Annotated in this window: 59 protein-coding genes (1 of these 59 cut by a window edge); 11 read left to right on the top strand and 48 right to left on the bottom strand. The window is 64.3% G+C overall.

The annotated features are described in order from the left end of the window. The 13 genes from der to ACN0X9_RS07290 form a co-directional block, all read right to left on the bottom strand. Positions 1-1,442 (bottom strand): ribosome biogenesis GTPase Der (gene der / locus ACN0X9_RS07230; protein ID WP_417486942.1); only part of this gene is annotated, 1,442 nt, incomplete at its 3' end. A gap of 10 nt (positions 1,443-1,452) precedes the next feature. Next, a complete protein-coding gene (locus tag ACN0X9_RS07235) occupies positions 1,453-2,829 on the bottom strand; it encodes a PQQ-binding-like beta-propeller repeat protein (RefSeq protein ID WP_417486943.1) in 1,377 nt (458 codons plus the stop codon). Then, positions 2,822-3,607, bottom strand: a complete 786-nt coding sequence (locus tag ACN0X9_RS07240; protein WP_417486944.1) for a tetratricopeptide repeat protein — start codon at positions 3,605-3,607, stop codon at positions 2,822-2,824. Before ACN0X9_RS07240 ends, ACN0X9_RS07235 begins: the two co-directional genes overlap by 8 nt. Before the next feature lie 73 nt (positions 3,608-3,680). After that, positions 3,681-4,520 carry a 3-methyl-2-oxobutanoate hydroxymethyltransferase gene (gene panB, locus ACN0X9_RS07245; protein WP_417486945.1) on the bottom strand — a complete coding sequence of 280 codons (840 nt, stop codon included), beginning with the start codon at positions 4,518-4,520 and terminating at the stop codon, positions 3,681-3,683. Between the two features lie 64 nt (positions 4,521-4,584). After that, positions 4,585-4,926 (bottom strand): hypothetical protein, encoded by a 342-nt coding sequence (locus ACN0X9_RS07250; protein ID WP_417486946.1) that lies wholly within the window; start codon positions 4,924-4,926, stop codon positions 4,585-4,587. Continuing rightward, positions 4,923-5,465: an RNA polymerase sigma factor gene (locus ACN0X9_RS07255; protein ID WP_417486947.1), complete on the bottom strand. Its 543-nt coding sequence runs from the start codon at positions 5,463-5,465 to the stop codon at positions 4,923-4,925. The genes ACN0X9_RS07250 and ACN0X9_RS07255 overlap by 4 nt, the downstream gene beginning before the upstream one ends. Before the next feature lie 13 nt (positions 5,466-5,478). Beyond that, on the bottom strand, positions 5,479-5,865 hold the full coding sequence (locus ACN0X9_RS07260) for a DUF6249 domain-containing protein (RefSeq protein ID WP_417486948.1): 387 nt from the start codon (positions 5,863-5,865) through the stop codon (positions 5,479-5,481). 85 nt (positions 5,866-5,950) lie between these two features. After that, positions 5,951-6,508, bottom strand: a complete 558-nt coding sequence (locus ACN0X9_RS07265) for an NnrU family protein (RefSeq protein WP_417486949.1) — start codon at positions 6,506-6,508, stop codon at positions 5,951-5,953. An 87-nt stretch (positions 6,509-6,595) separates the two neighbouring features. Continuing rightward, positions 6,596-6,913 (bottom strand): hypothetical protein, encoded by a 318-nt coding sequence (locus ACN0X9_RS07270; RefSeq protein WP_417486950.1) that lies wholly within the window; start codon positions 6,911-6,913, stop codon positions 6,596-6,598. Beyond that, positions 6,900-7,439 (bottom strand): RNA polymerase sigma factor, encoded by a 540-nt coding sequence (locus tag ACN0X9_RS07275; RefSeq protein WP_417486951.1) that lies wholly within the window; start codon positions 7,437-7,439, stop codon positions 6,900-6,902. Before ACN0X9_RS07275 ends, ACN0X9_RS07270 begins: the two co-directional genes overlap by 14 nt. Continuing rightward, on the bottom strand, positions 7,439-7,867 hold the full coding sequence (locus tag ACN0X9_RS07280; RefSeq protein WP_417486952.1) for a hypothetical protein: 429 nt from the start codon (positions 7,865-7,867) through the stop codon (positions 7,439-7,441). Before ACN0X9_RS07280 ends, ACN0X9_RS07275 begins: the two co-directional genes overlap by 1 nt. A gap of 180 nt (positions 7,868-8,047) precedes the next feature. Further along, entirely contained in the window at positions 8,048-8,944 is an 897-nt protein-coding gene (locus tag ACN0X9_RS07285) for an AraC family transcriptional regulator (protein WP_417486953.1), read from the bottom strand. A 72-nt stretch (positions 8,945-9,016) separates the two neighbouring features. Further along, positions 9,017-10,489, bottom strand: coding sequence for an alpha/beta hydrolase (locus tag ACN0X9_RS07290; protein ID WP_417486954.1), 1,473 nt, complete (start codon positions 10,487-10,489; stop codon positions 9,017-9,019). A 145-nt stretch (positions 10,490-10,634) separates the two neighbouring features. On the opposite strand from ACN0X9_RS07290, the gene ACN0X9_RS07295 reads away from it, so the two are divergent. Continuing rightward, complete coding sequence (locus ACN0X9_RS07295) at positions 10,635-12,191, top strand: LytTR family DNA-binding domain-containing protein (RefSeq protein WP_417486955.1); 1,557 nt, start codon at positions 10,635-10,637, stop codon at positions 12,189-12,191. Here the strand turns inward: ACN0X9_RS07295 and ACN0X9_RS07300 are convergent. The 4 genes from ACN0X9_RS07300 to ACN0X9_RS07315 form a co-directional block, all read right to left on the bottom strand. Beyond that, complete coding sequence (locus tag ACN0X9_RS07300; RefSeq protein ID WP_417486956.1) at positions 12,185-12,394, bottom strand: SlyX family protein; 210 nt, start codon at positions 12,392-12,394, stop codon at positions 12,185-12,187. The genes ACN0X9_RS07295 and ACN0X9_RS07300 overlap by 7 nt on opposite strands. 121 nt (positions 12,395-12,515) lie before the next feature. Then, positions 12,516-12,992, bottom strand: coding sequence for a DUF1348 family protein (locus ACN0X9_RS07305; protein WP_417486957.1), 477 nt, complete (start codon positions 12,990-12,992; stop codon positions 12,516-12,518). Then, the gene (locus tag ACN0X9_RS07310; RefSeq protein ID WP_417486958.1) at positions 12,989-13,630 is read right to left on the bottom strand and encodes a pyridoxamine 5'-phosphate oxidase family protein; all 642 of its coding nucleotides are present in this window, start codon (positions 13,628-13,630) and stop codon (positions 12,989-12,991) included. The genes ACN0X9_RS07305 and ACN0X9_RS07310 overlap by 4 nt, the downstream gene beginning before the upstream one ends. 68 nt (positions 13,631-13,698) lie before the next feature. Further along, positions 13,699-14,244, bottom strand: a complete 546-nt coding sequence (locus ACN0X9_RS07315) for a carboxymuconolactone decarboxylase family protein (RefSeq protein ID WP_417486959.1) — start codon at positions 14,242-14,244, stop codon at positions 13,699-13,701. Positions 14,245-14,370: 126 nt separating this feature from the next. On the opposite strand from ACN0X9_RS07315, the gene ACN0X9_RS07320 reads away from it, so the two are divergent. Then, a complete protein-coding gene (locus tag ACN0X9_RS07320) occupies positions 14,371-15,276 on the top strand; it encodes a LysR substrate-binding domain-containing protein (RefSeq protein WP_417486960.1) in 906 nt (301 codons plus the stop codon). 26 nt (positions 15,277-15,302) lie between these two features. On the opposite strand, the gene ACN0X9_RS07325 is transcribed toward ACN0X9_RS07320, so the two are convergent. From ACN0X9_RS07325 to guaA, 3 genes are all read right to left on the bottom strand, one after another. Beyond that, the gene (locus tag ACN0X9_RS07325) at positions 15,303-15,548 is read right to left on the bottom strand and encodes a hypothetical protein (RefSeq protein ID WP_417486961.1); all 246 of its coding nucleotides are present in this window, start codon (positions 15,546-15,548) and stop codon (positions 15,303-15,305) included. Positions 15,549-15,676: 128 nt separating this feature from the next. After that, positions 15,677-15,886: a cold-shock protein gene (locus tag ACN0X9_RS07330; RefSeq protein ID WP_417486962.1), complete on the bottom strand. Its 210-nt coding sequence runs from the start codon at positions 15,884-15,886 to the stop codon at positions 15,677-15,679. Between the two features lie 445 nt (positions 15,887-16,331). Continuing rightward, positions 16,332-17,891, bottom strand: coding sequence for a glutamine-hydrolyzing GMP synthase (gene guaA / locus ACN0X9_RS07335; protein WP_417486963.1), 1,560 nt, complete (start codon positions 17,889-17,891; stop codon positions 16,332-16,334). A gap of 228 nt (positions 17,892-18,119) precedes the next feature. Between guaA and ACN0X9_RS07340 the strand changes: the two genes are divergently transcribed. The 4 genes from ACN0X9_RS07340 (at position 18,120) to ACN0X9_RS07355 (ending at position 21,625) form a co-directional block, all read left to right on the top strand. Next, complete coding sequence (locus ACN0X9_RS07340) at positions 18,120-18,707, top strand: YceI family protein (RefSeq protein ID WP_417486964.1); 588 nt, start codon at positions 18,120-18,122, stop codon at positions 18,705-18,707. Positions 18,708-18,798: 91 nt separating this feature from the next. Then, positions 18,799-19,863 (top strand): acyltransferase family protein, encoded by a 1,065-nt coding sequence (locus ACN0X9_RS07345; RefSeq protein WP_417486965.1) that lies wholly within the window; start codon positions 18,799-18,801, stop codon positions 19,861-19,863. 120 nt (positions 19,864-19,983) lie between these two features. Beyond that, complete coding sequence (locus ACN0X9_RS07350) at positions 19,984-20,784, top strand: sulfotransferase family protein (protein ID WP_417486966.1); 801 nt, start codon at positions 19,984-19,986, stop codon at positions 20,782-20,784. Next, entirely contained in the window at positions 20,777-21,625 is an 849-nt protein-coding gene (locus ACN0X9_RS07355; RefSeq protein WP_417486967.1) for a sulfotransferase family protein, read from the top strand. The genes ACN0X9_RS07350 and ACN0X9_RS07355 overlap by 8 nt, the downstream gene beginning before the upstream one ends. 83 nt (positions 21,626-21,708) lie before the next feature. On the opposite strand, the gene ACN0X9_RS07360 is transcribed toward ACN0X9_RS07355, so the two are convergent. The 8 genes from ACN0X9_RS07360 to ACN0X9_RS07395 form a co-directional block, all read right to left on the bottom strand. Then, positions 21,709-22,248, bottom strand: a complete 540-nt coding sequence (locus ACN0X9_RS07360) for a hypothetical protein (protein WP_417486968.1) — start codon at positions 22,246-22,248, stop codon at positions 21,709-21,711. Between the two features lie 199 nt (positions 22,249-22,447). Then, positions 22,448-22,714, bottom strand: a complete 267-nt coding sequence (locus ACN0X9_RS07365; RefSeq protein ID WP_417486969.1) for a DUF2442 domain-containing protein — start codon at positions 22,712-22,714, stop codon at positions 22,448-22,450. 7 nt (positions 22,715-22,721) lie between these two features. Next, positions 22,722-22,988, bottom strand: a complete 267-nt coding sequence (locus ACN0X9_RS07370; protein ID WP_417486970.1) for a DUF4160 domain-containing protein — start codon at positions 22,986-22,988, stop codon at positions 22,722-22,724. Positions 22,989-23,012: 24 nt separating this feature from the next. After that, positions 23,013-24,329 carry an RsmB/NOP family class I SAM-dependent RNA methyltransferase gene (locus ACN0X9_RS07375; protein WP_417486971.1) on the bottom strand — a complete coding sequence of 439 codons (1,317 nt, stop codon included), beginning with the start codon at positions 24,327-24,329 and terminating at the stop codon, positions 23,013-23,015. 41 nt (positions 24,330-24,370) lie between these two features. Further along, entirely contained in the window at positions 24,371-24,739 is a 369-nt protein-coding gene (locus ACN0X9_RS07380) for a DUF3088 domain-containing protein (RefSeq protein WP_417486972.1), read from the bottom strand. Beyond that, complete coding sequence (locus ACN0X9_RS07385) at positions 24,736-25,152, bottom strand: MAPEG family protein (RefSeq protein WP_417486973.1); 417 nt, start codon at positions 25,150-25,152, stop codon at positions 24,736-24,738. Before ACN0X9_RS07385 ends, ACN0X9_RS07380 begins: the two co-directional genes overlap by 4 nt. 120 nt (positions 25,153-25,272) lie before the next feature. Further along, positions 25,273-26,742 carry an IMP dehydrogenase gene (gene guaB / locus ACN0X9_RS07390; RefSeq protein ID WP_417486974.1) on the bottom strand — a complete coding sequence of 490 codons (1,470 nt, stop codon included), beginning with the start codon at positions 26,740-26,742 and terminating at the stop codon, positions 25,273-25,275. A gap of 347 nt (positions 26,743-27,089) precedes the next feature. After that, positions 27,090-27,803, bottom strand: coding sequence for a DUF4336 domain-containing protein (locus ACN0X9_RS07395; protein ID WP_417486975.1), 714 nt, complete (start codon positions 27,801-27,803; stop codon positions 27,090-27,092). 181 nt (positions 27,804-27,984) lie between these two features. Between ACN0X9_RS07395 and ACN0X9_RS07400 the strand changes: the two genes are divergently transcribed. Then, complete coding sequence (locus tag ACN0X9_RS07400) at positions 27,985-28,392, top strand: ExbD/TolR family protein (RefSeq protein WP_417486976.1); 408 nt, start codon at positions 27,985-27,987, stop codon at positions 28,390-28,392. A 4-nt stretch (positions 28,393-28,396) separates the two neighbouring features. On the opposite strand, the gene ACN0X9_RS07405 is transcribed toward ACN0X9_RS07400, so the two are convergent. Together ACN0X9_RS07405 and ACN0X9_RS07410 are read right to left on the bottom strand one after the other, a co-directional pair. Continuing rightward, entirely contained in the window at positions 28,397-29,068 is a 672-nt protein-coding gene (locus tag ACN0X9_RS07405) for an RlmE family RNA methyltransferase (protein WP_417487029.1), read from the bottom strand. Positions 29,069-29,232: 164 nt separating this feature from the next. Then, a complete protein-coding gene (locus ACN0X9_RS07410) occupies positions 29,233-30,354 on the bottom strand; it encodes a Ppx/GppA phosphatase family protein (protein WP_417486977.1) in 1,122 nt (373 codons plus the stop codon). Positions 30,355-30,588: 234 nt separating this feature from the next. On the opposite strand from ACN0X9_RS07410, the gene hspQ reads away from it, so the two are divergent. After that, positions 30,589-30,924 carry a heat shock protein HspQ gene (hspQ, locus tag ACN0X9_RS07415; protein ID WP_417486978.1) on the top strand — a complete coding sequence of 112 codons (336 nt, stop codon included), beginning with the start codon at positions 30,589-30,591 and terminating at the stop codon, positions 30,922-30,924. 436 nt (positions 30,925-31,360) lie between these two features. Here the strand turns inward: hspQ and ACN0X9_RS07420 are convergent, their stop codons facing one another. The 3 genes from ACN0X9_RS07420 to ACN0X9_RS07430 form a co-directional block, all read right to left on the bottom strand. Continuing rightward, a complete protein-coding gene (locus tag ACN0X9_RS07420; RefSeq protein WP_417486979.1) occupies positions 31,361-32,368 on the bottom strand; it encodes a fumarylacetoacetate hydrolase family protein in 1,008 nt (335 codons plus the stop codon). Between the two features lie 152 nt (positions 32,369-32,520). Continuing rightward, positions 32,521-33,150, bottom strand: a complete 630-nt coding sequence (locus tag ACN0X9_RS07425; RefSeq protein ID WP_417486980.1) for a carbonic anhydrase — start codon at positions 33,148-33,150, stop codon at positions 32,521-32,523. 183 nt (positions 33,151-33,333) lie between these two features. Next, on the bottom strand, positions 33,334-33,801 hold the full coding sequence (locus tag ACN0X9_RS07430; RefSeq protein ID WP_417486981.1) for a tetratricopeptide repeat protein: 468 nt from the start codon (positions 33,799-33,801) through the stop codon (positions 33,334-33,336). Between the two features lie 105 nt (positions 33,802-33,906). On the opposite strand from ACN0X9_RS07430, the gene ACN0X9_RS07435 reads away from it, so the two are divergent. Then, positions 33,907-34,815: a LysR family transcriptional regulator gene (locus ACN0X9_RS07435; RefSeq protein ID WP_417486982.1), complete on the top strand. Its 909-nt coding sequence runs from the start codon at positions 33,907-33,909 to the stop codon at positions 34,813-34,815. 16 nt (positions 34,816-34,831) lie between these two features. Here the strand turns inward: ACN0X9_RS07435 and ACN0X9_RS07440 are convergent, their stop codons facing one another. The 6 genes from ACN0X9_RS07440 to ACN0X9_RS07465 all read right to left on the bottom strand — a co-directional run bounded on the left by ACN0X9_RS07440 (position 34,832) and on the right by ACN0X9_RS07465 (position 44,965). Further along, positions 34,832-35,485, bottom strand: coding sequence for a TIGR02466 family protein (locus ACN0X9_RS07440; RefSeq protein ID WP_417486983.1), 654 nt, complete (start codon positions 35,483-35,485; stop codon positions 34,832-34,834). Further along, the gene (locus ACN0X9_RS07445; protein WP_417486984.1) at positions 35,485-36,549 is read right to left on the bottom strand and encodes an isoaspartyl peptidase/L-asparaginase family protein; all 1,065 of its coding nucleotides are present in this window, start codon (positions 36,547-36,549) and stop codon (positions 35,485-35,487) included. The genes ACN0X9_RS07440 and ACN0X9_RS07445 overlap by 1 nt, the downstream gene beginning before the upstream one ends. 62 nt (positions 36,550-36,611) lie before the next feature. Beyond that, positions 36,612-37,133: a hypothetical protein gene (locus ACN0X9_RS07450; RefSeq protein WP_417486985.1), complete on the bottom strand. Its 522-nt coding sequence runs from the start codon at positions 37,131-37,133 to the stop codon at positions 36,612-36,614. Between the two features lie 91 nt (positions 37,134-37,224). Further along, positions 37,225-39,285 carry a penicillin-binding protein 1C gene (gene pbpC / locus ACN0X9_RS07455; RefSeq protein ID WP_417486986.1) on the bottom strand — a complete coding sequence of 687 codons (2,061 nt, stop codon included), beginning with the start codon at positions 39,283-39,285 and terminating at the stop codon, positions 37,225-37,227. 2 nt (positions 39,286-39,287) lie between these two features. Then, positions 39,288-44,153 carry an alpha-2-macroglobulin family protein gene (locus ACN0X9_RS07460; protein ID WP_417486987.1) on the bottom strand — a complete coding sequence of 1,622 codons (4,866 nt, stop codon included), beginning with the start codon at positions 44,151-44,153 and terminating at the stop codon, positions 39,288-39,290. 128 nt (positions 44,154-44,281) lie between these two features. Continuing rightward, a complete protein-coding gene (locus tag ACN0X9_RS07465) occupies positions 44,282-44,965 on the bottom strand; it encodes a sulfite exporter TauE/SafE family protein (protein ID WP_417486988.1) in 684 nt (227 codons plus the stop codon). Between the two features lie 176 nt (positions 44,966-45,141). Between ACN0X9_RS07465 and ACN0X9_RS07470 the strand changes: the two genes are divergently transcribed. Beyond that, the gene (locus ACN0X9_RS07470; protein ID WP_417486989.1) at positions 45,142-45,888 is read left to right on the top strand and encodes a DUF2189 domain-containing protein; all 747 of its coding nucleotides are present in this window, start codon (positions 45,142-45,144) and stop codon (positions 45,886-45,888) included. A gap of 14 nt (positions 45,889-45,902) precedes the next feature. On the opposite strand, the gene ccoS is transcribed toward ACN0X9_RS07470, so the two are convergent. The 8 genes from ccoS to ccoN are packed head-to-tail and all read right to left on the bottom strand — an operon-like array spanning position 45,903 to position 53,839. Further along, the gene (gene ccoS, locus ACN0X9_RS07475; protein WP_417486990.1) at positions 45,903-46,127 is read right to left on the bottom strand and encodes a cbb3-type cytochrome oxidase assembly protein CcoS; all 225 of its coding nucleotides are present in this window, start codon (positions 46,125-46,127) and stop codon (positions 45,903-45,905) included. Then, positions 46,127-48,313, bottom strand: a complete 2,187-nt coding sequence (locus ACN0X9_RS07480) for a heavy metal translocating P-type ATPase (RefSeq protein WP_417486991.1) — start codon at positions 48,311-48,313, stop codon at positions 46,127-46,129. Before ACN0X9_RS07480 ends, ccoS begins: the two co-directional genes overlap by 1 nt. Continuing rightward, a complete protein-coding gene (locus ACN0X9_RS07485) occupies positions 48,310-48,780 on the bottom strand; it encodes a FixH family protein (protein ID WP_417486992.1) in 471 nt (156 codons plus the stop codon). Before ACN0X9_RS07485 ends, ACN0X9_RS07480 begins: the two co-directional genes overlap by 4 nt. Positions 48,781-48,783: 3 nt before the next feature. Next, complete coding sequence (gene ccoG, locus ACN0X9_RS07490; RefSeq protein ID WP_417486993.1) at positions 48,784-50,265, bottom strand: cytochrome c oxidase accessory protein CcoG; 1,482 nt, start codon at positions 50,263-50,265, stop codon at positions 48,784-48,786. Between the two features lie 41 nt (positions 50,266-50,306). Then, the gene (gene ccoP / locus ACN0X9_RS07495) at positions 50,307-51,230 is read right to left on the bottom strand and encodes a cytochrome-c oxidase, cbb3-type subunit III (RefSeq protein WP_417486994.1); all 924 of its coding nucleotides are present in this window, start codon (positions 51,228-51,230) and stop codon (positions 50,307-50,309) included. Further along, complete coding sequence (locus tag ACN0X9_RS07500) at positions 51,217-51,414, bottom strand: cbb3-type cytochrome c oxidase subunit 3 (protein ID WP_417486995.1); 198 nt, start codon at positions 51,412-51,414, stop codon at positions 51,217-51,219. The genes ccoP and ACN0X9_RS07500 overlap by 14 nt, the downstream gene beginning before the upstream one ends. A gap of 4 nt (positions 51,415-51,418) precedes the next feature. Continuing rightward, complete coding sequence (ccoO, locus tag ACN0X9_RS07505) at positions 51,419-52,177, bottom strand: cytochrome-c oxidase, cbb3-type subunit II (protein ID WP_417486996.1); 759 nt, start codon at positions 52,175-52,177, stop codon at positions 51,419-51,421. 9 nt (positions 52,178-52,186) lie between these two features. Next, positions 52,187-53,839, bottom strand: coding sequence for a cytochrome-c oxidase, cbb3-type subunit I (gene ccoN, locus ACN0X9_RS07510; RefSeq protein ID WP_417486997.1), 1,653 nt, complete (start codon positions 53,837-53,839; stop codon positions 52,187-52,189). Positions 53,840-54,097: 258 nt separating this feature from the next. Here ccoN and ACN0X9_RS07515 point away from each other — a divergent pair, with 258 nt between their 5' ends. Further along, a complete protein-coding gene (locus tag ACN0X9_RS07515; protein ID WP_417486998.1) occupies positions 54,098-55,171 on the top strand; it encodes a DUF2855 family protein in 1,074 nt (357 codons plus the stop codon). Between the two features lie 164 nt (positions 55,172-55,335). Here the strand turns inward: ACN0X9_RS07515 and fsa are convergent, their stop codons facing one another. Further along, a protein-coding gene (gene fsa, locus ACN0X9_RS07520) for a fructose-6-phosphate aldolase (RefSeq protein ID WP_417486999.1) crosses the window boundary here: on the bottom strand, positions 55,336-55,438 show its 3' end. 551 nt of this gene lie beyond the right edge of the window; 103 of the gene's 654 nt are visible here — the last part of the coding sequence; its start codon lies off the right edge, out of view; the stop codon is at positions 55,336-55,338.

Consider the following 55,438-nt stretch of genomic DNA (forward strand, 5'->3'; position numbering starts at 1 on the left):
GACGGGCGCTGGCCCTTGGGACGCCCCGGCGTCCGGTTCGGATGCGACGGCTTGCCGGCTTTCTCGCCCGTGCCGCTGCCACCGCGATCCCCGTCGACATAGGGATTCTTGCCAGCCTTGACGATCAGACGGATCGGCACGCCGGGCAGGTCGAAGGCTTCGCGCAGACCATTGACCAGATAGCGCTTATAGCTTTCCGGCAAATCTGACGCGCGCGAGCACATCAGCACGAAGGTCGGCGGACGGCCCTTGGTCTGGGTCATGTAGCGCGGCTTGATGCGGCGACCATTGACGGCGGGCGGCGGATGACGCTCGGTCATCTCGTGCAGCCAGTCATTGAGGTCGCGCGTCTTGACCTTGGCGTCCCAGTTCTCGTGCAATTTGGCCAGGGTCGGCATGATCGCGTCGAGACCCTTTTTCTTCAGGGCCGACATCGGCAGTACGGGCGCACCGGTCATCTGCGGCAGCAGACGTTCGAACTCCAGGCGGATTTCCTTGAGATAGGCTTCGCGATTGGGCACGAGGTCCATCTTGGAAACGGCGATCGCGACGGCGCGGCCTTCCTTGTAGGCCATGTCGGCGAGGTGCAGGTCCTGCTTCTCCAGCGGATGCTCGGCATCCATCAGCAGCAGCACCACTTCGGCGAACTTGACGGCGCGCAGCGTGTCGGCGGCGCTCATGCGCTCGAGCCGGTCCGCCACCTTGCCGCGCTTGCGCAGGCCCGCAGTGTCATGCAGGCGCACCCGTCGACCATCCCAGACCCAGTCCACCGAAATGGCGTCACGGGTGATCCCGGCCTCGGGTCCGGTGATCAATCGCTCCTCTCCGATCAACGTGTTGATCAGGGTGGATTTGCCGGCGTTCGGGCGCCCGATTACAGCAATGCGCAAGGGCGGATCGCCATCATCCTTGTTGCCGCGCCGCGCGGCCTTGGCCAGCGGACCAAGGGCCTCGACCACGGCGTCGTACAGATCACCGATTCCGGCACCATGCGCAGCAGAGAAGGCAATCGGCTCGCCCATGCCCAGTTCGAACGCGTCGATCAGGCCACTTTCGCCAGCCTTGCCTTCGCACTTGTTGGCCAGCAGCAGGACCGGTTTTCCCGATCGGCGGATCACATCGGCAAAGACCACATCCAGCGGCGTAACGCCGGCCCGCGCATCGATCAGCAGCAGGCAGATATCGGCGTCATGGATAGCCATTTCGGTCTGGGTGCGCATCTCCGCATCCAGACCGTCTTTCTCGGAATCATCGTATCCGGCGGTGTCGATCAGCAATAAGGGCAGATCGCCCAAACGCCCACGCGCCTCGCGCCGGTCGCGGGTTACACCGGGCCGGTCATCGACAATGGCCAGTGGTTTTCCGGCCAATCGATTGAAAAGTGTCGATTTTCCCACATTGGGCCGTCCAACGACGGCGATGCGGGGCAAGTGAGCAGTCATGCATTTGCGCCTAGCGGAGCGCGATCATCCGCGCATCATCGGTGACGACATATACGGTTTCATTGGCAATGACAGGGGGGACGAACACATCGCCCGGCAGATCACGCTGGGAAACAATGCTCCCGTCGACGGCGTTCAGGACCACCATTTCGCCTCGACTGGAGGCCACGACCAGACGACCACCGGCCATCACCGGCCCCGTCCAGGCGAGTCGGTTCTTGCGCTCGCGCGCATTCTCGAACAGCGACAATTGGGTGATCCAGTAGACCTCGCCATCATGACGGTTGATGCAGACGATCTCGGCTTCGCTGGTTGTGACGAAGAGGAAATCACCCGCGACCCATGGCGCATGCAGGCCACCAGCCGGCTGGCTCCACAGGCGTTCGCCTGTACGCAGCGAGATCGCGGCCAAAAGACCGGAATGGCTCATCGCATAGACGGTGTTGTCGACAACGACCGGGCTGCCGGCGACGTCATTGATCTCGGACATGGCGGTCAGGCCACCGGCGCGCGTCAGGCTGTCCTGCCAGATCGGGTTGCCGTTCTGGACCCGCAGGGCGATCAGCTCGCCGGAGGCGAAGGGAGCCACAACGATATCGCCCAGCACGGCCGGACTTGGTGCGGTCAGCAGGCGGGCCGATTCGACGATGCCCTGATAGGTCCACAGGACCTGTCCGCTATCGGTGTCGAGCGCCAGCAGCTCGTTGTCATCACTGGAAACAAAGACACGACCATCCGCGACCGTCGGCGATCCATGGAATGGTACGAGTGTGGCCGAACGCCAGATCTCGCTGCCCGATGCCGCATCCAGCGCGACAAAAAAATTCAGGCCCGTGTGGACGTAGAGACGCCCGCCATCGAAGGCGATGCCGCCACCGAAGGACATCCGGTCATGGCGCTCGGAGGCTTCGATGCGGTGGCGCCAGACGACGGAGCCGGTCGTTGCATTCATGGCGACGACTTCGCCGCGCGCATCGATGGCGTAAAGCGTGTCACCAGCCACCACGGGACGGGCATTCAGCCGGCGGTCATTGTCGGAGCCGTTGCCGAAGCCTTCGCGCCAGGCGATGGCGAGCGGGCCGCTGGCCTGGGTGTGCTGGACGGCATTGGTCGGGTACCCGCCCGGCTGCGGCCAGACCGTGTTGACGTAGGCCGGCGGCAGGTCGACGACCCGCGGCTCGCCATCATTGTCGAGGTTCAGACCCTGCTCGAAATTGAGAATGGAAACACGGCCATCGGTCGGCGCATCACCATTCAGGCGTTCGGCGTCGTTGTCATTGCCACGCCCTGGGATCATGTCGAGCGGGTTGGGAACAGACGAGCACGCCGCCAGCGGGGCAATCAGGGCCACACCAAGAAGGGTGCGGATACGCTTTACATCAATCATCGCCTGCATCCCCGGCATCGGTGGTTTCTTCTTCGGCAGCAGCGTCAGCCGCGCCGTCGACCGGTGCTGACGGGTCAGCCCCCGTCACTGCGTCGTCGGTGGTCGCCTCGTCAGCGGCAGGCTCGGCCAGGGCCGTGCGCTGGGCAATCAGGGCCATCGCTTCCTGGGCGCGACGCTGCACGCCGGCCGGGGCATCGCTGGAGAAGGCCAGGAACTGGTAATGGGTCCGCGCCCGCTCGATATTGTCAGCGCGCAACGCGGCGGCCGCAATCGTTTCGCGAGCGATATGACGATAGGCCGAATCCGCATTGACCAAGCGGCTCAGGCGCAGATCAATGTCGGAGAAGGACAGGCTGTCCCAGGAGGCCCAGACGGCCCGGATCTCGGCCATGTCCCGAAGAAGCGGATCGTTGGCATGCGCTGCGGCCTGTTCGAAGAACCCGGTCGCTGCCGCATTGTCACCCTGCTCGATCGCCACATTGCCGCGCTGGATCAGCGCCAGCGACACATAGCCGGGCGTGCCATTTTCGGCGAGCGTTTCCAGCCCGGCCGCAGCCAGCGCCAGCTCGCCCGACTCGGAATGCGTCATTGCCGCGATAAAGGCATCGGAGGCCGTTTGGCGGCTTCCGGTCTGCCAGGCATCGAAGCTCTGCCAGGCCACGGATCCGGCGATCACCGCCAAGGCTGCGCCCAGTGCCCAAGGGCCCCATTGACGCAACAAATCCTGATACTTGTCCCGGCGAAGTTCTTCGTCGACTTCTTCAAAAATATCGACCACGTCGAAGCGGCTCCGTAATTCCAATCAATGTGCGGCGGACCCTAGCGTCCCTACCCCACTGCCGCAACAGACCTCAGCCGTCCGAACGCTTCATGGTGTAGACCTCGCGCGACGAGGGAAAGCTGCGATCTCGGACATCGCTGGCATATTGCGCCACGGCAGCATCGGTACGCTCGGCCATATTGTCATAGCGCTTGACGAATTTCGGGGTCCAGTCGAACACGCCCAGCATGTCCTGGGTGACCAGTATCTGCCCGTCACAGGCGGCTGAAGCGCCGATGCCGATGGTGGGAACATCCACAGTTTCTGTGATCTCGCGCGCCAGGTCCTCGGCCACGCCCTCAATGACGATCGCGAAGGCACCGGCCTCGGCCGTGGCCAGCGCTTCGTCGATCACGCGCTGACGCTCGGCCTGCGTTCGCCCCTTGGCCTTGTATCCGCCATCGGCGAGCGCCGCCTGGGGACGCAGTCCGATATGACCGATCACCGGGATCGAGCGGGCCGCCATGAAGCGGATCGTGTCGGCGGCATAGGTGCCGCTTTCGATCTTGATGGCCTGGCAACCGGTCTCGGCCATAACGCGGGCGGCATTGGCAAAGGCCTGCTCGGGTGACTGCTCATAGCTGCCAAACGGCATGTCGACGGCGACCAGTGCCTGCCTGGCGCCGCGCATGACCGCCTGCCCGTGCAGGATCATCATGTCCAGGGTCACACCGACCGTGCTGTCCAGGCCGTGCACCACCATGCCGACACTGTCGCCGACCAGCAGGAGGTCACAATGGGGATCCAGGATGCGGGCCATCGGCGCGTCATAGGCGGTGAGGCAGACAAGCGGCTCACCGCCCTTGCGGGCACGGATGTCCGGAGCGGTGATGCGGCGGCCCTTGGTCGGGGTCTTTGACTGAGCAGACATGGCGGATGGCCTTTGTGACGACAGGTGGCCGGACCCTAGCGCAGCATGTTGCGCTGCAAAAGCCTCAGGCCAGTCGGCGCGGCAGTACCATCGCCACCATGCCGACGGCGACCGCCATGGCGGCGGCGGCCATGACTTCCGGCCCCATCAGGAAGCCGACATTGGACAGCAAGCCTTCAGTGGGGATCTGCACCTGGCCGAGTACGGACTCAAGTTGCGTACCGGCAATCGCCGACCCGGTCGAACCGGCACCACCCAGAAGCAGGATCCGCTTGCGATCAGGGTTCGACAATTGCTTGATCACACGCTGCGAGAACCGTTCGGCCTCGGTTTCCGTTTCCAACGGCTCGGATGCCTGGGCGAAGGCGGCCTTGAGCCGTGCATCAAATGCATCATCCATGGTCATGACACCATTACCTCCGCGTCCGTGAAGAACGCCTGCAATTTGGCCCGGCCGCGATTGACGTGCGACTTGACCGTTCCCAGCGGCATGCCGGTCGCCTCAGCGGCTTCCGAATGCGACATGCCGCATGAATAACACAACACCACCGCGATCCGCTCGTCTTCCTTCAATGTGGCGAGCCCGCGATCGAGATCAACCACATTGCCCATGTCGCGCGGGGCTTCGCTCTCTTCGACATCGGCCTTGAATTTCTCCAGCACCCGCTCGGTCGCCTTGCGCTTGCGCGCCGACATCAAAAACTGGGTGTAGGCGATCGAGCACAGCCAGGACTTGAACGTCCCCGTGCCCTTGAAGCTGCCGATCTTCTCGTAGGCCCGGATGAAGGCATCCTGGGCCAGGTCATCAGCGAGGGCGTGGTTGCGGCACATGCGGTTCAGCATGCCGCGAACCAGACCCTGGTGGCGCCGGACCAGTTCTCCGAAGGCCGCCGGGTTCTTCGTGGCGACCACCAGAGCTGTGAGTTCTTCGTCCGACGCCTTCATCAGCCCGCTCCGATTACTCGGAGCCCTCTTTCTTGCGACCCAGCAGGCCGAAGCCGACGAGAACCAGACCGATAAAGCCGGGGAAGGCCGCGATGGCGGGCATGATATAAGCCGCTTCTTCTTCGCCTTCGACGGCACCAATGGTCCATCCCAGGACGACCAGGGCGGCTGCGACAGCGATCAGGATCAGACCCGATTTCAGGTCGCCATTGCTGTCCTTGCGGGGCATGCCCAAAGCGCGGATCGTGTCCGGGTCCATGGTCTGGCCCGCCTGAATGGCCGTTTCGATTGTGCTCAGCGTGGATTTCCGTTTCTGGGTACCGGCATTCACCGCAACCCAGACAATGCCCAACACCATGGCAAACGGTGCCAACGATACCAACATAACCGTAAGGTCCATGATCTTTCTCCTGCGTATGGCCCGGGTGCTCCGTGCACCGGCTTTGACCATGAGATGCGGCCAGCATCGGGATTGGATGCAGCGGTCAGCCGATAACCGCTATACCGAATAAATATCCATGTAAATTCAATATGATGAGCGCTGCAATCAAACCCAGCACAATGGCGGTCAGATCGCCACCCCAGCCTTTAACGACCGGCGGCGGCGTTTCGCGGAGGCAGGCGGCAATGAAGGTGACCAGCGACCAGACAAAGAAACTGCCGAACAACAGCACGGCGGCCGCCTCCGCATTGGCAAGCAGGTGCGCGCCGGACCAGACCACAACGCCGGCCAGCATCGGATGGCGCACCCAGCGGCGGATATGTCCGGGCGCGTAGGCCGAGGCGAGCAGGATGATCCCCAGCGGCACGGCAAACAGGGCGGCCTGGTGTCCCCAGCCCGGGGTTGTCCAGACCGACGGCGTCGGATGAGCGATGATCTTGCCGTAGATGATGAGGCCGAAGCCGACCAGCGATATCGCCGTATATGCCAGCTTGTAGGGCGTTGCGCCCAGCTGGACGACCAGCGTGTCACGCAAACCGGGCACGAGGCGCAGGCCGTGAACCCCCAGGAACATCACCAGTCCGACAGATAAAAGCAGCATCGACGCCTCCCCGAGCTCGTCCGGTGATTATAGGCGATTCATCGCCATGTCGTGGATGAAAACCGGATGGGACCCAGGCGGCGGAGATCAGAACATGCGCAAGCGGGGCAGGTTGATGGTCCGGGTCAGCCAGCCATGGCCCAGAAAGGCGACACCGCCGACAATGGCGATGATCTGAAGCGCTGCGGACATCTCCTGCCCCAGCGTCCCGGCAATGATCTGCAAGGCCGGTGAGACCAGGGCCAGGCCGAGCACCAGCAGGCAGCCTGCGACCAGGCGCAGGACCAGCTCGATGCGCAGACGCCTGCGGGCGACGCGCTCCATGACGCCGGTCCGGAAAGCCCGGTCACTGGACGGTACGGTTTCGGCGGCGAAGAAGTCAGCAAGCGGATCAGTCTTGTCCATCACCCACTCCCAGGATTTCGGCGAGGCGCGCACGCCCTCGCAACACATGTGATTTTACAGTCCCCAACGGCATTTCCAAGACTTTTGCGGCATCGCCATGCGACCACCCCTCCCCCAGACACAGGGAGACGGCGGCGCGCTGGTCGGGCGGCAGCTGCCCCAGCGCCTGCCGCAGCGCGATGGCGCGTTCTGTCTGCGGCGTCTCGCTATCCGGACGCATCGACTGCCAGTCATGGTCGCGCTGGCGCGAGCGGGCCATGCTCCGGGCCCGCCCCCTGGCCTTGCGCCAGGCGATCGAGAACAGCCAGGTCTTCAATCGCTCGGGCTCGCGCAGCCGGCGCAATTCGGTCCATCCGGCCAGGAACACCTCCTGGGCCAGATCATCGGCATCCGCATCATACGGGCTCATCCGGCGCAGGAAGGCGCGGATCGCCCCCTGATACCGGTCGACGATCCGCGCATAGGCCGCATCATTGCCCGAGCGGGCCGCTGCGACGAGCGCCGCGTCCGTCGGTTGCGAGCGCATCAGTCCGACGACTTCTTGCCCTTGAAGAAGGCCGACACCAGGAAGGCGAAGGACAGGACGGCGAAGATCATCGCCACGAAATAGGCGACCTCACCCATTCCGATCAGACCGCTATAGCCCTCATAGGCGAACACAGCGGAAAAACCGGCAAACAGGATCACCAGGAAGGCATTGCTGCCGGTGCCATAGTTTGAGTGGCCACTGCCGGAATTGTGGTCCAGATCGGACCAGTCCGGGCGACCATCATCGGCCGCATCAAGGCTGGCGATCAGGTCGGCGGGCGGCTCCTTGCCGGATGCGGCATAGGTCTTCAACAGGTCGATCTTGGCCTGGGTACGCTTGTACCGCATGAAGCTGCCCCAACCGGCAGCGACAAAGAACGCCAGCGGGAAAAGCAACCACCAGTAACTCTCAAACAACTCGACCATCGGCTCGATCTCCTGTTCCACGCCCCTGGATGCACCGGCATTCAGCGGGTCTTTGCTCCTGTGTCGCCGCCGCGACGCGGTTTGGATGCGACGGACACAAAAAAAGTGCAGGATCGATGTGGAACCGATTGCCCCGGCCTGTCCAGATCGGGGCAATTGCGGCCCGGGGGCCCGTTGACCCTAGTGGCCTTGATCCAGCGGCAGATAGATGTCGGAGCGCAGCTCGGCGGCGACGCGACCGCTCGGATCATCCACATAATTGACGAAAAGCGGCCGGTCGGCAAAACCGCCAAGGCCCTGGTCGATGACGGTTGCGTACAGCCGGTCGATACTCTCATGCAGACTGTCATAGTCGCCGACATGGCGCAGTCGGGCGTGGCACCCGGCGGCGAGTTCCAGACAACCAATGCCCTCAGGCGGCACGATGTCACCGACGGCGATGGCGCAATCAAAACTCAGGGCGTCGGGCTCGGTAGAGCGCGGGTCTTCGTACCAGACGCCGTAGATCCCCTGCAGGGCATCTATGGGGTGCTGGCTGAAAACCGCCTCGAACAACCGCTCATAGGTCAGGTTCAACTCGGCATAGGCGCCGACATTGCGGATCGCCAGCAAACGCAGCGGATCGGTCGAGACGATCTCGACCTCCAGGGCTACGTCGCCATCACCGCCGGGTGCCGGTTTGAGCAGACGGTCGATCAACTCCGTGCGGCCGGCGCGCAATTCGCTGGCCGACCCGCCAGTCGCAGCGCGGAAGGCCCGGGCAAAGGCCTGTGATGATCCATAGCCGGCCCCCGCTGCGGCCCGGGTGATCGATTGCCCCTCGGCCTCCAGCTCCGGCAGGGTGCGCGCCAACCGGACCCGGCGCAGGGTCTCCGCCAGCGTTTCCCCCGTCATCAGGCGATAGACCCGGTGAAAGTGGAAGGGCGACAAGGCGGCCGTCGAGGCCAGTGCCTCCAGCGACAGGGTGCCTGCTTCGCCATCGCTGGCCTCAATCTGCGCCAGTACCCGCTCAATGCGTTCGGCATGACGTAAACGGCTGTCCGGCATCATGGTCGTGTCTCCTTCACGATGAACCATGATGCCGGTCTAGCCCGGTGCGCAAGCCGGCGCGGTCCCGTTCTTGCGCATTGTGTGCCGGCAGGCTCTCGCCTATCGCTCGAACGGGTTGGCCAGGAAGTCAGGCAGATCGATCACGATCTCTTCGCTGGCGACCGGCTCACCGCGCATGAAGGCGTGCATCGCTTCACCCACCTCAGGGGTCGTCATGAAGAGATTATGTCCGGCATTGACGACCGTGACCCGGGTGACATCGCTCAGCCCGGCAACCGCTTCGCGCTGGCTTTGCGGATAAGTCCGCCCGTCGAGCGTACCGGTCAGCAACAACACGGGCGTGTCTCCTGTCGGGCCGCGACGGAAATCCGCACCCAGATCAAGGCCGGGAACGGCTTCGTTCAATTGCGGCATGGGGAAGTTCAGATAGGCGCCCAGAAGCGAGGTTTGCGCCTGCTCGTCGACGACGGCCAGTCGATCCGCATCAATACCCGAGGCGAGGTCCATGGCGGTCGGCATGGCGTTCATCGAGATCGGTTCGCCGGGCGTCCAGAAATACTGCAGCAACGCGATCGGCAATTGGGTATCGCCCTGCTCCACCCCGGCATAGAGCGCCGGCAACAAGCCGGCATTGGCCGGATCTGCAATCAGCCCGGACGCGAATTGCTGGAGATGATGGCGCTGCAGGAGAAAGGGCAGGCTCGTGCCGTCTTCCTGCGGCACCTGCATCAGGATGGGTTCGGCTTCCAGCTGCGCGTGAACACGCCGCATCAGCCCGGCAATGTCCGGATAGAGCGCGGCGGCGGCCGGCTGGGTGTTCACCGCCGCCTGCAGGCGGGCGATATAGGCATCGGTCCGGGCCGGCAGCTTGACCGTCTGGTCGAGCCCCTCGGCACTGGCGATAATCACCCGGTCAATCTTGTCCGGGATCGCGTTCAAGGCTGCGAGTGCCAGGTGGCTGCCATAGGAGATACCCCAGAGCGACATCCGGTCGGCACCGAGATGGGCGCGAAGGTCGGACAGGTCGGCGACGCTTTCCTGCGTCGTATAGCCGAGGATATCCACGCCCTCGCTGTCCCAGAAGGCCAGGCATTCACTCAGGGCCGCCCGCTGGCTGGCGATGATGTCGGCATCGCTGACCCGCGCACTGTCGTCGGCGGACTGGCTGCTGACACAACGCGGAGGTCGTTGCGACTGTCCGGTCCCTCGCTGGTCAAAGGCGATCACATCACCATGCTGGCGCATCGCCATGAAGAGCGGGAAGCGCTGGCCCTGCGCCGTCCCGGACCCTGAACCGCCGGGACCGCCGGCGAGATAGACGATAGGCGGCCCGGCGCGCTCGCCGGTTGCCGGGAATCGCACATAGCTGATGGTGATCATCCGGCTGTGCGGATCGGCGCGGTTTTCCGGCACCTGGAATTCACCGCGAAAGGCGTCCGTGGTGTCGCCGCTCCGGGCGGTAAAGACGATACCGGTTTCAGGGTTCGGCTGCGCCGCACCGGCAGCCGCCGGCAGGGACGCGAAGAGGGCGCCCGCCAGCAAACCGGCACGGGCCAAGGTCAGTCGTTTCATCGATCATGCTCCACTGTGTCGTGCCCCCCGGCACAGCTACAGCAGAGCGTCATGGCACCGCTCGATCACGCCCCAATCGACCGGCGGCGGCCTCCAGCCGTCAAGCGGCGGGACGGTGAGCCGAACAACCGCTAGTCTTGCCAACATGACCGCTCGTCACGCCCCCTTGCGCCTGATCGCGCAGCTGTTTGCCGTTTTGTCGGTGGCCTGCTGCCTTCTCCCTGACGCCTCCGGTCAGGCACCAAGACATGTCGCAATCGAGGATGTGCGGGTCTGTCCGGCAAACAATGGCGATACCGCCCCGCCCGACTACAGCGCCGCGGAATGCCGCAGCGTCCCGATCCAGGAACTCGATCCGCAGGGCACCCATATATGGGCCCGGCTCCGCCTGCCCCTCGGCACGGAAAATTTGCGGGGCGACGGCCCTTTCGGGTTGATGGTGATGGGCAAGATGTCCAGCGAGATATACGTCAATGAGCACCTTGTCGGAACCAATGGACAACCGGGCGATGATCGCCGCTCCGAAACCGCCGGACGCATCGATGCCAGCCTGTTCGTTCCGCACACGCTGGTCAGGACAGGCGACAACACCATCGATATCCGCATGTCTTCCCATTATGGCTGGCTGGAATTGGCGTCACCTGTCCACGCAGTCCAGTTCGGACGGTATCAGGACCCGACCCGCATCATCATAACCGGATATTGGCCGAGCCTGATCACATTCGGGGTCTTCCTGGTCGGCCTGGTCTTCTTCGGGGTCACGACCTGGCGCAATGAAGACCGCTCGACCTCCGCCTTGCTGGCAGCGGCCGCCCTGTTCGCCGGAACCGAGCTGCTGGTCGAAACGGCGCGCGGCCTCGTCGCCTATCCCTATCCATTCCACGATGTCAGGCTTGTGCTTATCACCTTGTGTGCGGCAGGCTTTGGCATCTGTGTCTTCGCCTACCTGCTGGAACGAATGACATCGCTGGGCTGGCAGTCGCGACTGGTGCGCGTCCTGGCGGTGCTGATCGTCCTCGTCCCGGTGGTCATCATCATGCCCGGCTTTGACGGCAAGACGGTCGGCGTCCTGACCACCTGCGCCCTGGCAGGACTTGCCTGGTCAGCCCTGTGGGCTTTCCAGAGGAAACCCGGCGCGCTCGGCCTCGCTGCGGCCTTCACCCTGTTCCTGCTGGTCCTGTACCAGGTCGGCTCATACTTCCTCGACGTCGGCTATTTCTACGCCGCCGCCGGTGTGCTGGCCTTCGCCATGTACCAGCAGGCCCAGTCGCTGGTCGCCGAGCGCCGCCAGAGACGCCTTGAAGCCCGACGCGCCCTGAAGCTGGAGACGGCCCTCGACCAGGCCCGGCAGAAGTCGGCCCCGGCCCAGATCCAGCTCGTCAGCGCCGGTCGCGTCGACTATGTCTCGACCGACCGGATCGTCCAGCTCAAGGCCGCCGGCGACTATGTGGAACTTCATTTCGAGGACGGCCGCACGACGCTCTACACCGGCACGCTGGGCGGGCTGGAGAATGAATTGCCGCCGGCCTTCCTGCGGGTGCACCGGTCGCATGTCGTCAACACACTGTTTGTATCGGCTCTGGAGCGCGATGCCGGCGGCACCGGCGAGCTGATCCTGTCGAACGGCGCACGAGTACCCGTCAGCCGCCGCATCCTGCCGACAGTCCGCTCGGCACTCGCCGAGAAGCGCCCGCCTCAATAGTGCGGCGGCTTGGTCACCTCCGGCCCCGGCGCAGCAGCCTCCAGCGCCTCGAGACGGGTCAGCATGACATTGACCCGGCGGGTCAGCCGGTCGAGTTCCTCACGCTGGGCAAGAATGACGGCGTTGAGATCATCCACGGTCTTGTCCTGATGGGCGGCATGGGCCTCGACCTCATCGAGGCGGGCCTGAAGGGTATCTATCATTCTGGACTCCACGTGACATTCCGGTCGCAATCTATCCGATCCCGATCAGGTTCCCAGTCCCAAAGGCGGTTGGTCTGGCATGGCCGCGCAAGCAATCTGCGACCGGGTCAGGCGGCCCCGGTCAAAGGCCCATCTCAGCCAGACCGGGGTGATCATCCGGACGTCGGCCCTGCGGCCAGAAAAATTTTCGATCTTCCTCGCGGATCACGGCATCGTTGATGCTGGCGATGCGCCGCCGCATCAGACCGTCGGGCGCGAATTCCCAGTTTTCATTGCCATAAGCCCTGTACCAACTGCCGGACAGGTCGTGCCACTCATAGGCAAAGCGCACGGCGATACGGTTGTCCCGGAACGCCCAGATCTCCTTGATCAGGCGGTAATCCAGCTCCCGCTCCCACTTGCCCGCCAGGAAGGCGATGATCTCGCCCCGCCCCCGCAGGAAAACATCGCGATTGCGCCATTCACTGTCGGTCGTATAGGCCAGCGCCACCTGTTCCGGGTCGCGCGAATTCCAAGCGTCCTCCGCGAGACGGACCTTGCGCGCTGCCGCGGCCAACGTCGTGAAAGGTGGTACGGGCGGCCGGGTCTGATCGGTCATGAGCTCGCCCCCTCGCCCCGGGCCAGCGCGAGGTCCGCGCGCAGCCGGGCGTTCTCGTCTTCCAGTCCGGACAAGCGTTCATTCACCCCGCGCATCGTCTCGATGATCTCGTCCTCGGTGAAGCGTTGCGTGATGTGCTGTGGACAGTTCCAGTCGAACGCCACCACATGCAGGAGCACAATCCGCTCAGGGCGGGCGCGATAGCCCTGCGGGAGGACACGCCCGGCCAGATCGCTCTCGGCTTCAACCGGCAGAAGCTCGACAGTGGCGAAGACCTTCAAGCGTGTGCGGTTGGCATAGTCCATCAGGATCAGGGCCACACGGGCATTCGCCCGCGTATTACCGACCGAGATGTATTGGCGATTCCCGCGATAATCCGCGAATGCCAGTGTGGCAGCATCCAACACGGTCAGGAATCCTCTCGGTCCGCCGCGATGCTGGACATAGGGCCAGCCCGACTCCGAAACAGAAGCCATGTAGAAATGATCGCGTGCCGCTATGAAATCTGCTTCGTGCTGTGTCAGGCTATCGGTCGCGCGGTCTCCTTCGAAGCGTTCCCAGAGATGGGCACTGCCCATGTCTTCGCGGACCGCCCGCACGCTGGATGTGGTGGCGATGTCGAGAAATCGGTAGCTCATGATGCCGCTCCGGTCCTTTCGAGCAAACGGGAGCGGGCAGACCGACAGGACGGCCTGCCCGCTCGTGATCAGCCGGCCTGCGACGCGGTAACGACGGGGAAGTCGATATCGGTCTTGGCAACGTTGTTGATCAGGTTGGTGAAGACGTTTTCGGCGGCCAGGGCGACGATCTCGACAATCTGGCCGTCGGTATAGCCCGCCTCGCGCAACCCGGTGATATCGCTGTCGCTGACGCGGCCGCGCTCGCGCACCACCTTTGCTGCGAAACCGACAGCGGCATCAGCCTTGGCATCGCCGGACCGCCCGGTGCGGTTGCGGGCAACCTCTTCCGGCGTGAGATTGGCAAGGTTCAGACCCAGATAGGTGTGGGCCGACAGGCAATAGTCACAACCATTGACCTGGGCCACGGCAAGGGCGATGCGCTCGCGGGTCTTGACATCCAGCGTCCTGGAGAGCGCGCCGTTATTGCCGGTATAGCCTTCCAGTGCGGCTGGGCTGGTGGCAATGAGACGGAACATGTTCGGGACGACGCCGAGCTGCTTGTGAACGGCCTCCAGGATCGGCTTGGAGGCTGCGGGGGCGGAATCGAGATCGGGAATGGGCAGGCGGGACATTGGTTTCTCCTTCAGGAATTGGGGCGATCCGTCCGGGATCGCGTTCTGCCGGGGAGAATTGGGCGTTCCGCAAAAAATGATAATCAGCTATAATCGAGAAATTCTTTTCCAATAAATGGAACAAAAATGGACCGTCTCAAAGCCATGTCCATTGTCGTGCAGGTCGTCGACAGCGGGAGTTTCTCCGGCGCCAGCCGGGCCCTCGGCATACCCCTGGCCACGATCAGCCGTCAGGTGACAGAGCTGGAAGCCCATCTCGGTACAAAACTGCTGACGCGAACCACCCGCAAGCTCGCCCTGACTGACGCCGGCACCGCCTATCTCGCCGCCGCACGGCGGATCCTGGACGATGTTGACGAGACAGAACGGGCAGCGGCAGGCGAATATCATTCGCCGCGTGGTGAGCTGATCCTGACCGCTCCGGTGGCTTTCGGGCGCCTTCTGGTCCTGCCGGTAATCCGGGACTTTCTTATCGCCTATCCCAAGATCGATGTCCGCCTGGTCCTGTCCGACCGCAATCTTCACCTGATGGACGAACATATCGACCTGGCTGTGCGGATCGGGCCCCTGCCGGACAGTTCGATGGTGGCGACAAGAGTCGGATCGATTCGGACGGTCGTGGTGGCCAGTCCGGGTCTGCTGGCGGCCCACGGAAAGCCGCAATCGCCGGAGGACCTGCCCGGCATGCCCGGCGTGCACTTCGACATCCTGTCGCCAGCCGGCCGCTGGACCTTCACAGGCCCCGGCGGGCAGACACATGACAGCGCGCCGCGGCCCCGTCTCACCGTCAGCAGCGCCGATGCCGCGGTCTGGTCAGCCTGCGATGGTGTCGGTGTAACCCGGGTATTGAGTTATCAATGCGCTGACGCCGTGAAGAGCGGGTCTTTGCATGTATTGTTGGAGGAGTTCGAACCGGCACCCCTGCCCGTGCATCTTGTTCATGCCGGCCGCGGCGTGCTGCCGGCCAAGCTGCGCAGCTTCCTCGACTTCGCAAAGAGCCGCCTTCGATCAAGTCTGACGGCGCTTTGGTGACAGCCCGTATCGGCCGTCAGGGACGACTAGCCCTTGTTGGCGAATTTCGGCGGCTTCGCCCGCACCTTTTTCGGCGCAGCCGGTTTGGCTGCGGCAGCCGCAGCCTTGGCTTCCATCGCCAGACGGGCCTGGCGCAGCTTGCGGATCTTGGCTTGCCGCTCGTCGGTTTCCTTGTCCAGCTTGGTGCGGACCATGGTGTCGGTGATTTCGGCCCGCGTTTTCGGGGCCACCGGGGTCACTTTCAGAAGGTCACTGTAGACGGGTTCGCTCATGGGCATGTCTCCTTGGCGCTGACAATAGGGCAAATGGGCCGGAAAAACAAAAAGGCCGGGCAATTGCCCGGCCTTTCTGATTGCCTGTCCGGGGCGCGGCAATCCGGCCCCAGGACTGACAGTATGGCTTAGAGAGCCTGAAGGTTCTCGGCAGCGTTCTTGCCCGAACGCTTGTCCTGAACGACTTCGAAGGACAGCTTCTGGCCTTCGGAGATCGTGGTCATGCCCGAACGCTCAACGGCAGAGATGTGGACGAAAACGTCCGTGGAGCCGTCTTCCGGTTGAATGAAGCCAAAACCTTTGGTGGTGTTGAAGAATTTTACGGTACCAGTAGCCATGACGATTTCCTTTCAATCAGTCACGTAGATATGGGTCTGCCCGGCCGCGTGCCGGAAAGTACCCGTGTGTCGAAATTTGAAAGGAAGAGCGTCAGCGGGGCGACAGATCGCCCCCAGAAGATTCGGCATTCAAGATCGAGTAAGCGCTATATGGGGGGCGATTGTGTCTTTTGCAAGGTAATTCGGTTGAGGGTGTGCGTCTTCAATTCCCCAAGCCCGGCGCGCAGGGACTCCCGCACTCCCGGAATTCAATCACCATTTTCCCCGGAAGCACGTCAGCGCTATCCGGGGCTTACGGGAGACTCAGCGTTACAAGGCCGGTTCGGTTGGTCCCGGGTCTTCGCCCGGGAAAAATGGAGTGTGTGAATGCGAGGCTGGCGAAAAGCATTGAGAGCGGGCGCGCGGCGCACGGAAGCCGTTCATCCCGAAGGAGGCGTGCTCGCCCCTACTCCCACTCAATCGTCCCCGGCGGCTTGCTGGTCACATCATAAACCACGCGGTTCACCCCGCGCACTTCATTGATGATGCGCGTGGCGACGCGGCTGAGGAAGTCGTGCTCATAGGGGTAGTAGTCCGCCGTCATGCCGTCGACGGAGGTCACGGCGCGCAGGGCGAGGACGGCGTCATAGGTGCGTTCATCGCCCATGACGCCGACCGTATTGACCGGCAGCAGGACCGAGAAGGCCTGCCAGATCTCGTCATAGAGGCCGGCCTTCTTGATCTCCTCGATATAGATCGCATCGGCCTTGCGCAGGATGTCGGCCTTTTCCTTGGAGACGGCACCGGGAATGCGGATGGCGAGGCCCGGTCCCGGGAAGGGGTGACGGCCGACAAAGGCGTCCGGCAGGCCGAGCTCACGGCCCAGGGCGCGGACTTCGTCCTTGAACAGCTCGCGCAGCGGTTCGACCAGCTTCATCTTCATGCGCGCCGGCAGGCCGCCAACATTATGGTGCGACTTGATGGTGACCGAGGGGCCGCCATCAAAGCTGACGCTTTCGATCACATCGGGATAGAGCGTGCCCTGGGCGAGGAAATCGGCGCCGCCGGCCTCCTTGGCCTTCTCGTCGAAGACATCGATGAACAGGCTGCCGATGATCTTGCGCTTCTTCTCCGGGTCGTCGACGCCTTCAAGGGCCGACAGGAAAAGGTCCTCGGCCTCAGCATGGACGAGCGGGATATTGTAGTGCTCGCGGAACAGGGTGACGACCTCATCAGCCTCGCCCTGGCGCATCAGGCCGGTATCGACAAAGACACAGACCAGCTGGTCGCCGATAGCCTCGTGCAGCAGCACCGCCGCGACCGAGCTGTCGACGCCGCCGGACAGGCCGCACAACACCCGCTTGTCGCCAACCTGTTCGCGGATCTTGGCGATCGCCTCATCCTTGAAATTGGCCATTGACCAGTCACCGGTGAGGCCGGCGATCTGGTGGGTGAAATTGTGCAAGAGGGCGGCGCCGCGCGGCGTGTGCACGACTTCCGGGTGGAATTGCACACCGTAGAAATGACGGGTCTCGTCGGCGATGGCGGCAAAGGGGGCATTGCCCGAAGTCGCGATGACCTTGAACCCCTCGGGCAGCGCCGCGACCCGGTCGCCATGGCTCATCCAGACGCGTTCTTCGTGACCAACCGGACCGAAGCCGGCAAACAGCGGACTGTCCTCGGTGAGGGTAATATCGGCGCGGCCAAACTCGCGCTCCTCGGAGGCCTCGACCCGGCCGCCCAGCTGGGCGCACATGGTCTGCTCGCCATAGCAGATACCCAGCACAGGAATACCGCGCGTGAAGACCGACGCATCGGCGCGCGGGGAATTGTCCCAATGGGTGGAATGCGGCGAGCCCGACAGGATGATCGCCTTGGGGTCATAGGCATCGATAAAGGCCTTGTCGGCGCGGTTATAGGGATGGATTTCGCAAAACACCCCGCTCTCGCGGACACGGCGGGCGATGAGCTGGGTCACCTGGCTGCCGAAATCGATGATGAGGAGTTTGTCGTGTTGATCGGTCATGGGCGTTCGCACCCGCGCGCGCAGGTGTCCCGGAGGTCAGATTGTAGGGAGATGGCAGAAACATCTGTCAGCATGTGGCCCGATAGCGCGAGTCAGCGCGCTTGACCAGTCCCGCGCCACGCCTGACCTGCGCTTTGGCCGGATTTGCCGGAAAATCATCACGACAGGCTTGTCCGCAGCCCGTCCAGCGCGCAAGTCTGGGGGCCAGCCAATCCATGGAGCTTCGCCATGCGTCTTGCCCTGACAGCCCTTATCGCCAGCCTCGCCGCGTCGTGCTCGCAGGCTGACACCGCCAGCCCATGGCGATTGGATGCAGACCAGTCGTCCCTTGCCTTCGTCTCCATCAAATCCGGCGACATCGCCGAGACGCACAGATTTTCCGGCTTCACCGGGTCGGTCATGCCCGATGGCCGCGCTGAACTGGTCATCGACCTGGCGACGGTGGAGACCGGCATCGACATCCGCAATGAGCGGATGCGCGAACACCTGTTCGAAACCGGGCGTTTTACCGACGCCCGCGTGACCACCACGCTCGACCTTGCCGCGCTCGCAGACCTTGGTACCGGCGAACGCCGCGCCATCACGCTACCCGCAACCTTGGACCTGCATGGCGTCGCCGTGACTATCGAAGCCGAGGTGATGGTCACAGGCATCGATGATCAGGCCGTGCTCGTCGAAAGCCGGGCGCCCGTGCTCATCCACGCCGCCGACCATGACCTCGCTGATGGTCTGTTGACCCTGCAGGATCTGGCCGGCCTGCCATCGATCACACCGGTCGTGCCGGTGACATTCTCGCTGATCTTCACCCGCAGCTGATCATCAGACTTGGCTCGAGCCGTGGCGGCAGGTCACTCTTGGCATTCATTCGTCGGCCCCAAATTGGTCGGCAGTATCCACCGGAGAGTTGATGCCGACCGCCCGCCCCCGCGCCGAGATTGTCGAATTGCAGTATCTGCGGGCCATCGCCGTGCTGATGGTCGTGATCGGCCACCTGCATCAGGCCGGGATGCGCTTTTTGGGGACCGACCTGCTGGGCCCGGTCGGTTATCTCGGCTATGCAGGCGTCGACATCTTCTTCGTCATCTCCGGCTTCATCATCCATACGCTCTACCGCACGGCGACCAAGCCCAGCCCGGGCTATGCGCTGAAGCGGCTGAACCGGATTTTTCCGCTCTACTGGCTGTTCACCGGCCTCTCAGTGCTCGGCTACCTGATGTTCGGCGAGACCCTGACACGCGATCTCGATGACCTGGACTGGCTGGCAAGCCTCACACTGCTGCCGACGGGGCAACCCCCGCTGCTCCTCGTGGGCTGGACCCTGACGCACGAACTTTACTTCTACCTCGTTTACGGGCTGGTCCTGTTCCTGCCATCGCGCTGGCGCCGCCCCGTTGCCGCGCTATGGGCTGTCCTGACGGTTCTAGCCATGACCGGTCTGATCGATACCGGCCCTGCCTGGAGCGCCCTGGTCCTGAGCGGGTTCAACCTGCAATTCCTCGCCGGCATCGTGCTGGCGGAGTTCCGGGACCAGCTGTCCCGAACGCGGTGGCCTGCATTGATCGTCCTGACCATTGGCACATGCCTGGCACTTGCCTGGACCTTCCGGCATGGCCTGGACGGGCTGGCAGACGCCGATATCCGGGTTGCAGCCTTTTCGGTCATGGCCGTCGGGCTGGTCTGGACGATCCTGGCCTGGCAGCCGCGCTGGCCGAGCCTCGCCGCGTCGATCGGCGACTGGTCCTACGCCATCTATCTGGGACACTTGCTGGTGATTGGTGTTCTGGCCCGCTTCCTCGCCGCCATCATGCCGGAGGGGCTGATCGCGACCCTGGTCCTGTTCGCGACCGGCCTGACTGCCAGCGCTGCACTGGGACTATTGGTCCATCGCTTCGTCGAGACCCCCCAGCTGACCGCGGGCAAGTCGCTGATCCGCCGGTATTTCGGCGACCGGCAGCCGGATAACCGGCCCTGACGCCCGTTTCCAGCCCTTGGTCTCCAGCAAATTAAATTTCCGTAATTGATTGATTTAATGTAACTTATAGAGATCGAACCGGCCTGATACCTGTGATGGAAGCCTTGTTCCGGATCAGTGATGCAGTACGCCGTCGGCAAATCTCCCATCTTCATCGGCGGCGCGCCTCGATCCGGCACGACATTGCTGCGCGCCATGGTCAATGCCAGCCGCAATATCGTCTGCGGACCGGAGATGCGGGTCATCCCGGCCCTGTGCCATCTGGCCGAACAGATCGAAGCGGGACAGTCGGACGTACTGGAGCGCGGCTATGGTCTCGACCGCCAGGCTGTGAATGACCAGTTCGCGCGTGCCATCGACAAGCTTCTGGCGCCGCTTCACGCCCGGACCGGGGCACGGGTGGCCGAAAAGACGCCCGCCAACATCCTTCACTTCCATCGCCTGCGGCAGATCTTCCCGGACAGCCCGCTGATCAGCATCGTCCGCGACGGGCGCGACGTGGTCGCCTCCCTGCTGTCAATGGACTGGACGGACGCAAGAACCGGTCAGCCAATGGCCATCACCCGCGACGCCGAAGCCGCGGCGCAGCTGTGGTGCGCCAGTGTCGAGGCCGGCTGGCGCGTGCAGGCGGACCCGAATTATTTCGAGCTGCGCTATGAGGACCTGGTGGCTGACACGGCCGGCACGATCTCCCGCCTGTTCGATGCGCTGGGCGAGGACGATGACGCCAAGGCCCGCGCGCTCGATCATGCAGACGCCTTCGACGGCCGTCAGGGCATTGCGGAGTCCAGTGCCGACCGTGTCTCCCGTCCGGTGGACCGGCGGGCCATTGATCGCTGGCAGACCGATCTAGACGATACCCAGCTGGCCACCGTCATGCGTGTCGCTGGCAGCCATCTGGAACAGCTTGGCTATGTCTGACAGCGAGGGCGAGCCCGGACGCAGCGATGGCGAAGGCCTGGTCTTTGCCGGCGGCTGCCCGCGCTCCGGCCTGACCCTGCTGCGCCGTCTGCTGGAACCTCACCGCCATGTCCATTGCGGCCCGGACACAGGCCTGCCGCCTTCGATCGCCATGCAATGGCAGAATTTTGCCCGCGAGCTGGGCCCCCTGCACGCGCAGGATTTCGATCTGGGCGCCGAGGACATGCGCCGCACCATGGCCGACCTGCTGACCGGCATGATCGGTGCCCCGCTGGATCAACCGCCCGTCAAGGTGCTGGTCGAAAAGACCTCGCTCAATGTGGCGGCCTTTGATCCACTGGGACGGCTCCTTCCGCAGGCCCGTTTCATCCATCTCGTGCGTGATGGTCGCGACGTCGCAAATTCCCTGCTCGCCCGCAATTGGCGCGACCCGCAAGGGCGCCCCTTCCCCCATGTCAGCGATCCGGGCGCGGCGCTGAAATACTGGACCGACCTGACCGGTATCGGCCTCGCCGCCGAACGCAGCCTCGCCAGTCGCATCATCCGGATCCGCTATGAAGATCTGGCGACCCGGCCCAAGGCCACGATTACCGATCTGATGCGCTTCCTCGGCCTGAAATTCGAGCCCGCCCAGCTGCACTATGCGACACGGAGTATCGAGCTGCACGGCCTGGAGCATGACAGCGCCCCCCTCATCAACCAGCCCCTGACCCGGCGCCGGGTCGGCGCGGGCGCGGGACTGGACGGGCAGGTCACGGCGCCGACCAGGCAAAGGCTGAACGAGCTGGGATATGGGGCGCAGCCGACCGGTACCAAACGGCGACGTGTCGGTGCGCGGTGAACGGGTGGACACAAGGAACAGACCGCGAGTTCAAGGTGCGCCAGATGTTGCTGATGACGGATGTCGGAGAGTGAGTATGCCGACTATTCCGCTGGCGCAGCCTGCGGCTTTCGGATGCCGATGAAGCGGTCGCCCAGACGCGCCGCCATTTCGTCCGCGACGCTTGATGTCCTTGCCGCCTTGCCGATCACGAATGTTCGTCCTTGGGCATCGGTGACCCACACGCGCATGAACATCTCCGAGATACCCGCCTGCCGGATATCGTCCCAGGCCAGCTGGATGTCCGCGCCGGGCCATCGCCGCGCCGCGAGGATGTCATCCGACCACCGGATCTCTGACCGGGTCAGATAGAGCAAAGCGCCCGTCAGCAAATAGCCCAGTGCCAGAATGGCAATGCCCGCAGCGAACCCCTCCTGGCTCTTCACCCCAACCGGACCAATGACAACATTGATGAGGACGCTATTGAGCAACAAAAAGCCCACCGCAACCGGGATCGGGAAACCTTCGAGAAACTGATACCCCGGATGGCGGCGGCCCCGGTCTGCCCGATGCCGCCAGTACAGGCCGAAATACAAGCCGCAGACCAGGATCATCACCGTCAAATAGCTGGCCAGTTCAACCATCACCCGGCACCCCGTTCCTTGCGACACCCGGATTGAGCATCCAACGGCCAGAGGTGGACAGCAACCCAAAAGTCACGAAGCCGCGGCCGGCGCAGCGATCTCCAATAATCGCTTGTCAGCCAGCGGGCCGGAATCAGCGAACTCGCGGCGAGCGGTTTATGGTGTGGCCTTTGCGGGTGCGAATGCGGGTCTAGCTGCGTCAGCCCACGCTTCGCGTGACGTCCAGTTCACCGCTCGCCTGCAAGCGGTCATAGAGCGCCCAGGGTGCCAGATCGAAACCGTTCGGCCAGGTTGGCGCCCCTTCCTCCAGGAAGACGCGCGCGAAATAGGACGGATCCGACAGGGGCGCGGTCATGGCTGTCGCAGCCTTGATCTCGCGCGACAGGTCGATCTCGCCGCGTGCGCCGTCGGAGAAGACCAGTGCCAGGCGGGTCGCGCCCGCGACCTCGACAGATTGGATTGTCACCAACGGCCTACTCATCATCCAGTCCCGGAATGCGCTCCAAGGGTTCCAGCGCTTCGCAGCGCTCCCAGTTCGCGAGAATAGGCGAGCGATGGATCATGATCCACTCCTGCACCAATCGCAGCGCGCGCGACCGCAAGCTGCCGCGCAACACCTTGCCGGTCTCGATGGAGATCAGGGCCGCCTGTCCCTGATAGGCCGCATGTATGTGCGGCGGCGGGTGATCGCCGAAATACATCCGGATCGTGATGCCGAAGAAGACGGAGACGATGGGCATGCCAAAGGCTAGCCCGTGACGCGCTCAGACGTCCGTGCGCTCCATCACGCAGATGTAGAACCCGTCCGTATCGGTTCGTCCCGGCGAGAGCTGAAGGGCGCCGTGTTCGGTGATGCAGGAATCGAGCAGCACTTCGGCGCCGTCGCCCAGTCCGCCGGACTGGATCAGCGCGTCCATCACCGGCACCGGTTTGAAGCCCTCGACCGTGTCGAGAAAGGCATTGACCCGGTCGCCGTTTTCTTCCGGCAGGACCGAGCAGGTGATGTAAACCAGACGGCCGCCCGGCTTCACATAGCGATGGGCGCGTTCCAGCACGATGTCCTGCTCTTTCATGCGACGCTCGAGAGCGGCCGGCTTGAGACGCCATTTGGCGTCCGGACGGCGGCGCCAGGTGCCGGTTCCGGTGCAAGGGGCGTCGCAGAAGACGACATCCATCTTCTCAACAAATTCGCCCAAGGCCTTGTCTTCGCTGTCGTCATGGACCTGGACATTGCGCACATCGGCGCGCTTGAGGCGCGGCCAGATGGCACGCAGGCGGCGCCAGTCAATGTCCCAGGCGTGGACCTGTCCGGTATTGTGCAGGAGGGCCGACAGGGCCAGCGTCTTGCCACCGGCACCGGCGCAATAATCCAGTATCTGCTCGCCGGCACGGGCGCCCGAGGCCAGGGCCGCCAGCTGGGAACCGATATCCTGCACCTCGACCCAGCCCTTGCCATAGGCGGGAATGCTCTCGGCAGCGGCTGATTTGCCACGCGGGTCGCGCTGCGGGATGCGAATACCTGAGCGGACCAAGGGGCTATTTTCAGCCGCTTTCAGTTTCGACGATACCTCTTTGAAAGCACGATCAAAATCGACCTTGGCTTCATTCACCCTGAGATCAACCGGCGCCCGCGAAGAGAGCTTGCGGCCCTCTTCGGCGGCGGCCTCGCCAAAGGCCCGGACCAGGCTCTCTTCCAGCCATTCCGGGACATCGCCGCGAATGTGCAGCGGCGCGTCGGAAATGTCGCGCGCCAGACCCTCACGCTCGGCATCGGTCAGCGCGTCCGGCGCATGATCATCCCCCTCGAACATGGCGTCGATGGCGTCGGCCTCGACACCCCAGACCCGGCCGACCGTCCCGATGGCCAGGGTGCGGGGCGCGTCGCCTTCCATGGCATAGGCTGTCGAGGACTGGTGACGCAGCGCGTCGAGCACCAGCCCGCCGATCCAGGCACGATCGCCCGAGCCGGCAAAGCGGTGCGCCTTGCCCCAATCGCGCACGGCGTCTTTCACCGGCTGGTGCTGGGTCTGGAGCGTTTCAAGGATTTCGATGGCTGCAGCAATGCGAGCGCCGTCTCTCATGTCGGATATCCGTCTTGTAGGGGCGCCGGGATGGCGCAGGTTTATTTCGGCTGGGCGCCGGTATGGCACGCCGCCAACTGGCGGCAGATGGCCTTGGGGTCTGTATAGATCCGCCGGCCCTCGACGACCGCTTCCGGTTCGACATGGGCGATGGTGTCCTCAGCGAGGATCAGGGTCGGCGCGTTTTGATGGTCTGCGTCGAGCAGGGCGATGATCTCGGCACGCGGACGGGCATAATCGACCCGCACCAGGGTGATGGCCTCAGCCCAGTGCGGATTGACCGTCATGGCGCCCTCGATCGTGCAGCAATCGGCGCACAGCCACGGACCACCATCGGCATCATCCCAGGCGCCCGTGAGCAGGAAGAGGATGTCCTGGCCGGTCTCAATGTCAGGCTGATCCTGCATCATCGCGTCACGATCCTGATGGCGAGTGTGATCCAGAAAGCCAGCAGGACGAAGACGCTGGCGGCGAAGCAGTAAAAGCGCCAGCGCAGGTGATTGCTGGTCGTATGGATGATCGCATGGACGATGCGCAAACCAGCCCAGACCCAGGCCAGGGCCAGCAGGACCGGCCCGCCGACCTCCAGCACAATCGCCAAAACTACACCGACAAAGAACAGGATCGGCGTTTCCAACTGGTTGTGGAACGCATTGGAGACCTGCTGGACCTTTTTCGGCCAGGCCATTTGTCCGAGCATGATGTCAGCCGGTTTGACCTTGCCGGCGGCAATCGAACCCGTGCGCAAGAATGCGGTGGCAAACAACAGCACGAAGGTCAGGGCGACTTGTACCAGCAGCGGGTGGATCAAAGCATCAGACATCAGGCTTCTCCTTGAAACGAATGGGTGAAAGCGGGGTAGCCACCCCGCCGCCGCCCGGCAATCACTGCCCAGGCATGACCTCCATGCAAAGATGGCGGCTTGCCCTGCCCGATTGGATCATCAGCTGGTGGTCGGATAATTCGGCGCTTCGCGGGTGATCTTGACGTCGTGGACATGGCTTTCGCGCAGGCCGGCATTGGTGATGCGCACGAATTGCGCCCGCTGGTGCAGGTCGGCGATCGTCTTCGATCCGGTATAGCCCATCGCCGCGCGCAGACCGCCGACCATCTGGTGCAGGATCGGACCGACCGGGCCCTTGTAGGGCACCTGGCCTTCAATCCCCTCGGGCACCAGCTTCATGCGCTCGGTGTCCTTCTGGAAATAGCGGTCGGCGGAACCAGCCGCCATGGCGCCCAGCGACCCCATGCCGCGATAGGATTTGTAGGAGCGGCCCTGGTAGAGGAAGACCTCGCCCGGCGCTTCTTCGGTCCCGGCCAAAAGCGAGCCGACCATCACGCAATCGGCCCCGGCGGCGATGGCCTTGGCCATGTCTCCGGAAAACTTGATGCCGCCATCGGCGATGATGCAGGCATCGGTACCCTCAGCGGCGCGGCGCGCATCCATGATCGCGGTCAGCTGCGGTACACCGACACCGGCGACAATCCGCGTCGTGCAGATCGAGCCTGGCCCGATCCCGACTTTCACGCAGTCCGCCCCCGCCTCGATCAACGCCTTGGCGCCGTCATAGGTCGCGACATTGCCGGCCACGACACGGGCCAGGCTGGAGGATTTCTTGACCCGGGTCACCTGGTCGAGAACCGACTGGCTCTGGCCGTGCGCCGTATCGATCACGATCACATCGACCCCGGCATCGATCAGCGCCTCGGCGCGCTCGAAACCGCTGTCACCGACCGTCGTGGCCGCCGCACAGCGCAGTGCACCCTGGGCGTCCTTGGCGGCATTTGGGAAGGCTTGCGCCTTTTCCATGTCCTTGACGGTGATCAGGCCGATACAGCGATCGCTGTCATCGACGACCAACAGGCGCTCGATACGGTGCTTGTGCAGCTTGGCGCGGGCTTCGTCCTGGGAGGCACCGACCTTCACCGTGACCACGTCGCGGGTCATCAGATTGCCGACCTTCTCATTGGGGTCATCGGCGAAACGGACATCGCGATTGGTGATGATGCCGACCAGCTTGCCCGGGCGCGACGGCGTGGCGCCTTCGACGACGGGAATGCCGGAAATCCGGTGCTGGGCGATCAAGGCGCGCAGATCGGCCAGCGTCGCATTCGGCGAGATCGTCACCGGATTGACCACCATGCCGCTTTCATAGCGCTTCACCCGCCGCACTTCCTCGGCCTGCTCGGCGATGGTGAGATTGCGGTGGATGACGGCGAGGCCACCGGCCTGCGCCATGGCGATCGCCATACCGCTCTCGGACACGGTGTCCATGGCGGCGGCGAGCATGGGAATCTTCAGCGAAACATCGCTGGCCACGCGCGTCGCGACATTGGCATCGGCGGGAAGAACTTCGGACGGGCCCGGTTGCAAGAGCACATCATCGAAGGTGAGACCTTCACGAATCTCCATGGGAGACTCCTCATTGCTGCTTGCGGCGCGGCAATAAGCCGGATTCGAGCGCGTGGCAAGGGAGGGATGCGGACGGTCGCAGAATTGTCGCGGTATGGGATGCCTAATACGCGTTCGTGGAGCGAGCCCGAACACCTAACTTCACCAAACGCGCACGGCGCAGGCCTCGCCATACTTTGCTTGCCAGCCAGCAGGCCGCAGTGAGTTCGCGCCGTCAAGGCCGCCTTCGGCGCCGCGAAGCGGGCATGCGCCTTGACGGCGCGAACTCACTGCGGCGAAATCTCTGCAAGAAAAGAATGGGTCGACCCGCGCGCTGCGGCGCCTGTCTTCAAAACGTCCAACTCGCCCTAACGCAACCAGGAAAAGGCCCGTTTGAGAAAAGCGAGCGCATCGTCCCTGACCGGCTCCCCATGCGCAAACAGGACGGTTGTGACCGGCCAGGCAAGGATTTGCTCGATGGCGGCGCGCGCCCGCTTCCGGTCGCGGAAGGCGAGACGGAATTTGCGCGGGACGGCGGGTTCGGGGCCGGTCATCCGGTCCCAGCGCGCGACCCAGCGCCGCCAGCCGGAATACCAGTCGTCCGGCAGGTGCTGGATCAGGTCGGTGAAGATCACCGTGCCGCTGGCCCGATGGAAGAAGACGACCTCGGTGGTGATCGCATTGCCGCGCACGACGACCTGGTCGATCTCGCCTCCCCAGGCCGGATCGGCGCTGTCGGTCAGCTCAGTGTCGAATTTCAGATTCTGGAGTTGGGCCGCCATGCCCGGCGCGCCGTGCAGGCGGGCGGCTGGATAGGCAGACTGCCAGTCGGACAGGCCGAGATGGTGCAGGCTGTTGGGCGCCACGATATGGGCGACCAGGCCGAGCGCGTCGATCTCGCGCTTGCAGGCTTCGTTCAGCGCCACGGGCGACCACACCCAGAGCCGGTCGTCATCGAGACGGATAACGACCATCCGGGTTGGATAGTGAAATCCCGCTGCGGCTGTGACGACATCGCCGGACGCGGTCCAGATCCCGTCTGACAGGCACTGCAAGGTCGAATTGTCCGTTGTTGCGGCCATGTGGTCACGCTAGGCACCTTGCGAGTGTCGGGCAAGCTGCGGCGACCCCGCGCCCGCCACGCGGCCCCATTTCCGCCCGCAAATGACCTTGCCGCCTCCCCGCTCTTGCCCTGCGGCACGGCTGCACTGACAGTGCGCCGGGTGAGGCTGGCGCGTTCCATCGGCCAATGGGGAGGCCCACATGCGTAGACGCTTTCGCAAGCGCGACGATCAGGCAGGGGTCAATATGACCGCGATGCTGGATATCGCCTTCATCCTGCTCATCTTCTTCATCGTCTCCATGACTTTCCCAACGGAAGAGGGCATCGATTGGCGCCAGCCGGATGCGACCGGCGCCATATGTGATTGCCCAATACCAATCCTTGTTCAGATCGACGGCGACAACCAGGTATTCGTCGATCGCGACCGAATCGACATCGATCGGCTCATGGCGGCGCTTGATCGGATTCTCGCCGAAGAACCGAACAATGCTGTGCTGCTGGAAGTCCATGACGAGAGCAGTCACGGCGTTGTGGTCAGGATCTGGGACGAATTGACCGCCAACCGGATACCAACATCACTTCAACGCGCGTGGGAGGCCGACACCTGAACCCCTACCCCTTGAACCCCATCGCGACAACAAACGTCTCGGCGCTTTCCGAGCGGCTGGCGTCGGGCTTGAAGTGGCGGACTTTCTCGAAACTGGCTTTGAGGAAGTTGAGCAGCTCACTGTCGGATCCCCCCTGGAAAACCTTGGCGATGAAGAAGCCACCGGGCTTGAGGGTTTCGACCGCGAAATGGGCGGCGAGTTCGGCCAGGGCGACGATGCGCAAATGGTCGGTGGTCTTGTGGCCGGTGGTCCAGGGCGCCAGGTCGGAGATAACAGCATCGGCGGCGCCGCCCATTTCCGCCTTCACCAGATGCGGGGCGTCGTCGTCGGTGAAATCCTTTTCCAGCAAGGTCGCACCGGCGATGGCTTCCATTTCCAAGAGGTCAATGCCGACCACTTCCGAAGCGCCGGGCTTCAGCGCCACCTGCACCCAGCCGCCCGGCGCCGAGCCGAGATCGACCACGCGCATGCCCGGCTTGAGCAGTTTGAAACGCTCGTCCAGCTGCAGCAGCTTGTAGGCCGCGCGCGAGCGATAGCCCTCCATCTGGGCCTTCTTCACATAGGGATCATTGAGCTGGCGCTGCAACCAGCGTGTCGAAGAGGATTTGCGTCCCCGCGCGGTTTTCACGCGCTCGAACATCTGCTTGGCAGCGCGGGCGTCACCGCCCTTTTTCATCGGACCGGAGCGGCGGCCGCGACGCTTGTCGCTACTGCCCCAACCGGGCAGGCCAGCCTGGTCAGGCGCGCCCTCACCGTCCGCCGGCGTTTCATCGCCTGGCTGGTTGGTGTCAGGGCTTTCACCGTCCGGCGTGCCGTCTTCAGGTTTTTGATCGTCATCGCTCATGCGTCTGATCCTGTCACGTCCGGCGCTGCATCGCCCGCCTTTTTGCGGCGACGCCTGCGCTTCTTGGACTTTCGCATCAGATTGAGCAACATGCCTTCGCGCAAGCCCCGGTCGCCGACCCGCAACCGGTCGGCCGGCCACATCTCGGCCACGGCCTCATAGATCGCACAGCCCGCCAGCACCAGCTCGGCCCGGTCGGCGCCGATGGTCGGCTCTTGCGAGCGACCGTGAAAATCCAGTTCCCGCAAGCGCTTGCAGGCATCGAGCGCCTCTTCGCCACTCATCCACAACCCGTCCACCTTGGACCGGTCATAGCGGGGCAGGCGCAGATGCACGCCGGCCATCGAGGTGACGGTTCCCGACGTGCCGACCAGATGGGCGCGGCCCTCATTGAAGATCGGCCGCATGGCCTTGGCGCCGCGCGGGGTCTTCATCAGGTCGCGCGCATAGGTCTTCATCTCCTGATACCAGTCGGCCCGGTCCTCGCGTTCGGGAAAGCGCTCCGACAGGGTGACCACGCCAACAGGCGTCGAGGTCCAGGACTTCATCGGCGGACGCCCGCCTGACCCGCGGCCACCACGGCGGCGCCATTCGGCCAGATCGACCCAGGACAGTTCGGTCGAGCCGCCACCAATATCGATCACCAGCGCTGCGTCGCGCTCTTCATCGAGCAGGTCGACGCAGCCATGTACGGCCAGACGCGCTTCCTCTTCCGCAGAGATGAGGTCGAAGGTCAGCCCGGTCTCGCGCTCGACGCGGTCGAGGAATTCGGCACCATTGTCGGCCATGCGGCAGGCTTGTGTGGCGATGGAGCGGTGCTTGACGACGTTCTGGCGGCGGATCTTGTCGGCACAGACCTTGAGCGCCTCGACGGCCCGATCCATGGCCCCCTGCGACAGCGCCCCCGACCCGGTAATGCCCTCGCCCAGCCGCACAACGCGCGAGAACGCGTCGACGACATGAAAGCTGCTCCCGGACCGTTGGGCCAGCAGCATGCGGCAATTATTGGTTCCCAGATCGATCGCGCCGTACACGGGAGCTGGCGCGCGTTTGCGCCCTCTCCGCTTGCGTGCGGCGGCATCACTGCCCGGATCAGACCGGGACGATGGCTCCGCCATGATTTACCTCTTGCCGACCGGCGCGCCACATCCGGGTTCGGGAGGCGCGGCTCGAATCGGGCTGTTTTCCTGTTGGTTGCAGAATACAAGGAAGTGATTGACCTGCAAGGATGCGTGACGTCTGGCAGTGCAGGCCGTAGCTTATTGCAAGAAACACCCTAGATAGGGTCCCGGCGCGCGAGGATGGTCCGCGCGCGTTCGAATATGCCAGAGTGTGTGCCAGAGTAAGATGTCATGATCATTCGCGACGCCAAATTCGGACTGGGCGATGTGGTTCGCCACCGGCTCTTCCCGTTCCGGGGGGTGGTGGTCGATGTCGATCCCGAGTTCGCCAATACCGAGGAATGGTACGAGTCCATTCCCGAAAATGTCCGACCGTCCAAGGACCAGCCCTTCTACCACCTGCTCGCCGAGAATGATGAAAGCTATTACGGCGCTTATGTTTCGGAGGGCAATCTCCTGCCCGACGCCGAGAACGGCCCGGTCGAACACCCGCAGATCGCCGAGGCGTTCGAGGGCTTCGATGGCACGCGCTACCAGCTGAAAATGACGCCGGACCAGGCGCACTAAGGTCGGGCGTCCATCCGAGTGCCAACGCGCCTCGGCCTCGTTTTCCCTCCAGCCCGGCCATCCCCATCGACCGGGTGGACGAGGTCCCCCGGACAAGCCGGGGGATGACGGCGTTTGGGGAAATTTCGGGTTAAACAAGACTTGGCGCAGCGCGCCCAGCGATCCATTCATCCCTTGCGGGAAGAAAGCCGTATCCGGTTCTTGAGCTCAAGGGTTTCAACCGCGAAGCGGCGCCTGCGGCGCCCTTGACCTCAAGAACCGGATACGGCCCGCTGGCTGACATGGGATTTATGGATGGGTTCGCGCCGGGCGCGCCGGATTCTGGATGCGAGTCCGTGTCTTCCCCACGCGACCCAGCAGATCGCTGCCCGAAACGAAAAAGGGCGGGATCATCGGTCCCGCCCTTTTCATGTCTAGTCGGGATGGTTGCCCACCCTCAGACCTTGACCACTTCCTGCTCGATCGCGCCGAAGATGGACTTGCCGTCGGCATCCTTCATCTCGATGCGGACCGTGTCGCCATATTGCATGAAGGGCGTGGTCGGCTTGCCATCATTGATCGTCTCGATCATGCGGATCTCGGCGATGCAGGAATAGCCGACACCGCCCTCACCGATCGGCTTGCCAGGGCCGTCATCGAGCTTGTTGGACACTGTGCCCGAGCCGACAATCGTGCCGGCAGTGACCGGGCGCGTCTTGCCGAGATGGGCGATCAGCTGGCCGAAATCAAAGGTCATATCGACGCCGCACTCGGCCTTGCCGAACAGCTCGCCATTATATTTCACCAGCAAAGGCAAGTGCAGCTTCCTGCCGTCCCAGGCGTCGCCCAGCTCGTCCGGCGTCACGGCGACCGGCGAAAAGGCACTCGGCGGCTTGGCCTGGAAGAATCCGAACCCCTTGGCCAGCTCGCCGGGGATCAGCCCGCGCAGGGAGACGTCATTGACCAGCATGACGAGGCGGATGGTCTTGGCAGCGTCCTCGACCGAACAACCGGCTGGCGCGTCACCGGTGATGACCGCGACCTCGCCCTCCATGTCACAGCCCCAGGCCGTGTCGCCAAGCGGGATGTCGGCGCGTGGGGCCAGGAAGGCGTCGGAGCCGCCCTGATACATCAGCGGGTCGGTCCAGAAGGTGGCCGGCATCTCGGCATTGCGGGCCTTGCGGACCAGTTCGACATGATTGACGTAGGCCGAGCCGTCGGCCCACTGGAAGGCCCGCGGCAGCGGCGACAGGGCTTCACGTTCATGGAAGCGCTCGCGCGGGATGGTTTCACGTTCCAGCTCATCGGACAGTGAGCGAAGCTCCGGCTCGCAGCGCTCCCAGTCGTCCAGGGCCGCCTGCAGCGTCGGCGCAACCTGTCCGGCGTCAGCGCACCAGGCGAGATCCTTCGAGACAACAACCAGCCGGCCATCGCGGCTGTCGGATTTGAGCGTTGCGAGTTTCATCCTGTCACTTCCCTGTGCATCGATTGTGGTTCCGGCGTGATGAGCCGCCGGCTGAGTGTGGCGTAAAAGGCTGACGCCCATTTCGCAGCAAATGAAACAGACGGGCGCAGCTCCGTCCGGACGCGGCGCCGGACACGGGTCAGGCGGTGAGGCTAGACCGGATGGAATTCACCGTCTGCCCCCATCCACTCCAATATCCCGTTATGGATCGAGAAACGCGCACCGTGCAGCTGCAAACCGCGATCGGCGATCGCCTGCTCGACAAAGGGGAATTGGTGCAGGCGTTCGATGGAGTGGCGGATCGAGTTCAGTTCGAGCGCGTCGCAGAGCGTTTCGCTGTCGGCATCGCCATGACGGGCCCGCACTTCGGCGCGGGCCGGCTCGAGCGGTTCCAGCCAGGGGCCAACATATTTGAAGGACAGCGAATCGAGGCCGGAGACACAGGCCGCGACGCCGCCGCACTGGCCATGTCCCATGACCACGATGTGATCGACACCCAGGGCGCTGACCGCAAATTCAATCGCCGCCGACACACCGTGGCGTCCACCATCATCATCCATCGGGGGGACGAGATTGGCGACATTCCGGACCACGAACAGATCGCCCGGACGGGCGCTGAAGACGACCGCCGGGTCGACCCGGCTGTCGGAGCAGGCAATGATCAGCGTGTGCGGGCTTTGCCCCTTGGCAAGCTCGGCATAGTGCGCCCGCTGGGTCTTGTAGGCATCGCGGCGAAAGTCGCGATAGCCGTCCAACAAGGGTTTGGGAGGAAGGATGGTCATGGCGTCGCCCCTGCGTCTGTCCAGCAAACATGGTCGGTCACATCGATAGCGCCGTTTTAGTTGCAACAGAAACCATTTAGAAGCCCGGCGCCGCAGCCAGTCCGAAGCGCGCACAAAAAAGCGGCCGGAGCACAACACGCCCCGGCCGCCAGTCTGTGCAGCATGCAAACCTGTCTGGGAGGATCAGTTTGCCGAGGTGCACGAGGCCATTGCGAGATTCGCGATCACTTCATCCTCGCCGGACGAGGCGGCGTCAGCAGCGCGGAAATCGGCCAGGGCCGCTTCCGTATTGCCGGCCAGCCAGTGGGCGGCACCGCGATTATTGAGCGCCCGCCAGGCATTGCCGCGCAGGGCCAGCGCTTCGTCGCAAGCCGATACAGCCGCTTCGTACTCACCACTTCCGGCATAGCCGGCGCAGAGATTGGACCAGGCAGCGGTCTTGTTGCGCGATGACAGGCCGGTCTCGACCAGACCTTCGCCGATCAGGACTGCGTTGGGCCATTCGCCACGCTCGACAGCGTTGTACTGGGCGCGCACAGTGCCATTGGCAGTGCGGTGGCCGACCAGGGTCGGCTCGGCGTCACAGGATTGGGCGAATCCGGCAGGCGTGGCGATGGCGGCCAGGGCGGCCGCAAGAATCATTGAGCGCATGATCAATCCCTCCGATATGAGCGATGCGGTAAACACTGTTCATATTTAGAACGAAGTTCCGCGAATGGAATTGACGATATCATCATCCTTGGAATACATATTCGTATGGATGACTGGTCTGATTATCTCGTCTGCCTCGCTGTTTCCGAAGCAGGCAGCCTGACCGCCGCGGCCCATGAGCTCGGCGTCAGCCAACCCACGGTCACTCGGCGCCTGCAGGCACTGGAGTCCCGTTTCGGTGAACCCCTGTTCGAGCGCGAGCAAGGCCAGACGCGCCTGACCCCGCTTGGACAGAAGGTCACCGCCCATGCGGCCCGGATGCGCGATGAGGCTTCGGCCATCGAGCGCGCTGCCATGGCCCAGGACCAGTCCCTGTCCGGCCTGGTCGTCGTATCGGCGTCCGAAGGCCTTGGCGCGGACTGGCTGCCACGGGCGCTGGAAAGTTTCCAGGCCGACAATCCCGGCATCGGGATCGACATCACCATCAAGAACAACTCCGCCAACCTCGCCGATCGCGAGGCGGATATCGCGCTGCGCTGGAATGGCCCGGGCACCCAGCAAAGCCTGGTCGGCCGGCGCGGCGCCACCGTCGGAGCTGGCCTCTATGCCGCCACGCGCTATCTCGACAAGCATGGTCGCCCCGAGACTGTGGAAGATCTCGCTGACCATGCCGGTGTCGGCTGGTCGATCGGCGATTATTTCGGCTGGCCGTCAACGCAGGCTGGTGCCCCGGTCCTGCCCCGCCATGTCTCGTTCAAGTCGAACAGCCCGGCCTCTCACGTCAAAGGCCTGGAAGCCGGGTTCGGGGTCGGCGTGACCTCCCACCGCCTCGCCCGCAGCAGCCAGTATCTCGAGCGCATCCTGCCGGACTTTGAAAGCTCGCTGGACCTGTGGGTGGTCGCCCATGAAACCGTCCGCAAGAGCGCCCGCGTGCGCGCCGCCTACGACCACATCATCGCGCAGATGAAAGCCGACGCGGCCTATTTCAGCCGCGGCGAACCGTCGACGCTCTAGCCCCGGAACAAAGCCGTCAGGACGGTCGCGCCGGTATGGCGAGAATGTTCATGGCGATGGAAACACGATCCCGCGGACCGTTGTGCGGCCGAACGGCATGCATGAGCCAGGACGGAAAGATCACCAGCTTGCCCGGCTCCGGCCTGACCCGGTGCTGGGACAATTGCTTGGTACCGTCCTCGTCCTGGAAGACCAGATCGGGCGCATTCATGCGCACGCTGGGAAAGCGCGGGTCCTGGGCCACGAAAAACCCGTCCTCGCTGTCGCCGCCATCGTCCAGGTAGAAGCTCGCCGACCAGAACGAGCCCGGATGGCAATGCATCTGGTTCGAGGCCGCCGCCGGCGAGACATTGGCCCACATCTCCATGTCCATTTCGTAACGGGACTGCCCCTGGGCCGCGACGACATCGCTGGTGTGACGGGCACATACCGCCATCGTCTCGCGCGCGAGGGCAATAGCGGCGTCGCCGCCCCATTCCAGCATCGAGGTGTCCGAGTGCCAGCCATTGATGTTCGAGCGTGAAATCCCGGGATGCTCGGCCCGGCGGGCGCGGACCCGTCCAAGCAGCGGCTCGATCCATGACTGGGCCTGTTGCGGCCAGATCTCGATCAGGGGCGTCGCGAACAGCCGGTTTATGCGGCTGCGCGACGCCAGATTCCAGTCCGCCATCAGTCCTCATCCCCGTAAATTGCGACCACCGGCTCACCGCCTTCGCTCAAGCGCGCCCGGTACATGCCGGGCGTATTGAAACTCCAGGCAATTTCGCCACTGGGCGTGAGCGCGACGATGCCGCCATCGCCGCCCATCGCCGTCAGCTCGTCGCCGATGACCTGATCGCTCGCCGCCTGCAGATCGAGCCCCTGGAACTCCACGAGGGCGCAGATCCGGCTGGCGACGGTCAGGCGGATGAAATATTCGCCCGTTCCCGTGGCTGAAACACCGCAACTGGCATTGTTGGCATAGGTCCCGGCGCCGATGATCGGACTGTCGCCGACCCGGCCCCAACGCTTGGCAGTCGTTCCGCCGGTCGAGGTGCCGGCGGCAATGTTACCGGCGCGGTCCAGTGCGACCACGCCGACCGTCCCGAAGCGGTGCTCGCGGGCGTCACGATCAAGCTCGCCATGATCAACCCCGACCGGTGCCGGCGCGCCCTCGGGACGGGGCGGAATTGGCAGCCCCTGGCTACCCAGCGAGCGCTCCATTGCGGCCCAGCGACGCTCGGTAAAGAAGAAGGCCGGCGGCACGATTTCCAGATCCTGCTCACGGGCAAAGGTCTCGGCCCCCTCGCCCTGCAACATGACATGGCGGGAATTGTCCATCACCGCCCGGGCCAGAGAGATCGGGTGGCGAACCTGCGTCACGCCGGCGACCGCGCCGGCCTCCAGGGTCGCACCATCCATGATCGAGGCGTCCAGCTCATTGCGACCGGCGGCGGTGAACACGGCGCCGCGCCCTGAATTGAACAGAGGGTCGTCCTCCATGCCGTGGATGACCGCCTCGATTGCGTCAAGCGAACTTCCACCGGACTCCAGCACCGCTTCACCGCGAACGAGTGCAGCATTCATCGCATCGCGATACTCGGCCTCACGCTCCGGCGTCATGGCGCCACGCTGGATGACGCCGGCACCGCCGTGAATGACCAGGGCCCAGCGGCCCTCCGATTGCGCCTGGCTGGCTGCGGTTGCAAGCAAGGCACCGGCTGCCGTGACGGCCGTCATCATGAAACGAAGCATGTGAAAATCTCCCCGTGATCCACTCACAGGTTCCCGCGACCGTGCCGGTCTGGCAAGACGTCTCAGGCGGAATTGACACACAGCGGACGCAGCCCGACCAGGCTGGCCTGTCCGGGGCCGACCGCGGCCCGGTCGAAATAGAGCTGGACACCCTGGACCGTCCAACCGCGCTGGCACCAGACGGTCCGGTACTCGGTGACGCAATCCCCGGCTTCCGCCGTCGCCGCCTCATCGGCAAATGTGTAAAGGCGTACGGCTCCGACCCGCTCATCATCGGTGAAGCAGGCAGCCACGCCATTGACCCGCTCGCCGGCCCTCAGGGTCGCGGTTCCGGCGCCGGCCAGTTGACGGCGGGTCATGCGGCGGGTGCAGAACTGGGCTGTACGCGGGGATGCGCCGCGGAAAAAGGCGCGGACCTGGCAGGGCCGGTCACGGCGCACCGCAATCTGCAGCCCGTAGAAATCATGGCCCGTTTCGGCGATCAGACTGGTGTGGAAATCGGTGGTCTGGCCGACCACCATCTCCTCACCTTCGCCGATCGCACCGAACGACACCAGCATCGCCACGACAAAGGTCGTCAACATGGGTTCATCGCCTCCTGATGATGCAGACTAGGCAATCAGGACCGCTTTGTCCGCACACTCATCAATCACAAGCGCGTGCGCTGGAGGGCGATCATTCGGCACGAACTGCGCTGCCCCGGACCCGCACCGACGCGCTGGCTTCGCGCCCGGTCTCGTCGATCGCGCTGACCGAGTAGAAACCCGGCCCGGTTGGCGTCCACAACGCTTCGCCCAGCGCATTCTGTGGAACGCGTTGCCCATCCGCGTACCAGCGAAGCGGTCCCGCCGCCTGGGCCGAAAGAATGAAGCCGCGCCCGGCCCGATCGGACCAGATCTCTGCGCCATCCGGCGGAAACAGGATGTGAGGCGCCGGATCCTGTTGGAAGGCCGTCAGCGTTTCGGGCAGCGCGTCCGGCAGAGCCTCGGGCGGCGCTTCACCGGTCGCGTCACCAGGCTCGACCTGGCTGACACCGTCAGCGATGCGGAACAGCAGCGGCAGGGCCGCTTCCCGCCCGGTCATGCCGTCGCGCGGGGCGCCGTCAGCGCGGCCGGACCAGACGACAATCGTGTAGCGGCCGACAATGCCTGCGGCCCAGGCGTCACGAAAACCGTAGGACGTCCCCGTCTTGAACGCGATATCGGGCGCATCCCGTGCCAACAGCGCCGGGACCCGGCCACCGGGATGTGGCGCCCGGCGCAATACCGCCATGATCTCATCCGCCGACTCCCCTGACATCAGCCGGAAACCGCCGGGCCGGGGCCCGGAGGCCAGCTCATCCTCATACCAGACAAGCGGGCGTGCCTCGCCACCATCACCCAGCGCGGCGTAGAGGACACCGACCTGGCGCAAGGTCAGTCCCGCGCCGCCCAGCGCCACGGCCAGACCGCTGTCCTGCCCGGCCTGGCGCGGTCGCAAGGGGCGCGCTCCGGCAAAGCCGAGCGCGGCGTTGAACCGCCGCGCGCCGACGCCATCCAGCGTCGTCACGGCGGGAATGTTGAGCGAATGCTGAAGCGCTTCGGCGATCGTCACGTCGCCCCGAAACCGGCGGTCGAAATTGTCGGGCTGGTAGCCGGAATAGCGACGCGGCAGGTCGGCGATCCGCGTCCCGGGCGCAGCCAGCCCATCGTCAAATGCCATGCCGTAAATGAAGGGTTTGAGCGTCGAACCGGGTGAGCGCGGCCGGTCGGTCAAATCGATCCAGCCACCCGGCCGCGACCGGCTGGCCGATCCGGCCATGGCCCGCACGGCACGGCTCTGCGTGTCGATCACCATCGCCGCAAACTGCACGTCTTCACCGGTCTCCGGCAATTCCGTCGCGAGACGCTCTTGCAGCATTCGCTGCAGGGCGCCGTCCAGCGTGCTCACATGATCGTACTGGTCCGGCCGAGCCCGGCGCAATTCCTCTGCCGCATGCCAGGCATCGGACGGGAAGGCACGTCGCTGCGGCGCCGGATCACCCAGCGCATCGGCGGCCGAGGTGTCGCGGGCCAGCCCGACGGTCGCCAGACGGTCCAGTACACGGCTGCGGGCCAGCACCGCCTGCCCGGGCCGCCGGTCCGGACGCCGGGCCTCGGGCGATTGGGGCAGCGCAATCAGCATGGCGATCTGGTCGATGGTGAGATCATCCGGCTCGCGCCCGAAATAGGCCCAGCTGGCCGCCCGCACCCCCTCCAGATTGCCGCCATAGGGCGCCAGCGTGAGATAGTGTTCGAGTATTTCACGCTTGGTCAGGCGCAGCTCCAGCTGGATAGCGCGCGCCATCTGGATCAGCTTGGCGCCGAAGGTCCGTTCGCGCGGCTCGATCAGCCGGGCCAGCTGCATGGTGATGGTCGATCCGCCCGAGACGATCCGCCCGGCAGCCAGGCTGTCACGTGAAGCGCGGACCAGGGCCGGCAGGTCGACACCCCAGTGCCGGAAGAAGCGCTCGTCCTCGTAAGCCAGCAGGGCCGTCACAAAATCCGGATCGAGCGTGTCGATATTGGCGGGCAAACGCCAGCGGCCATCCTCGACCGGAAAGGCCCGCAACACCCCGCCATCGCGATCCCGGACCACAGCCGACACCGCCCCGACTTCCGGCAGGGGCGGCGGCAGCATGCGTTCGAGGCCGAGCAGTCCGACAAAGCCCGACAGCGTCACCAGAATGACCCAGTATGCCCGCCCCAGTCCGAACATGATCAGTCGCGCGGCGCGATCACGATGCGGCGGGTTGCCGACCGGGCATAGACATCACTGCGATACATGTCTTCGACCACGGCTCCGGGAAGCGTGTACTCACCCGGCGTCACAGCGCGGACGATATAGGCCAGCCGGCGCGGCCGGCGCTGGGTCAGGTCCAATGCTGCGGCATAGCGGTCATCCCGCGTTTCGCTCATCGACGGCGAGACGATCTGGCCGAGCCAGGCATAGGCCCCGCGCGGCGCGCCCTCGGCCGGACTGATCTCGGTCTCGATCTCGAAACCCGGCGGCAGAAGGTCGGTCAGTATGGCCGGAATCAGACGCTGCTCGTGCGGTGACACGGTAATGTCGATAACAAGCCGATCTCCCTGAACAAGGCTCTCCAGATCGACAGCCCGGCCATCAAGACCGAGCACACGTTTTTGCACGGACAGGCCTTCGGCGGCGACGTCCGGTGCCTGGCGGGTTTCACCATGGGCCAGCTGTGTCACCCAGACAGGCCCGTCGCCCGCGGCCGTGAAGGTCAGCGCGCTATCCAGCATGTACGGCTGCACGGTGAAGACGGGACGTTCGTTGCTCGCCGGAGCAAAAGGCCCCTCGATCACGACACTATCCGCACCGCCCGACAGGCCTTGGGCTGCCATCAACAGGAAGGCTTTCTCCTGGGTGGTCAGACGGGCGGGTTCGGGCAGATCGGTCACGACCTGTTCGGCCAGGCGTGCGACACGCTCGGCATCGCCGGCCTCGGCGGCATAGGCGACGACACCGGCCAGGTCGCGGCGGGCGGACTGATACCAATCGCCCGGATTTTCATAGCCGATCAGCGCCTCGGCGGCGTCAAAGGCACTGAGCGACCGGGCCCGGTCACCGATCAGGTGAAGCGCCGCGCCGAGTTGCGCCAGGGCCAGCGGGCTGTCGATCTCGCCGAGACGTTCGTCATGCATGTAGCGAAGGCGCGAGCGGTCAACACGGCCGGCCCGGGCCAGCACGTAAAGCGCATAGGCCGCACTCCGGTCGGACAGGCGCTCGGCCGTGTCGGTCTGGCCGCGCCAGGAATAGATGGTGGTGGTGTAACCGCTGACCCGCCAGGTCTCCTGCGCGGCGACATGTTCCAGCACCGCATAGGCCCGGTCCAGAGCCGCCTGCGGCACGGTGTAACCGGCCGCCTTGGCCCGTTCGAGGAAGTCGACGGCATAGGCGCCGATCCACGGACGGCTGCCGCGGTCGCCGATCCGCCACAGGCCGATCGTGCCGTCATTGGCCTGACGGTTGAGCAGGGTCGAGATGGCGTCCTGGATAATCACCCGCGTGTCATCCACACCGTCAATTCCGGCCGCCTGTGCCAGCGGGTCCGCCATCAGGAGCGGCATGGCGCGACTGGTGATCTGTTCGGTACAGCCATAGGGATAGCGCGACAGGGAGCGCAGGAGCGCGTCCTCGTCCAATGGTGTTGGCGAGAAGCTCAGCGTGACGTCAGACCCGCCCGGCAGATAGGCCGCCAGCGCATCAGAGCCCAGCGTCCAGCTTTCACCCGGCAACATTCGGCCACGCGTCACTGTGGAGGATGGCAGCCAGGCCGAGCGGACCTCGATCGGATAACTGCGAGACACGGCGAAATCAGCCGGTCCGGCAACATCAAGCGCCACGGAGCCCAGGCCGGCATCGGCGCCCTCAAGCGCGTAGCGACGGTCAGCGCGCTGGCCCTGGTCCAGCGGGATGGTGTCCGATGCGGTACCGGTCACGGCACCATCGGCTGTCATGGTGGTCAGATAGTCACCGGGAGCGCCGTCGACATTGTCGATGGTCAGCGTCGCCGTCGACACATCACCCGGTGCCAGGAAGCGCGGCAGGATGAGTTCGGCGGGCACATCATCACGCACCGTCAGTGGTTGGGAGAGACCGCCCACCCCGCTCTCGCTCCAGGCCACAGCCATCAGGCGCAGCTCGCCATTGAAGTCGGGAATTTCCAGCGCGACAGTCGCCCGGCCATCGCGGCCGACCGAGACCGGTCCGCTGAACAGCGCCACCGTGCGGGTCGGCACCACGGTAAGACCGGCACCGCCGATCTGGTCGCCACCGGAGCGCACCGCCGCGGCAGCGCCCTGGTTGGGATCGAGCAGCCGACCGTAATCGTCATACAAATCAACATCGAGCGAGGACTGGCCGAAGAACCAGCTGACCGGATCAGGTGAGGCAAAGCGGGTCAGGGCCAGAATGCCCTCATCCACCGCTGCGACGGTCAGCCAGGCGCCCTCGCGCACCGGCCCGTCCATAGTCACGCCCAGTTCCAGCGTCTGGCGCGGGTGGACACGATCGGGCGCATCCAGTGTCACTTCGAATGTCCGACTGCCCATATCGACAGGCAGATAGGCGACGCCAACCGCCCGTCGCGGCGCCGGCTGGTCAACCGGATGGCGCGGTGTAAACAGGGAGACCATGGCGTAGGCGCCCGCGCCCCATTCCTCGGTGACGCGGAAGGACAACTCGGCACCGCTTTCCGGAATGGTCACCGAACGTGTCTCGATCACATGATCACTGGCGATGACGATTTCTGCCTCGCCGGCATAGGGCGGCAGCAGGCTGAGCGTGACCTCGCCACCGACCGGGGTCGGCGTGTCCGGTGTCGACAGGGCGACACGATCTGGCGCTTCGCTGCCGGCTTCTGCCGTCGCACCCCAGCCGACCCAGAAATCGGTCGAGGCTGTCTGGCCACTGGTGGCCTCGGTGACGACAAGACGGTAGCTGCCCCAGTCCAGGGCCCGGATGTCGACGGAAGTCGGCCCGTCGGCGACGCTGTTCACCACGCCCTGTTCGACCAGCACGATATTGCGCGTCCGGCGCCACTGCCAGCGGCCGGATCCGACGCGGTACCAATCGTATTCCCAGTCCACGCGCACCAATTGCCATTCCAGCGGTGTGGCGACGAGGTCACCAACCGGATCCAGGGCCACGACATCAATCGCGGTTTCGCGATTGCGCTGGGCGCGCCCGTCAAATTGCGGACGCAGGCCGGGAGAGAGATCGGCTGGGCGAGAGGGAATGCGCAGAGCGTCCGAGACCGGCCGGCCACCCGGTCCGATGGCCGAAAACACAGCCCGCACACGCAAGGGCTGGGTGGCATCACGGCCGGCCTCGCCCAGATCTATTGACTGAACCGCGCGACCGGCACCGTCGGCCACCGTGTCGGCCAGATCACGGGTAAACTCGCGGAAAGGCTCATCGCTGCGACCGAAACGGAAGTCGGCAAATTCGGAGAACGGCGCCGGATCAACCTCGACACGGACCCGTCCCTCGACCACCAGACCTGCGCCCGGCGCACCATAGAGGAAGCGAACATTGGCTTCGATATCGCGGACTTCGCCGGCACCGATCGCCGTCGTGTCATCGCCGGACAAGGTCAGACCGACGCGTTGCGGCACGAAGTCCTCGACCGAGAAGCGGACCTGTCCGACACGGCCATAGCCGTCCATCTCGGCGACAATCCGCCATTCGCCACGTGCGGCGGTGCGCGGGACATCCCAGGCCCAGCTGACACCGCCCGCATCCGGAGCGGCGGGGAAACGGACATTGGCCGCCTCGATACCGTTGGGACCATAGACGGTGAGATCGACGGGGCGGTCAGTGACGGCGAATGCCTCGGCATCGCGCAACAGGGCAGACACATGGACCGTCTCACCGGGACGATAGATGCCGCGGTCGAGATAAACAAAGCCATCGGCTCCGTCCGGGCGCTGCCGCCCCGACGTGTCCAGTCCCGACAGATCGACCGGATTGCGCTGGAAATCGAGCACGGCGAAATCATTGTCGGGGCCATAGGCGGTCAGCAGGCGCGGCGCCATGGCGCCCTCGCCGCGTGTCAACGGCCCCTCAAAGCGCGCCCGGCCGCTGGCATCGGTGGTCACCCCGGCCAGGACCTCGTTGGAGCGGGCAATCAGCTCGACCCGCACACCGGAGACCGGCTGGGCGGTCTGTAGCGAGCGGACCACGAAATCGACGCCGTCATTGCCGCGATAGGCGGTCAGGGCCAGATCGGTGATCACCAGCCAACGATTGGCGCGGGCCGGCGTGCGGTAGTCGTCATCGGCCTCGGCGGCGTCAACCACGGTGATGTGATAGGCCCCCGGTGTCAGCGTACCGATGGCTTCGGCGACCGGGAAAACGGTCGTCACCGGCGTGTTCAGCAGACCTTCCGTGTCCATCTCACCGCGCCAGATGACCTCGCCGACCGCGTCAGGATTTTCCTCTTCGCCGGACCAGTAATAATCGCCGGAGGCAATGTTGGCGCCCGAGGTGATGGAGCGGAAAGCAAGGGCCCGGTCATTGATGCGGCGAAGGGTGACCGCGACGCTGTCGACATTGACGGTTTCGATGGCCAGACCGTCAGCGTCGAGGCGCGGCAGGATGACCCCGTCGCCGGCAATGCCGACATAGGCGGGCCGGTCGCCGAAATCGACCTCGACGGTCTCATCGACCAGCAGGCCATCGCCATTGGCCGCGGGGAAGCCGGCACGCAGGGTCAGTGACTGCCCTTCGCCAAAACCGAGACCGCCAACGCACAAACTCTGCCCGCTGGCATCCAGGGCGATGGGGCGTTCAGGTGTGACGGCGACGTAGGAGGCGTAGTCGGCTTGGGGATCGAGCGGGTGGGTAAAGCCCAGGCACAGACGGGGCGCGTCATCTTCGACATCGATGGAATAGCGCAGGAAGGCGAACTGGCTGGGCGTGGCCTCTTCGGCGCGCGGCGCGCTGGCTTCTCGGGTCTCCAATTGCGGACCGCTTGCCGTTTCCTCGGAGCCGCCCGAACACGCTGCCAATGTCAGGGCCAAAGCCCCGGCCAACCAGACTGCATATCGCGTCGCCATCATGCCTCTCCCCTGAATGAAGCGACCGGGACCTTAGGACATGCCGTTGCGAAACGCACCCACAAACAGTCTGAAACTTTTGTGTTTTCGCGACCGCGCCGCTCGCCTGGCGGTGCGACGGGCCGAGCCGGTCAGTCGAGCGGGATTCCACAAAGCGCTGCCAGGGCGCGCCAGGGAATAGCCGCCGAAGCGAAGCCGACGAGGATGATGACCGAACCGACCCAGTATCGTGTGCCGGGCCGTCGGGCGAGCGCGAGGAATTGGGTCAGACCCAGAGCTGCCGCCGTCACCGCCGGCAGCGTCCCCAATCCGAAGCCCAGCATGATCATCCCCCCGGAAACGGCACTGCCAGACAACAGCGCGTACAGCAGCGCCGCGTAAACCATACCGCAGGGCAACAGCCCCCAAACCAGACCCGCCAGGACCGGGCTGGCGGACCGGAAGGCTCCGCCCAGGCGCGCGCCGAGAAAACGGGTCACCCCTTGGCCGAGCCGGTCCAATCCCGAGAGTGCGGGCGCCCAACCCATGACCGACAGTCCGATATAAACAAGCACCAACGCCCCGGCCCACCGCATGACATGGTGGGCTTCAGCGCGGTCAAAGCCGAAATAGATACCGGATCCGATCGCCGCCAGGACTGCGCCGGCGAGTGTGTAGGCGATGACCCGGCCCAGTTGGGCCAGCAGCAAGGTGCGGACCCGGTCACCGCGAGTCCCGTTCGGCGTCAGCGACAGGGTCAGGCTGGAGGCGATGCCGCCACACATGCCCACACAGTGCAGGCTTGAGGCCAGGCCCGCCAGAAATCCGCCCGCCATGCTGATCTCACCAAGCATCGCCACCACTACCCGTTTGCGCCCGCCAGGGACCGCTCTGTCCTGTCGGATCCCGCCCTCGACAAAGCGATGGCAGCGTCAAAGCCCCAAAAAAAGTATGGCATATTGCCGCGACGTCCGATTGCGCTTAGTGATTAGTCATCAAGGGGGAGCTCAAGATGATGGAATTGCAGCATGTCAGACGTGATGCGCCATGGAAATGGCTGCGTGCCGGCTGGCAGGACTTCGTCAAGGCGCCACAGGTTTGCCTGGCGTACGGCGCGATCTTCGTCCTGATCGGACTTGCGGTCAGCGCCGGTCTGACCAGTATCGGCCTCGCCTCTGCCATTCCCGTCGCCCTCAGCGGTTTTGCTCTGGTGGGCCCCGCCTTCGCCATCGGCTTGTACCAGGTCAGCCGGGCATTTGAGCGCGGCGAGACACCGCGTTTCCGCGTCGTCATCTCGCGCATGCCCGACCGGCTTTCCCAGATCGGTTTTCTCAGCTTGCTGCTGCTGCTTCTGCTGCTCCTGTGGGTTCGGATCGCGCAATTCCTCCTGGTGCTCATCGCGCCCGTCAGCCCGCTCGAACCCGGCCTTTTCATCGACTTCCTGTTGAGCGATGGCGCCGGACTGACACTGCTTGCGGTCGGAACACTGATTGGTGGTGTGCTGGCAACCCTCGCGTTTTCGATTTCCGTTCTGGCATTCCCGCTGTTGGTCGATCGTGATGTCGACGCCATCACGGCGCTGGTGACCAGCCTCAAGGCGGTGGCGAGCCAGCCTTTCGTGATGTTGACCTGGGCCTGGTTGATCGTATTCGCCATCGGCGCCGGAATTGCGGCGTTCGGAATCGGCCTCGCCATCACATTCCCCTGGATCGCACTGGCGTCCTGGCACGCCTATCGGGACTTCCTGCCTGCAGACTAGCCCCGCCACCGGGTTCACGGACCCGGATCCGGGTCCTGTCCTGCGTCGGAATGCGCCGATGCATCCCGGTCCGTGCCGGGTTTGCGCGATGGCAGCGGTGCATCATCATCCATCAGCATTCGCTGGGCAGCGCCGTCCATGTCGTCATACTGACCCGAGCGCAGGCTCCACAAAAAGCCCGCCAGCCCAAGCGCACCCATCGCGATGGCGACCGGGATCATCCAGATCAGAACCGACATCAGCCCGCCCTCCGCGCCAATCGCAGCGCGTTCAACGTCACCAGGACCGAGGAAGCCGACATGGCGATGGCGGCGATCAGCGGTGTCACCAGTCCGGCCACAGCCATCGGCACCGCGATCGCATTATAGGCGGCCGCCAGACCGAAGTTTTCCAGCACCCGCCGCCGTGCGGCGCGCGACACATCCAGCGTCACCAGACAGGCCGCCAGACGGTCGCCCTGTAGCACGAAATCGGCCGCGGCCTGGGAAATCTCGGCCGCCGAGGCGAGTGAGACCGAGACGTGAGCAGCCGCCAGGGCCGGCGCGTCATTGATCCCGTCGCCGATCATCGCCACGACCCGGCCGTCCGCTTTCAGGGCCTCCAGCCGGTCAATCTTGTCGCGCGGCTGCAGATTGGCGTGCCAATCCTCAATGCCCAGCTCAGCGGCCACAGCATTGGCCGGGCCGGTCCGGTCGCCCGACAAGAGGACAACGCCGCAACCCCGCTCCTTCAGGCCGGCAATCACTGACCTGGCGCCCGGGCGCAAACTGTCTTCGAAACAGAAACGGACCGGCGCGTCCTCGCCAACCTGCAACCAGGCTTCAGTGTGGGGACCGGAGACGGCGTCGATGCCCATCCATTGGGCCGCACCGAAACGGATCAGCACGCCATCGCGATCCGCCTCCAGACCGCCGCCCGGTATCTCGCGAACCCCGTCCGCGGCCGCGCCCATCCCGGCTGCATCGGCGATGGCGCGGGAGAGCGGGTGACGACTGGTACGGGCCAGTCGCGCAGCCTGTTCCAGCATACCGTCCGGCACCTGGTCCTGATTGATCAGGCGCGGGCGCCCTTCGGTCAGCGTGCCAGTCTTGTCGAACACCACGGTATCAATGCCGGCGAAACGCTCCAGCGCATCGCCGGATTTCACCAGCACGCCCTCGCGATAGAGCCGACCCGACGCCACGACCTGGACGGCCGGAACCGCCAATCCCAGCGCGCAGGGACAAGTGATGATAAGCACCGCAATGGCGTTGATGATGGCCGGACGTGCTTCGCCCCCGATCACCAGCCAGCCGATCAGTGTCAGCGCCGCCAGACCATGCACGACTGGCACGTAGAGGCGTGCTGCCTGGTCAGCCAGGCGGACATAACGGGAGCGGGCCTGTTCGCCGGCTTCCACGAGCCGGGGGATCTCGGCCAGCAGCGAATGGTCGCGATCACTGCGCGCTTCCAGCACCAGCTTGCCGTCGAGATTGAGCATGCCGGAATAGACATCGAGCCCCGGCTTGGCGATGACAGGAGCGGTCTCGCCGGTCACAAGGGAACCATCCAGCGCCCCCTCGCCTTCACAAATGATCGCATCGACCGGAACCCGGTCACCGGCAGCGAGGACCAGCCGGTCGCCCGCTTTCACATCGCGGGCCGGGATGGCACGGATCCGTCCGTCAGCTTCAAGACGATTGGCGGTGGCGGCCTGCATCGCCGCAAGGCCGCGGGCCGCCTCACCAGCCCGGGCGCGCAGGCGCATGTCGAGAAAGCGGCCAATGAGCAGGAAAAAGAGCAGCATGACGGCGGCGTCGTAATAGGTCTGGCCATGACCGATAAAGGTCTCCCAGACCGACAGGCCGCAAGCCAGCAAGACCGCCAGGGAGATCGGCACGTCCATGTTGACGTGACCACCGCGCAGGGCCGTCAATGCCGAGCGGAAGAAGGGCTGGCCGGCAAAGGCTGCGACCGGCAGGGCGATCAGGGCCGAGCCGCGATGCATCAGGGCTTGCAGGCTGGCGCTCATCTCCTCGCCGCCAGCCCAGACCGAGATCGAGAGCAGCATGACATTGGCCATCCCGAACCCGGCAACCGCGAGTGCATAGAGCAGTTTGCGCTCGTCTTCCTTTTGCGGATCGGCCTCGCTTTCCGGTTCATAGGGCGTCGCCGGATATCCGAGGCGCCCCAGCGTCTCGACATAATCGCGCGCAAGGTCTGCAGCGCCTTGCCAACGCAGGTTCAAGCGACCGGTGGACAGGTTGAGACGGGCGTCGGTGACACGCGGATCAGCTTTCAGGCCGCCTTCAATGCGGGCAATACAGCCGGCACAGGTAGCGCCGCGGACCAAAAGGTCGAGGCTGGCCTGGCCATCACTTTGTCGCACGAATGCCTGCGGGTCGGCATGGCCCGCCAAGGCGGCTCCGGAAACCGACGCGCTCATCGCAGCCTCAGGGCGTGCACCATCTCGAACGGCGGCCCGTCGACCGTGTGCACACGCAATCGCCAGTCGCCGGCATCACCGCAAGGCAGCGTCGAGCGATAGACACCGGGTCGCGCTTCAGCAAAATCAAGATCACAGTCGGCCCCGGTATCTGCCGGGTGGATCAGCCGGGCGGCGAGGTCGAGCCCCGTAACCGGCACACCGTCCGCATCATCGATGGCCAGGACAAGATCGCCCTCGACCAGATTGACCCGCGCCGACCAGCCCAGGGCCGCTTGCGCGTCCCGGCGGTCGAGGGTCTCGTTGTAATTCAGGCCCTGCACATAGGAGCGCGGCACATCCTCGCCGGGATGGCTGGACAGGGCCAGCGTCACGAAAGTCGCGTTCACACCGATGGTGACGCCGAAAAACAGCAGGATCAGGATCAGGACGTGCCAGCCACGCAGCGGGTTGAACGGATTTCGCATGGCTCAGTCGGCTCCTGTGATCAGGACGGATCGTGTTGACGCGCTCTCTCCGGTCTCCGGGTCGGTGACCCGGAACCGGAACTCCTCGCGCGGACCATCGATCTCCGCCCGCGGCAGGGTCAGGTAGATGACGAAGTCCTGTGTGGTGTCGGCGCCGACCGACAATTGCCCTGGCGCATCCGCCGGAGCGCCCAGAACGCGGGTCTGGAATGCGGCGTCGCCGTCGATGGCAAGCTGAAGCACGCGCGGGGTAGTCGCCTTGTTGATAACGGTCAGCGAATAGCCGTTCCGCACCGAACCATCAGACAAGCGCACATAATTGGGATTGCGGTCGCGCTGGGAATTCAGGTCGAGCTCGGTGCGCATAACCAGACCAGCCAGCATGACCGAACTCACGATCGCCAACGTCACTGCATAGACCAGCGTACGTGGTCGCATGAACCGGTAGCGCGGCTTCTCACCCGCCACGAAGCGGTCGATATTGTCATCGGTTTCATAGGTGATCAGCCCCGTCGGACGGTCGACCTTGGCCATGATGTCATCGCAGGCATCAATGCACAGAGCGCACTGGATGCATTCCAGCTGGGCACCGTCGCGGATGTCGATCCCCATCGGGCAGACCGCCACGCACTGCTTGCAATCGATGCAGTCGCCGCGATTGTCCCAGCTGTCGTTTTTCTTGTGGGCGCCGCGCGGTTCGCCGCGATCGACGCGGTAGGTGACATTCAGCGCTTCCCGGTCCGTCATCGCAGCCTGGATGCGCGGCCACGGACACATATAGGTGCAGACCTGTTCGCGCATGGTGCCGGCCAAGGCATAGGTGGTGAAGGTCAGCACACCGGCAAAGACATAGGAGGATGGCGCGGCTGTTCCGGCGAAGAAATTCGCCAGCGTGTCCCAGGCATCGTGGAAATACAGGATCCAGGCTCCGCCTGTGGCGAAGGCGATCAGCAGCCAGACCGCGTGCTTGCCGACCTTTCGCCACGCCTTGTCGACTGTCCAGCCAGCGCGGTCCAGCTTGATCCGGGCATTGCGGTCGCCCTCGCACAGGCGCTCGACCATGATGAAGAGATCGGTCCAGACGGTTTGCGGACAGGCATAGCCGCACCAGACCCGTCCAAACAGGGCACTGGCGAGAAACAGGCCCAGCGCGGCAATGATCAGCAGGCCGGTGACGTAGTAGATTTCCTGGGGCCAGATCTCGATGAAGAAGAAATAGAAACGACTGCCGGCGAAATCGATCAGGACCGCCTGGTCAGGCGCCCCCTCACCCCGGTCCCAGCGCAGGAAGGGAACCAGATAATAGACCCCCAGCGTTATCGCCATTACCGCCCATTTGGCCAGGCGGAATTTGCCATGCGCCAGCTTGGGATAGATCGGCTCGCGCTTCTTGTAGAGCTCGCGCGTCTCGGCCGCATTGACGGCTTCGGCCTGCGACCGGGGAATGCCGGCCGCGGCCTGTTGCTGGTCAGTTGGCTGGGTCATGTCGGTTTCATACAGCAGCCGGATCGCGGCTCACATGCGACTTACTGCCCGGTGGGACGCTCTGACGCATCCTCGCCGCCTCCCAGGAGGAACACATAGGCCGCCATCACATCGATGGTCGCCTCGTCGAGACGCCCTTCCCAGGCTGGCATGACGCCATAGGGGCCGCGATGGATGCTGGCCATGACCTGCTCGCGGCTGCCGCCATAGAGCCAGTCCTGGTCGACCAGGCTGGGGGCTCCCTGGGTCCGGTCGCCGCTTCCGTCCGCCATGTGGCAGCTGGCACACTGGGCGTCGTAGATGACGCCTCCGCGCGCGATCGCGTCGCTGTCTGCTTCGCCACCCGAAAGCGAAAGGACATAATCCGCCGTATCGGCGATCTCGCTACGCGTCAGCAATTCATCACGCCCGAAAGCCGGCATTTGCGAGAAGCGCGTATCCGGATGCTCGGCGCGGATGCCGACGGTCAATGTGGTGCGGATCTCGTCATAACTGCCGCCCCAAAGCCAGATGTCATCATTCAGGTTGGGATAGCCGACAAATCCCTGCGCGCCCGTACCGTGACAGGTGGCGCAATTATCGCCGAACACCGCCTCACCGGCGGCGAAGACAAAGCCGAGCAGCTCGGGGTCATTCTCGATCTCGGTGATCGAGGCGCCCTCCAGAGCGGCAAATCCGTCTGCCCGCTCGGCCGCCAGCGCATCCAGCGCCAGCGCGACATTGGCACGCTCGGAATGGTCGCGCAGGCCGCGGGTGTGATCGGTCTCCCCGGCCAGTCCCGGCAGCGCCGGCCAGGCCGGCATGAAGACCCAATAGACCACGGCCCAGGCAATGCAGGCGTAGAACACATACAGCCACCAACGCGGCAGGGGCGTGTCGAGTTCCTTGATGCCATCCCATTCGTGGCCGGTCGTCTCGGTTCCGGAATGCGCGTCGGTTTCGCGCTTTTCTTCATGCTCGGACATGGGTCTCGTCCTCGGTCTCGCCGGCACAAGCCGGAGCGTCATTTTCAACAAGTGGGGCATTGGCCGCGGCGTCGAACCGGGCCTGATTGCGCGGCCAGAGCGCGTAAACCAGAGCCGCACCGAACAGGCCGACAAAGACCAGAAGGCCCCAGGTCTGCGCGAAAGTTGAGAGGATTGCGTACATCGCCCTACCTCAGATTTTCATCGGCTTCGGCCTCATAGGTGGAGAAATCCACCATCGTGCCGAGGACCTGGAGATAGGCGATAAGCGCATCAAGCTCGGTCACCTGGTCCGGATTGCCGTCAAAGTCCCGCATCACCGCTCCCGGATAGCGCTCCTGGAAGCCGTCATAATCATCGGCAAACGGATCCAGCTGGGTCTCGACGTCCGACACCGCCGAAGCGAGCATCGTGTCGTCATAGGGCACTCCGACCGTGCGCAGGGCGCGCAGATTGGCCTCGACATTGTCGAAGGCGAGCCCGGACGTTTCCAGGAAGCCATAGGCCGGCATGATCGACTCCGGCACCACCGATTGCGGCCGCCGCATGTGATCGCGATGCCATTCGTCGGAATACTTGCCGCCGACGCGCGCCAGATCCGGTCCGGTTCGCTTCGAGCCCCACTGGAAGGGGTGGTCATACATGCTCTCGGCCGCCAGCGAGTAGTGGCCATAGCGTTCGACCTCGTCGCGCAGCGGGCGGACCATTTGCGAGTGGCAGTTATAGCAACCCTCGCGAACATAAATGTCCCGACCCAATTGCTCGAGCGGCGTATAGGGCCGCATGCCGTCAACCTCCTCGATCGTCGAGTCGAGGTAGAAGAGCGGCGCGATTTCGACGATGCCGCCGATCGAGACCGTCACCAGAACCCCGACCGTCAGGATCAGCGAGTTCTTTTCGAAGAGCGATTTGTGAAGATCGCTCCAGAGAGATTTTTTCCCTGACATGAGGACCTCCTATTGCGCCGTCTGGAGTGAAGGTTGGTCGACGACGTCCTCATCGACCTCGGTCACATCGCCCTTGATGGTGCGATAGACATTGTAGGCCATGATGAGGGCACCCGCGAGGAAGAGAAGCCCGCCGACAGCCCGGATGATGTAGGAGATATGCATCTCCTCGACCGTCTCCACGAAGGAGTATTCCAGGAAGCCGAGGCTGTCATAGGCCCGCCACATCAGGCCCTGCATGATGCCGGCCGCCCACATCGAGGTGATGTAGAGCAGGATACCGATCGTCGCGACCCAGAAGTGCCAGTCGATCAGGGCCTTGGAGAACATGCCCTTGCGCTTCCACAGCCACGGAACGAGGCAGTAGATGGCCCCGAAGGAGACGAAGCCGACCCAGCCGAGCGCTCCGGAATGCACGTGCCCGACGGTCCAGTCGGTATAGTGCGACAGGGCGTTCACGGCGCGGATCGACATCACCGGACCTTCAAAGGTCGACATGCCGTAGAAGGCGACCGACATCACCAGCATGCGCACGACCGGGTCGGTGCGCAGCTTGTCCCAGGCGCCCGAGAGCGTCATCAGGCCGTTGATCATCCCGCCCCAGGACGGCATCCACAGCATGATCGAGAAGGTCATGCCCAGCGTCTGCGCCCATTCCGGCAGCGCCGTGTAGTGCAGGTGGTGCGGTCCGGCCCAGATGTAGATGAAGATCAGCGACCAGAAGTGGATGATCGACAGGCGGTAGGAATAGACCGGCCGGTTCACCCGCTTGGGAATGAAGTAGTACATGATCCCGAGGAAACCGGCGGTCAGGAAGAAGCCAACCGCGTTGTGACCGTACCACCACTGGATCAAGGCATCCTGCACGCCGGCAAAGGCGGAGTAGGAGTGCGAACCCACCCAGGAGACCGGCACAGCCAGGTTATTGATCACATGCAGCAGGGCAATCGTGACAATGAAGGCCAGGTAGAACCAGTTCGCCACATAGATATGCGGCTCCTTGCGCTTCCACAGCGTGCCGAGGAAGACCAGCAGATAGACCACCCAGACCAGCGTCAGCCAGATGTCGGCATACCATTCCGGCTCGGCGTATTCCCTGCCCTGGGTGATGCCGGCCACATAGCCCGACGCGGCCATCAGAATGAAGAACTGATAGCCCCAGAACACGAACCACGGCCAGATCCCACCCGCGATCCGGGTCCGGCAGGTGCGCTGGACGACATAGAAGGACGTCGCGATCAGCACATTGCCGCCGAAGGCAAAGATCACAGCCGAGGTGTGCAGCGGGCGCAGGCGTCCAAAGCTGGTGAAGCCGAATTCTTCGATGTTGAGAACCGGGAAGGCCAGTTGGAAGGCGATGACGACGCCGACCAGCAATCCCACCACGCCCCAGAACATCGACGCAATCACGCCGGCCTTGATCAGGTTCTCGTTATACTCGCGCTCATCAGTGATGACACCGCCGCCGGCGATCGAGCCGACCAGCAGGAATATACCGGTCAGGAAGCCGCCGAGCAGAAGCCAGGCCTGCCCTTTCATCGCGGCGTCCGGTGCATAGGCAGCCGCAAAGAGCGACCACAGGGCGCCCAATACGGTGATGAGGAGTACGATGGCTGTGTTCGGGTCGGATCCGGCCCGTCGTAGCCCTTGAGCGGAATTCATGTGTGCCCCCGGTTTGGCTTTCATTTTCCGGGTGTAGCGCAGTTTCCCACAAAATATCTACGGCAATTTGTCGCGTCCTTAGAAACAATCCAGCTCGGCTTGGCAAAAGCCTCGCCCGGACAAGGTTGAGCGGGTTGTCAGATGGTTGCCTTCATATTTTACCACCCGAACCCGACGCTCCGGCTTGATCCACGGCGTGAACCTGTCAACTCTTCCCCCAACAGGCCGCCAAGACGGCTGACCAACGGGAGAGAGATCATGAGCTGGGCCCTGTCCATCGACCGCAAGACCATTACCGACGTCGCGATTGTGGAAGCGCCGCCGCGCATCCTCGCCGATGGCGAAGTCCGCCTCGCTGTCGACAGTTTCGCGCTGACCGCCAACAACATCACCTATGCCGCTTTTGGCGATGCCATGCGCTATTGGGACTTCTTTCCGGGCGATGACGGTCGCTGCCGGCTGCCGGTCTGGGGTTTCGCCGACATTGCCGAGAGCCGGGTCGACGGCCTCACCGCCGGTGAGCGCATCTATGGCTATTTCCCCGCTGCATCGGAACTGATTGTCCGCCCGGGCAAGGTGACGCCGGCCAATTTCGTCGACACGTCCGAGCACCGCGCCGAACTGGCGCCGGCCTACAACAACTATGTCCGCTGCGCCGCCGATCCCGGTTGGTCATCCAAGGGCGAAGCTGCGCAGATGGTGCTGCAGCCGCTCTTCATCACCGCCTGGCTGCTCGACTTCTTCCTGCGCGACCCGGACAACGGCCTCACCGAGGCCCCGGTCCTCTTGACCAGCGCCTCGAGCAAGACCGCCATCGCCCTCGCCTTTGCGCTCAAGGCTGGCGGCGGTCGCCAGGCGATCGGCCTGACTTCGAAGGGCAATGCGGAATTTGTCTCGGGCTTGGACCTGTATGATTCTGTTGTGACCTATGACGCGCTCGACGCACTCGATCCGGCGGCGCCGGCCGTGATCGTCGACTTCGCCGGCGATGCCGACCTCAACCGCAAGCTCCATGAAGGCTTGGTCCGCCAACTCGCCGCCAATATCCGGGTCGGCGGCGCCCATTGGGAGCAATCCGCACCGCCCCGAGACCTACCGCCGCCGAAGCCGCAATTCTTCTTTGCACCGGACGCGGCACGCACCCTCATCAAGCAATGGGGACCGGAAGCGTTCGACCAGCGCTACAAGGGCGCCTGGCGCAAATTCGCCGACGCGGCTCCGGGCTATTTCGACTTCCGCAGCGAAGCGGGTAGCGAGGGAGCGCTGTCGGTCTACAAGTCTCTGCTGGACGGAAAGGCCAAGCCGCGGGACGGGATCAGCATCAAGGTGTGATCAGGTGGGTCGCCCTTGACCTCGAGAACCGGATTCGGCCCGCTGGCTGACAAGGATTTATGGATCAGGCTGCGCCAGGCGCGGGAAAATGACCGGCATGTGTGCACAAAGCTTTCCATCACAGCGACCAAGCAGGCTCCTCCGGCCCGCTACCTACCGCCCCGCTAGAGAATGCTCTGACCCGTCTTCTGCCAATCAGCCATGAAGGCTTCCAGGCCCTTGTCGGTCAGCTGGTGCTTGACCAGGCCTTTCAGGACTGAGGGCGGA

Origin of the sequence: Maricaulis sp., from assembly GCF_048268525.1 — a bacterium.
Taxonomy (GTDB): Bacteria; Pseudomonadota; Alphaproteobacteria; order Caulobacterales; family Maricaulaceae; genus Maricaulis.

Coding starts and splice junctions, on each gene's coding strand:
- ACN0X9_RS07235 (WP_417486943.1), bottom strand. CDS start 2,829: ATGATTGATGTAAAGCGTATCCGCACCCTTCTTGGTGTGGCCCTGATT.
- panB (WP_417486945.1), bottom strand. CDS start 4,520: ATGTCTGCTCAGTCAAAGACCCCGACCAAGGGCCGCCGCATCACCGCT.
- ACN0X9_RS07250 (WP_417486946.1), bottom strand. CDS start 4,926: ATGACCATGGATGATGCATTTGATGCACGGCTCAAGGCCGCCTTCGCC.
- ACN0X9_RS07255 (WP_417486947.1), bottom strand. CDS start 5,465: ATGAAGGCGTCGGACGAAGAACTCACAGCTCTGGTGGTCGCCACGAAG.
- ACN0X9_RS07260 (WP_417486948.1), bottom strand. CDS start 5,865: ATGGACCTTACGGTTATGTTGGTATCGTTGGCACCGTTTGCCATGGTG.
- ACN0X9_RS07265 (WP_417486949.1), bottom strand. CDS start 6,508: ATGCTGCTTTTATCTGTCGGACTGGTGATGTTCCTGGGGGTTCACGGC.
- ACN0X9_RS07270 (WP_417486950.1), bottom strand. CDS start 6,913: ATGGACAAGACTGATCCGCTTGCTGACTTCTTCGCCGCCGAAACCGTA.
- ACN0X9_RS07275 (WP_417486951.1), bottom strand. CDS start 7,439: ATGCGCTCGCAACCGACGGACGCGGCGCTCGTCGCAGCGGCCCGCTCG.
- ACN0X9_RS07280 (WP_417486952.1), bottom strand. CDS start 7,867: ATGGTCGAGTTGTTTGAGAGTTACTGGTGGTTGCTTTTCCCGCTGGCG.
- ACN0X9_RS07285 (WP_417486953.1), bottom strand. CDS start 8,944: ATGGTTCATCGTGAAGGAGACACGACCATGATGCCGGACAGCCGTTTA.
- ACN0X9_RS07290 (WP_417486954.1), bottom strand. CDS start 10,489: ATGAAACGACTGACCTTGGCCCGTGCCGGTTTGCTGGCGGGCGCCCTC.
- ACN0X9_RS07295 (WP_417486955.1), top strand. CDS start 10,635: ATGACCGCTCGTCACGCCCCCTTGCGCCTGATCGCGCAGCTGTTTGCC.
- ACN0X9_RS07300 (WP_417486956.1), bottom strand. CDS start 12,394: ATGATAGATACCCTTCAGGCCCGCCTCGATGAGGTCGAGGCCCATGCC.
- ACN0X9_RS07305 (WP_417486957.1), bottom strand. CDS start 12,992: ATGACCGATCAGACCCGGCCGCCCGTACCACCTTTCACGACGTTGGCC.
- ACN0X9_RS07310 (WP_417486958.1), bottom strand. CDS start 13,630: ATGAGCTACCGATTTCTCGACATCGCCACCACATCCAGCGTGCGGGCG.
- ACN0X9_RS07315 (WP_417486959.1), bottom strand. CDS start 14,244: ATGTCCCGCCTGCCCATTCCCGATCTCGATTCCGCCCCCGCAGCCTCC.
- ACN0X9_RS07320 (WP_417486960.1), top strand. CDS start 14,371: ATGGACCGTCTCAAAGCCATGTCCATTGTCGTGCAGGTCGTCGACAGC.
- ACN0X9_RS07325 (WP_417486961.1), bottom strand. CDS start 15,548: ATGAGCGAACCCGTCTACAGTGACCTTCTGAAAGTGACCCCGGTGGCC.
- ACN0X9_RS07330 (WP_417486962.1), bottom strand. CDS start 15,886: ATGGCTACTGGTACCGTAAAATTCTTCAACACCACCAAAGGTTTTGGC.
- guaA (WP_417486963.1), bottom strand. CDS start 17,891: ATGACCGATCAACACGACAAACTCCTCATCATCGATTTCGGCAGCCAG.
- ACN0X9_RS07340 (WP_417486964.1), top strand. CDS start 18,120: ATGCGTCTTGCCCTGACAGCCCTTATCGCCAGCCTCGCCGCGTCGTGC.
- ACN0X9_RS07345 (WP_417486965.1), top strand. CDS start 18,799: ATGCCGACCGCCCGCCCCCGCGCCGAGATTGTCGAATTGCAGTATCTG.
- ACN0X9_RS07350 (WP_417486966.1), top strand. CDS start 19,984: ATGCAGTACGCCGTCGGCAAATCTCCCATCTTCATCGGCGGCGCGCCT.
- ACN0X9_RS07355 (WP_417486967.1), top strand. CDS start 20,777: ATGTCTGACAGCGAGGGCGAGCCCGGACGCAGCGATGGCGAAGGCCTG.
- ACN0X9_RS07360 (WP_417486968.1), bottom strand. CDS start 22,248: ATGGTTGAACTGGCCAGCTATTTGACGGTGATGATCCTGGTCTGCGGC.
- ACN0X9_RS07370 (WP_417486970.1), bottom strand. CDS start 22,988: ATGCCCATCGTCTCCGTCTTCTTCGGCATCACGATCCGGATGTATTTC.
- ACN0X9_RS07375 (WP_417486971.1), bottom strand. CDS start 24,329: ATGAGAGACGGCGCTCGCATTGCTGCAGCCATCGAAATCCTTGAAACG.
- ACN0X9_RS07380 (WP_417486972.1), bottom strand. CDS start 24,739: ATGATGCAGGATCAGCCTGACATTGAGACCGGCCAGGACATCCTCTTC.
- ACN0X9_RS07385 (WP_417486973.1), bottom strand. CDS start 25,152: ATGTCTGATGCTTTGATCCACCCGCTGCTGGTACAAGTCGCCCTGACC.
- guaB (WP_417486974.1), bottom strand. CDS start 26,742: ATGGAGATTCGTGAAGGTCTCACCTTCGATGATGTGCTCTTGCAACCG.
- ACN0X9_RS07395 (WP_417486975.1), bottom strand. CDS start 27,803: ATGGCCGCAACAACGGACAATTCGACCTTGCAGTGCCTGTCAGACGGG.
- ACN0X9_RS07400 (WP_417486976.1), top strand. CDS start 27,985: ATGCGTAGACGCTTTCGCAAGCGCGACGATCAGGCAGGGGTCAATATG.
- ACN0X9_RS07405 (WP_417487029.1), bottom strand. CDS start 29,068: ATGAAAAAGGGCGGTGACGCCCGCGCTGCCAAGCAGATGTTCGAGCGC.
- ACN0X9_RS07410 (WP_417486977.1), bottom strand. CDS start 30,354: ATGGCGGAGCCATCGTCCCGGTCTGATCCGGGCAGTGATGCCGCCGCA.
- hspQ (WP_417486978.1), top strand. CDS start 30,589: ATGATCATTCGCGACGCCAAATTCGGACTGGGCGATGTGGTTCGCCAC.
- ACN0X9_RS07420 (WP_417486979.1), bottom strand. CDS start 32,368: ATGAAACTCGCAACGCTCAAATCCGACAGCCGCGATGGCCGGCTGGTT.
- ACN0X9_RS07425 (WP_417486980.1), bottom strand. CDS start 33,150: ATGACCATCCTTCCTCCCAAACCCTTGTTGGACGGCTATCGCGACTTT.
- ACN0X9_RS07430 (WP_417486981.1), bottom strand. CDS start 33,801: ATGCGCTCAATGATTCTTGCGGCCGCCCTGGCCGCCATCGCCACGCCT.
- ACN0X9_RS07435 (WP_417486982.1), top strand. CDS start 33,907: ATGGATGACTGGTCTGATTATCTCGTCTGCCTCGCTGTTTCCGAAGCA.
- ACN0X9_RS07440 (WP_417486983.1), bottom strand. CDS start 35,485: ATGGCGGACTGGAATCTGGCGTCGCGCAGCCGCATAAACCGGCTGTTC.
- ACN0X9_RS07445 (WP_417486984.1), bottom strand. CDS start 36,549: ATGCTTCGTTTCATGATGACGGCCGTCACGGCAGCCGGTGCCTTGCTT.
- ACN0X9_RS07450 (WP_417486985.1), bottom strand. CDS start 37,133: ATGTTGACGACCTTTGTCGTGGCGATGCTGGTGTCGTTCGGTGCGATC.
- pbpC (WP_417486986.1), bottom strand. CDS start 39,285: ATGTTCGGACTGGGGCGGGCATACTGGGTCATTCTGGTGACGCTGTCG.
- ACN0X9_RS07460 (WP_417486987.1), bottom strand. CDS start 44,153: ATGATGGCGACGCGATATGCAGTCTGGTTGGCCGGGGCTTTGGCCCTG.
- ACN0X9_RS07465 (WP_417486988.1), bottom strand. CDS start 44,965: ATGGCGGGCGGATTTCTGGCGGGCCTGGCCTCAAGCCTGCACTGTGTG.
- ACN0X9_RS07470 (WP_417486989.1), top strand. CDS start 45,142: ATGATGGAATTGCAGCATGTCAGACGTGATGCGCCATGGAAATGGCTG.
- ccoS (WP_417486990.1), bottom strand. CDS start 46,127: ATGTCGGTTCTGATCTGGATGATCCCGGTCGCCATCGCGATGGGTGCG.
- ACN0X9_RS07480 (WP_417486991.1), bottom strand. CDS start 48,313: ATGAGCGCGTCGGTTTCCGGAGCCGCCTTGGCGGGCCATGCCGACCCG.
- ACN0X9_RS07485 (WP_417486992.1), bottom strand. CDS start 48,780: ATGCGAAATCCGTTCAACCCGCTGCGTGGCTGGCACGTCCTGATCCTG.
- ccoG (WP_417486993.1), bottom strand. CDS start 50,265: ATGACCCAGCCAACTGACCAGCAACAGGCCGCGGCCGGCATTCCCCGG.
- ccoP (WP_417486994.1), bottom strand. CDS start 51,230: ATGTCCGAGCATGAAGAAAAGCGCGAAACCGACGCGCATTCCGGAACC.
- ACN0X9_RS07500 (WP_417486995.1), bottom strand. CDS start 51,414: ATGTACGCAATCCTCTCAACTTTCGCGCAGACCTGGGGCCTTCTGGTC.
- ccoO (WP_417486996.1), bottom strand. CDS start 52,177: ATGTCAGGGAAAAAATCTCTCTGGAGCGATCTTCACAAATCGCTCTTC.
- ccoN (WP_417486997.1), bottom strand. CDS start 53,839: ATGAATTCCGCTCAAGGGCTACGACGGGCCGGATCCGACCCGAACACA.
- ACN0X9_RS07515 (WP_417486998.1), top strand. CDS start 54,098: ATGAGCTGGGCCCTGTCCATCGACCGCAAGACCATTACCGACGTCGCG.